This is a genomic window from Lysinibacillus sp. GW821-FHT14F06 (assembly GCF_058803665.1).
Map to the genome: position 1 here is coordinate 1 of NZ_JBXAPF010000014.1, position 57,671 is coordinate 57,671.

At 34.8% G+C, this 57,671-nt stretch carries 56 protein-coding genes (1 of these 56 running past the window's edge); 53 read left to right on the forward strand and 3 right to left on the reverse strand.

Annotated elements, in window-relative coordinates; all coding sequences use genetic code 11:
• Positions 1 to 543: 543 nt before the first annotated feature.
• Complete coding sequence (locus tag AC1RNS_RS13690; protein WP_492993403.1) at positions 544 to 1,611, reverse strand: LCP family protein; 1,068 nt, start codon at positions 1,609 to 1,611, stop codon at positions 544 to 546.
• A gap of 147 nt (positions 1,612 to 1,758) precedes the next feature.
• Positions 1,759 to 2,394, reverse strand: coding sequence for a YigZ family protein (locus AC1RNS_RS13695; protein WP_492993404.1), 636 nt, complete (start codon positions 2,392 to 2,394; stop codon positions 1,759 to 1,761).
• A 165-nt stretch (positions 2,395 to 2,559) separates the two neighbouring features.
• Between AC1RNS_RS13695 and AC1RNS_RS13700 the strand changes: the two genes are divergently transcribed.
• The 50 genes from AC1RNS_RS13700 (at position 2,560) to prfB (ending at position 53,384) form a co-directional block, all read left to right on the forward strand.
• Positions 2,560 to 3,708, forward strand: a complete 1,149-nt coding sequence (locus AC1RNS_RS13700) for a sensor histidine kinase (protein WP_427538868.1) — start codon at positions 2,560 to 2,562, stop codon at positions 3,706 to 3,708.
• A 36-nt stretch (positions 3,709 to 3,744) separates the two neighbouring features.
• Positions 3,745 to 4,419 (forward strand): response regulator transcription factor, encoded by a 675-nt coding sequence (locus AC1RNS_RS13705; protein WP_054770182.1) that lies wholly within the window; start codon positions 3,745 to 3,747, stop codon positions 4,417 to 4,419.
• A 253-nt stretch (positions 4,420 to 4,672) separates the two neighbouring features.
• Positions 4,673 to 5,218, forward strand: coding sequence for a nuclear transport factor 2 family protein (locus AC1RNS_RS13710; protein WP_492993405.1), 546 nt, complete (start codon positions 4,673 to 4,675; stop codon positions 5,216 to 5,218).
• Positions 5,219 to 5,465: 247 nt separating this feature from the next.
• Positions 5,466 to 6,308 (forward strand): DegV family protein, encoded by an 843-nt coding sequence (locus AC1RNS_RS13715; RefSeq protein WP_492993406.1) that lies wholly within the window; start codon positions 5,466 to 5,468, stop codon positions 6,306 to 6,308.
• A 69-nt stretch (positions 6,309 to 6,377) separates the two neighbouring features.
• Positions 6,378 to 7,745 (forward strand): ATP-dependent helicase ComFA, encoded by a 1,368-nt coding sequence (locus AC1RNS_RS13720; RefSeq protein WP_492993407.1) that lies wholly within the window; start codon positions 6,378 to 6,380, stop codon positions 7,743 to 7,745.
• A complete protein-coding gene (locus AC1RNS_RS13725; protein ID WP_492993409.1) occupies positions 7,742 to 8,332 on the forward strand; it encodes a ComF family protein in 591 nt (196 codons plus the stop codon). The genes AC1RNS_RS13720 and AC1RNS_RS13725 overlap by 4 nt, the downstream gene beginning before the upstream one ends.
• 274 nt (positions 8,333 to 8,606) lie before the next feature.
• Complete coding sequence (locus tag AC1RNS_RS13730; protein WP_492993410.1) at positions 8,607 to 9,020, forward strand: TIGR03826 family flagellar region protein; 414 nt, start codon at positions 8,607 to 8,609, stop codon at positions 9,018 to 9,020.
• Between the two features lie 121 nt (positions 9,021 to 9,141).
• Entirely contained in the window at positions 9,142 to 9,402 is a 261-nt protein-coding gene (flgM, locus tag AC1RNS_RS13735) for a flagellar biosynthesis anti-sigma factor FlgM (RefSeq protein ID WP_283870814.1), read from the forward strand.
• 27 nt (positions 9,403 to 9,429) lie between these two features.
• Positions 9,430 to 9,933: a flagellar protein FlgN gene (locus AC1RNS_RS13740; RefSeq protein ID WP_492993411.1), complete on the forward strand. Its 504-nt coding sequence runs from the start codon at positions 9,430 to 9,432 to the stop codon at positions 9,931 to 9,933.
• A 40-nt stretch (positions 9,934 to 9,973) separates the two neighbouring features.
• The gene (gene flgK / locus AC1RNS_RS13745; RefSeq protein ID WP_492993413.1) at positions 9,974 to 11,569 is read left to right on the forward strand and encodes a flagellar hook-associated protein FlgK; all 1,596 of its coding nucleotides are present in this window, start codon (positions 9,974 to 9,976) and stop codon (positions 11,567 to 11,569) included.
• Between the two features lie 57 nt (positions 11,570 to 11,626).
• A complete protein-coding gene (flgL, locus tag AC1RNS_RS13750; RefSeq protein ID WP_492993415.1) occupies positions 11,627 to 12,550 on the forward strand; it encodes a flagellar hook-associated protein FlgL in 924 nt (307 codons plus the stop codon).
• 111 nt (positions 12,551 to 12,661) lie between these two features.
• Entirely contained in the window at positions 12,662 to 13,225 is a 564-nt protein-coding gene (locus AC1RNS_RS13755; RefSeq protein ID WP_492993416.1) for a DUF6470 family protein, read from the forward strand.
• Positions 13,226 to 13,240: 15 nt separating this feature from the next.
• A complete protein-coding gene (gene fliW, locus AC1RNS_RS13760; RefSeq protein ID WP_492993418.1) occupies positions 13,241 to 13,684 on the forward strand; it encodes a flagellar assembly protein FliW in 444 nt (147 codons plus the stop codon).
• A complete protein-coding gene (gene csrA, locus AC1RNS_RS13765; RefSeq protein ID WP_492993420.1) occupies positions 13,684 to 13,905 on the forward strand; it encodes a carbon storage regulator CsrA in 222 nt (73 codons plus the stop codon). Before fliW ends, csrA begins: the two co-directional genes overlap by 1 nt.
• 183 nt (positions 13,906 to 14,088) lie before the next feature.
• Entirely contained in the window at positions 14,089 to 14,901 is an 813-nt protein-coding gene (locus tag AC1RNS_RS13770) for a flagellin N-terminal helical domain-containing protein (protein WP_492993422.1), read from the forward strand.
• 97 nt (positions 14,902 to 14,998) lie between these two features.
• Positions 14,999 to 16,693 (forward strand): motility associated factor glycosyltransferase family protein, encoded by a 1,695-nt coding sequence (locus tag AC1RNS_RS13775; RefSeq protein WP_492993424.1) that lies wholly within the window; start codon positions 14,999 to 15,001, stop codon positions 16,691 to 16,693.
• A 14-nt stretch (positions 16,694 to 16,707) separates the two neighbouring features.
• Positions 16,708 to 17,058, forward strand: a complete 351-nt coding sequence (locus AC1RNS_RS13780; RefSeq protein ID WP_492993425.1) for a DUF8042 domain-containing protein — start codon at positions 16,708 to 16,710, stop codon at positions 17,056 to 17,058.
• Positions 17,055 to 18,302 (forward strand): motility associated factor glycosyltransferase family protein, encoded by a 1,248-nt coding sequence (locus AC1RNS_RS13785; protein ID WP_492993426.1) that lies wholly within the window; start codon positions 17,055 to 17,057, stop codon positions 18,300 to 18,302. Before AC1RNS_RS13780 ends, AC1RNS_RS13785 begins: the two co-directional genes overlap by 4 nt.
• A complete protein-coding gene (locus tag AC1RNS_RS13790; RefSeq protein ID WP_492993428.1) occupies positions 18,303 to 19,307 on the forward strand; it encodes an NAD-dependent 4,6-dehydratase LegB in 1,005 nt (334 codons plus the stop codon).
• Positions 19,304 to 20,458 (forward strand): LegC family aminotransferase, encoded by a 1,155-nt coding sequence (locus tag AC1RNS_RS13795; protein ID WP_492993429.1) that lies wholly within the window; start codon positions 19,304 to 19,306, stop codon positions 20,456 to 20,458. The genes AC1RNS_RS13790 and AC1RNS_RS13795 overlap by 4 nt, the downstream gene beginning before the upstream one ends.
• A 3-nt stretch (positions 20,459 to 20,461) precedes the next feature.
• Positions 20,462 to 21,589: a UDP-N-acetylglucosamine 2-epimerase gene (neuC, locus tag AC1RNS_RS13800; protein WP_492993431.1), complete on the forward strand. Its 1,128-nt coding sequence runs from the start codon at positions 20,462 to 20,464 to the stop codon at positions 21,587 to 21,589.
• Positions 21,586 to 22,662: an N-acetylneuraminate synthase gene (gene neuB, locus AC1RNS_RS13805; protein WP_492993433.1), complete on the forward strand. Its 1,077-nt coding sequence runs from the start codon at positions 21,586 to 21,588 to the stop codon at positions 22,660 to 22,662. The genes neuC and neuB overlap by 4 nt, the downstream gene beginning before the upstream one ends.
• Complete coding sequence (locus AC1RNS_RS13810; protein ID WP_492993434.1) at positions 22,655 to 23,278, forward strand: acetyltransferase; 624 nt, start codon at positions 22,655 to 22,657, stop codon at positions 23,276 to 23,278. Before neuB ends, AC1RNS_RS13810 begins: the two co-directional genes overlap by 8 nt.
• A gap of 5 nt (positions 23,279 to 23,283) precedes the next feature.
• Complete coding sequence (locus AC1RNS_RS13815) at positions 23,284 to 24,345, forward strand: nucleotidyltransferase family protein (protein WP_492993436.1); 1,062 nt, start codon at positions 23,284 to 23,286, stop codon at positions 24,343 to 24,345.
• Positions 24,327 to 25,037 (forward strand): acylneuraminate cytidylyltransferase family protein, encoded by a 711-nt coding sequence (locus tag AC1RNS_RS13820; RefSeq protein ID WP_492993437.1) that lies wholly within the window; start codon positions 24,327 to 24,329, stop codon positions 25,035 to 25,037. The genes AC1RNS_RS13815 and AC1RNS_RS13820 overlap by 19 nt, the downstream gene beginning before the upstream one ends.
• A gap of 91 nt (positions 25,038 to 25,128) precedes the next feature.
• Positions 25,129 to 26,307: a hypothetical protein gene (locus tag AC1RNS_RS13825; protein ID WP_492993439.1), complete on the forward strand. Its 1,179-nt coding sequence runs from the start codon at positions 25,129 to 25,131 to the stop codon at positions 26,305 to 26,307.
• An 11-nt stretch (positions 26,308 to 26,318) separates the two neighbouring features.
• A complete protein-coding gene (locus AC1RNS_RS13830) occupies positions 26,319 to 27,752 on the forward strand; it encodes a protein arginine N-methyltransferase (protein ID WP_492993441.1) in 1,434 nt (477 codons plus the stop codon).
• A 308-nt stretch (positions 27,753 to 28,060) separates the two neighbouring features.
• On the forward strand, positions 28,061 to 28,921 hold the full coding sequence (gene rfbA, locus AC1RNS_RS13835; protein WP_492993443.1) for a glucose-1-phosphate thymidylyltransferase RfbA: 861 nt from the start codon (positions 28,061 to 28,063) through the stop codon (positions 28,919 to 28,921).
• Between the two features lie 56 nt (positions 28,922 to 28,977).
• Positions 28,978 to 29,625, forward strand: coding sequence for an acetyltransferase (locus AC1RNS_RS13840; RefSeq protein WP_492993555.1), 648 nt, complete (start codon positions 28,978 to 28,980; stop codon positions 29,623 to 29,625).
• Between the two features lie 23 nt (positions 29,626 to 29,648).
• A complete protein-coding gene (locus tag AC1RNS_RS13845) occupies positions 29,649 to 29,888 on the forward strand; it encodes an acyl carrier protein (protein WP_492993445.1) in 240 nt (79 codons plus the stop codon).
• A 23-nt stretch (positions 29,889 to 29,911) separates the two neighbouring features.
• Positions 29,912 to 30,667 (forward strand): SDR family NAD(P)-dependent oxidoreductase, encoded by a 756-nt coding sequence (locus AC1RNS_RS13850; protein ID WP_492993447.1) that lies wholly within the window; start codon positions 29,912 to 29,914, stop codon positions 30,665 to 30,667.
• Positions 30,660 to 31,487: a transketolase gene (locus tag AC1RNS_RS13855; RefSeq protein WP_492993449.1), complete on the forward strand. Its 828-nt coding sequence runs from the start codon at positions 30,660 to 30,662 to the stop codon at positions 31,485 to 31,487. The genes AC1RNS_RS13850 and AC1RNS_RS13855 overlap by 8 nt, the downstream gene beginning before the upstream one ends.
• A 1-nt stretch (position 31,488) precedes the next feature.
• Positions 31,489 to 32,466 (forward strand): transketolase family protein, encoded by a 978-nt coding sequence (locus AC1RNS_RS13860; protein WP_492993451.1) that lies wholly within the window; start codon positions 31,489 to 31,491, stop codon positions 32,464 to 32,466.
• Positions 32,467 to 32,529: 63 nt separating this feature from the next.
• Positions 32,530 to 33,888, forward strand: a complete 1,359-nt coding sequence (locus AC1RNS_RS13865; RefSeq protein ID WP_492993453.1) for an AMP-binding protein — start codon at positions 32,530 to 32,532, stop codon at positions 33,886 to 33,888.
• Complete coding sequence (locus tag AC1RNS_RS13870) at positions 33,885 to 34,940, forward strand: LuxE/PaaK family acyltransferase (RefSeq protein ID WP_492993455.1); 1,056 nt, start codon at positions 33,885 to 33,887, stop codon at positions 34,938 to 34,940. Before AC1RNS_RS13865 ends, AC1RNS_RS13870 begins: the two co-directional genes overlap by 4 nt.
• A 1-nt stretch (position 34,941) precedes the next feature.
• A complete protein-coding gene (locus tag AC1RNS_RS13875) occupies positions 34,942 to 36,141 on the forward strand; it encodes an acyl-CoA reductase (protein ID WP_492993457.1) in 1,200 nt (399 codons plus the stop codon).
• A 23-nt stretch (positions 36,142 to 36,164) separates the two neighbouring features.
• Positions 36,165 to 37,025 carry a class I SAM-dependent methyltransferase gene (locus tag AC1RNS_RS13880; protein WP_492993459.1) on the forward strand — a complete coding sequence of 287 codons (861 nt, stop codon included), beginning with the start codon at positions 36,165 to 36,167 and terminating at the stop codon, positions 37,023 to 37,025.
• 72 nt (positions 37,026 to 37,097) lie between these two features.
• Positions 37,098 to 38,171, forward strand: a complete 1,074-nt coding sequence (locus AC1RNS_RS13885; protein ID WP_492993461.1) for a DegT/DnrJ/EryC1/StrS family aminotransferase — start codon at positions 37,098 to 37,100, stop codon at positions 38,169 to 38,171.
• Positions 38,172 to 39,188: a dTDP-glucose 4,6-dehydratase gene (rfbB, locus tag AC1RNS_RS13890; protein ID WP_492993463.1), complete on the forward strand. Its 1,017-nt coding sequence runs from the start codon at positions 38,172 to 38,174 to the stop codon at positions 39,186 to 39,188.
• 404 nt (positions 39,189 to 39,592) lie between these two features.
• Positions 39,593 to 40,834: an ISL3 family transposase gene (locus tag AC1RNS_RS13895; RefSeq protein WP_492993465.1), complete on the forward strand. Its 1,242-nt coding sequence runs from the start codon at positions 39,593 to 39,595 to the stop codon at positions 40,832 to 40,834.
• Between the two features lie 1,356 nt (positions 40,835 to 42,190).
• A complete protein-coding gene (locus tag AC1RNS_RS13900; RefSeq protein ID WP_492993467.1) occupies positions 42,191 to 42,562 on the forward strand; it encodes a flagellar protein FlaG in 372 nt (123 codons plus the stop codon).
• A gap of 22 nt (positions 42,563 to 42,584) precedes the next feature.
• Positions 42,585 to 45,107 (forward strand): flagellar filament capping protein FliD, encoded by a 2,523-nt coding sequence (gene fliD, locus AC1RNS_RS13905; RefSeq protein WP_492993469.1) that lies wholly within the window; start codon positions 42,585 to 42,587, stop codon positions 45,105 to 45,107.
• Between the two features lie 19 nt (positions 45,108 to 45,126).
• Positions 45,127 to 45,486, forward strand: a complete 360-nt coding sequence (gene fliT, locus AC1RNS_RS13910; protein WP_492993471.1) for a flagellar protein FliT — start codon at positions 45,127 to 45,129, stop codon at positions 45,484 to 45,486.
• 76 nt (positions 45,487 to 45,562) lie between these two features.
• The gene (gene fliS / locus AC1RNS_RS13915) at positions 45,563 to 45,973 is read left to right on the forward strand and encodes a flagellar export chaperone FliS (protein WP_492993473.1); all 411 of its coding nucleotides are present in this window, start codon (positions 45,563 to 45,565) and stop codon (positions 45,971 to 45,973) included.
• Positions 45,974 to 46,186: 213 nt separating this feature from the next.
• Positions 46,187 to 46,567: a PilZ domain-containing protein gene (locus AC1RNS_RS13920; protein ID WP_492993475.1), complete on the forward strand. Its 381-nt coding sequence runs from the start codon at positions 46,187 to 46,189 to the stop codon at positions 46,565 to 46,567.
• A gap of 89 nt (positions 46,568 to 46,656) precedes the next feature.
• Positions 46,657 to 47,208, forward strand: coding sequence for a ribosome hibernation-promoting factor, HPF/YfiA family (gene hpf / locus AC1RNS_RS13925; protein WP_283870848.1), 552 nt, complete (start codon positions 46,657 to 46,659; stop codon positions 47,206 to 47,208).
• A 74-nt stretch (positions 47,209 to 47,282) separates the two neighbouring features.
• Entirely contained in the window at positions 47,283 to 48,491 is a 1,209-nt protein-coding gene (gene fliB / locus AC1RNS_RS13930) for a flagellin lysine-N-methylase (RefSeq protein ID WP_492993477.1), read from the forward strand.
• A 119-nt stretch (positions 48,492 to 48,610) separates the two neighbouring features.
• Positions 48,611 to 51,121: a preprotein translocase subunit SecA gene (gene secA, locus AC1RNS_RS13935; protein ID WP_492993479.1), complete on the forward strand. Its 2,511-nt coding sequence runs from the start codon at positions 48,611 to 48,613 to the stop codon at positions 51,119 to 51,121.
• Between the two features lie 462 nt (positions 51,122 to 51,583).
• Entirely contained in the window at positions 51,584 to 52,132 is a 549-nt protein-coding gene (locus AC1RNS_RS13940) for a competence protein ComK (RefSeq protein ID WP_492993481.1), read from the forward strand.
• 147 nt (positions 52,133 to 52,279) lie between these two features.
• A protein-coding gene (gene prfB, locus AC1RNS_RS13945) for a peptide chain release factor 2 (RefSeq protein ID WP_492993483.1) occupies positions 52,280 to 53,384 on the forward strand; the annotation gives its coding sequence in 2 pieces (ribosomal slippage) (positions 52,280 to 52,354 and positions 52,356 to 53,384; 1,104 coding nt in all).
• A 63-nt stretch (positions 53,385 to 53,447) separates the two neighbouring features.
• Here the strand turns inward: prfB and AC1RNS_RS13950 are convergent.
• Positions 53,448 to 53,957: a competence protein ComK gene (locus tag AC1RNS_RS13950; RefSeq protein WP_492993485.1), complete on the reverse strand. Its 510-nt coding sequence runs from the start codon at positions 53,955 to 53,957 to the stop codon at positions 53,448 to 53,450.
• A 226-nt stretch (positions 53,958 to 54,183) separates the two neighbouring features.
• Between AC1RNS_RS13950 and AC1RNS_RS13955 the strand changes: the two genes are divergently transcribed.
• From AC1RNS_RS13955 to uvrA, 3 genes are all read left to right on the forward strand, one after another.
• Positions 54,184 to 54,426 (forward strand): IDEAL domain-containing protein, encoded by a 243-nt coding sequence (locus tag AC1RNS_RS13955; protein ID WP_492993486.1) that lies wholly within the window; start codon positions 54,184 to 54,186, stop codon positions 54,424 to 54,426.
• Between the two features lie 694 nt (positions 54,427 to 55,120).
• A complete protein-coding gene (gene uvrB / locus AC1RNS_RS13960; protein WP_492993488.1) occupies positions 55,121 to 57,100 on the forward strand; it encodes an excinuclease ABC subunit UvrB in 1,980 nt (659 codons plus the stop codon).
• A gap of 7 nt (positions 57,101 to 57,107) precedes the next feature.
• Positions 57,108 to 57,671 carry the 5' portion of an excinuclease ABC subunit UvrA gene (gene uvrA, locus AC1RNS_RS13965; protein ID WP_492993489.1) on the forward strand. 2,301 nt of this gene lie beyond the right edge of the window, so only the first 564 of its 2,865 coding nucleotides appear in the window; its start codon is at positions 57,108 to 57,110; its stop codon lies beyond the right edge, outside the window.

Consider the following 57,671-nt stretch of genomic DNA (forward strand, 5'->3'; position numbering starts at 1 on the left):
TGTGTCTTTAGACATGGGCCAGTACCCCAGCGTTTCACGCGTAGAGCAAACCACCAGTTAGACTGGTGGTTCTGATTGTTTGAAATTATATTTTTAGGGGATATTTTGTGGTGCAGAGAACGATGGGATTCTGGATATGAAATCGGACAGAGAGTAGTCAATGGAGGGTGGAAATTGCTAGGCAACGAAGAGAAGTGCTCAGGTTCAAGTGAAAATCACTCGGGTGACGACACATAAAGCTCGGGTGTGGCAAGAAACTGCTCAGGTATTGATGAAAAACGCTCGGGTGTGGTGGAGTATTGCTCAGTTAGCTAAGAAAACTGCTCAGATCCAATAGAAAATTGCTCGGTAATGAATCAAAAAGCTCGGGTTTTGAAAAACTTGCTCAGATATAGATTCAAACCGCTCAGGTTGCTAAACTCAAATCTCCATAACCCAAGATAGCTAGTTAAAATTGAGACGACACAAAACATTTTAAGTCTTCTCAAAAGTATTACATATAAAAGCCCTTCCACAAATTCATCGTGGAAAGGCACTTATTAGTTATTGGGCGTTTCTATTATCTGTTGTTTCATCCCCAGCTGCGTTCACTTTATCTTGAGCATTATTTGTTAAGCTTGAAGACGTTTTATTGACGTCAAGATGGTTGTTAAGTATTTCAGATATTTCATCAACTGATTGCTGATTTAATTGATAGTAATAAACACCAGTAGACGTATCGTCAGCACCGTCTAATGTTAAAGAATCAATACGTGGTATACTCATGCCTTGCGTTAAATAGGATAGGAATGACTTCATTTCAGTAAATGTCATATTGGTCTTCATGTTATCACCAAGTGCTCTAATAACATCATCGTATTTTGTAATGGAGTTAACAGAAGCAACTTTATTGATTATGGCTGTTAATATTTCTTGCTGACGTTTGCCACGTTCAATATCACTATCCTGCTTACGTGTTCGAGCTAGAGCTAGAGCTTGGCTACCATTTAAATGCTGCAGACCAGGTTGTAGATTAATAGAATTTCGGTCAAATTCATCCTTTTCGTGTAACTTATATGGTACTTCTGCTTCAATGCCACCTAATGCATCCACCACATCGATAAAGGCATTAAAATTCATACGAACGTAATAATCGATTGGAACATTTAATAGCTTTTCTACTGTTTCGATTGTTGCCAGCGTGCCACCATATGCATGAGCATGAGTAATTTTATCCTCATAACCTACTTTTGGGATATAAACGTAAGAATCGCGAGGAATGCTTAACATTTTAATCGTTTTAGTTTTATTGTTTAGTGTTGCTAAAATAAGTGCATCAGAACGAGAGTTATCAGAGCCTTGACCGCGATTTTCGCTATCATCCACGCCGACAAACAAGATGGACACATTATCATGTACAGGCTCTACTTTTTCTTCTCGCAGTGTAGAAACCTCTCGACCTTCTAATTCTTCATGTGCTGAATTTGCTGCGTGCTCCGCTTGCTTCGTAATATAAACACCATAAGCCGATACGCAAATTAGTAAACTAGCCACAAGAAGAAGGGCTACTTTTATAATTAAAGAAGTTTTAGAAGAGCTCTTCTTGTTTTTTTTATTTATTCTATTTTTCATATTTAGTATATTCTCCTCTGAATTTTGGGAATAATAGTGCGATGAAACTAAGTTTTTATCAAATAAACTAAAAGAATGTGTGATCGATAAAATAGCTCAATATTAAAATTATACTATGGATATTGAGCTTTCGACAATTAAAACTATTTATTTCACAACAAATTCGATAAATCGGGCTTCTTCAAAAGAAATATTCGCCTGCCCGTTTGTCATTTCTGTTACCCAGTTTCGAAACTGTTCTTCCTCTTCTTTTAACACAGATACAATGATATCTACGCCTTCCAAATATCGAATTTCCTCTAACGTATACGAAGAACCTCGAATTTCGTTCTCTACTTTACCAAGCCAAGTATAGTCAATAGCAATTTTCATAATATGGTGAAGTTTGCGTTCAACGACTTGTGCCGCAAGTAATCCTTCTGTTGTTGCTTTACCATATGCGCGGATAAGTCCGCCACCGCCAAGTTTTATGCCACCAAAGTAACGTGTGACCACAACGACTGTATCCTTTAAGCCCTGTTTCTTAAGGACCTCTAACATAGGGACGCCAGCTGTACCACTAGGTTCCCCGTCATCATTAGCCTTTTGAATATGATCATGCTCACCAATTAGATAAGCAGAGCAATTATGAGTGGCATTATGGTGCAATTTTTTTATGCGATCAATAAAAGAAATTGCATCCTCTTCGGTTTCTGCACGTTCTATATAAGTAAGAAAGCGAGATTTAGATATTACTATTTCGCTTTCTCCATATCCTTTTACAGTTAAATAATTTTCTCTCATATGTGACATTCTCCTTTAATCTAGGGTTTTATTCTATAATTTTCATGAAGAAAAAGCATTAATTTTTATCATTGTGATGCTATAATAGGTGTAGACTGTAGAATATATGAAAATGGTCTATTAAAAAAGTAAGTAATCATAAGACATTAGACTGGGGAGTACACTATGTTTTCAAATGATACCTTCGATTTAAAGTCGCTTGATGACGTATTTAATCGAATGTTAGAAACAATCATGAGCTCAAAAGATGATATCTTTATTATAAGTGAACAAAGCCGAAGAAGCTTTGAAGATATGCAAAGAGAGCTAGAAATTGTTAGAAAACAAATTTCAATTGTCATTGATGAAGGCGATGCTTTAGAAAAAAGCACACAGCTTGCAAAGCAAAGACTTGTGTTGGTGAGTAAAGCTTTTGATAATTATACCGAAGAACAAGTTAGAGATGCATATGAAACTGCGCATGATTTTCAACTAAAGCTCTCCGTTATTAAAACACAAGAAAAGCAACTACGTGATAAAAGAGATGATCTCGAGAGAAGATTAAGAGGTTTACTCGATACGATAGAACGTGCAGATCATATTGTCAATCAAGTAAATGTCGTTTTGAATTACTTAACGTCAGATTTAAAAAATGTTGGACTAGCACTTGAACAAGCAAAGATGAAACAAGATTTTGGTATACGTATTATCGCTGCACAGGAAGAAGAGCGTAAACGTTTATCAAGGGAAATTCATGATGGACCTGCTCAAATGCTGGCAAATGTATTAATGCGTACGGATTTAATCGAAAGAACATACCGCGAAAAGGGTATTGAATATGCTTTGGCTGAAATTGCCGATTTAAAGAAAACCGTGCGTAATGCATTATCCGAGGTACGACGTATCATCTATGATTTACGACCAATGGCACTTGATGATCTGGGAATTGTTCCGACATTAAAAAAGTATTTATCGACAGTGACGGAATACAATCCTGGTGTTGAAATTCATTTCCAATCGAGAAGCACTGAAAAGCGTATACCTTCTAATTATGAAGTCTCTATTTTCCGATTAGTGCAGGAATGTGTCACTAATGCCATGAAACACGGAAAATGTAAGGATATTTGGGTAAAACTTGAGTGGCTGAGAAATGCCGTGAATATTGTCGTAAAAGATGATGGTATGGGGTTTGACCCACAAGTAGTGAAAGACCATTCATTTGGGATTTTAGGAATGCGAGAGCGTATCGAAATACTGGATGGTACAATCTCAATTGAAAGTGAAATAAACCGCGGCACTACGGTACTATTTAAAATTCCGTTAGAAGTCGAATAAAAGTAATTGTTGTAGAAATCTAGGGGGTAAAGACAAATGACGAAGATTATTATTGTAGACGATCACCAGCTATTCCGTGAAGGAGTAAAACGTATTTTAGATTTTGAAGATACGTTCGATGTAGTAGCAGAAGGTGATGATGGTACGGATGTGGTGTCCTTATATGCTGATAACCAACCAGATGTTGTACTAATGGATATTAATATGCCAGGCAAAAATGGAGTAGAGGCTACAGCGGAATTAATTAATGAGTTCCCTGATGCAAAGGTTATTATGCTTTCTATTCATGATGATGAAACTTATGTAACACACGCACTAAAATCAGGTGCTCTTGGCTATATGCTAAAAGAGATGGATGCGGATGAAATCGTTGAAGCGATTAAGGTAGTAGCAAACGGTGGTTCTTATTTACATCCGAAAGTTACTAAAAATTTAGTAGCAGAATTCCGCCGTCTTTCTGAGCATGAAAATAAAGGAAACTTCCATCAAGCAGAAATTCGTCGTCCATTCCATTTATTAACAAAGCGTGAATGTGAGGTATTGCAGTTATTAACGGATGGTCAATCAAATCGTACAATTGGCGAAACACTGTTTATCTCTGAAAAAACAGTTAAAAACCATGTTTCTAGCATATTACAAAAAATGAATGTTAACGACCGTACACAAGCTGTTGTTACTGCTATTAAAAACGGCTGGGTAGAAGTACGATAATTGCATAGATTTACTATAAAAGCTGTTTTAAAAAATTACTTAATCATTTTAGTAGTTTTTAAAGCAGTTTTTATTTATGACATGGACTCGTTGATGAAAAGCGTAACAATTTGATTGAAGAGAACATTTAAATGGTGCAACATTTTAAAATCATGAGCGTCATAAGAAAGATGTAGCACCTAAATGTAGAAAATGCACAACAAAATTCCTACGACGGCATTTATATGCTACAATATGCGCGGGAGGTTTTTGGATGTTAAAGCAAAGTATTCTGGCAGTTTTTACCTTATTAATACTAACTGCCTGTAGTAATAAAAATGAAGATATGAGTGTGGAAGAAAGACAGAAAATCATTGATGAAGGTACTGCTGGGTTTGAAATGAATGATGGGAAAATCACAAAGGCAGAAAATGTTCCTTCTGATGAAGAAAAAGCAATATTAGCAGCGTTTGATGAATATATTGCAGCTTTCAATGCAGAAGACCTTGATCGTTATATGCAAACGATCTCAAAGAATCCAAAAGGTTTCGATTATGAAGAAGACAAAAAACGCACAAAAGAAGTTTTTGAACAGTCTGACGTTAAAAGAGATGTTAAAGATACAACAATTATAAAATATAGTGAAGAAGAAGCACAGATCCATACAAATATGACAGTGCATTTAGTTGAATTGAAAACAAAAGTAAAGCATGAGAGTGTAGGTCAACAAGTAACAGTATTCGTCAAAGAAGATGGAAGCTGGAAGGTAACGAGTATCTTTTATATCGGAGATGACACGAAATCAACAACTGGTAAATAGCAGGGGGAATATCTTCATTTTATTCAATAAAGAATGAACCAGATGAAGATATCCTCTAAAGTAAGAATCTGACTATACATAGAAAATGAATGTGAAATGGATGCTAGTTCTCTAGCAAAAATCTAGAATAACGGAAAGTAAATTTTGTTTCCTATTCGAAAATTGGACGAATTTACGTATGGCCGTAATTCATTTCACATTCATTTCTTTTTATTGTAAACTATGAAGAATAGGAGAGTGGACATGGATGAGGACGGCAATCGTAACAGATAGTACGGCATATATTACACCTGAAGAACGAGCACGCTTAAACATTCATATGATTCCGTTAAGTGTAAATATCTCAGGACAATTATTTGCTGAAGAAGTAGATATCACGGCATCTGAATTTTATGATAAGGTGCGTGGGGCAAAAGAATTCCCAAAAACAACACAGCCTCCAATTGGAGAATTTGCCACTCTCTTTGAAGAGCTTGCAAAAGATTATGATGCGGTCATATCTATTCATTTATCGAGTGGTATTAGCGGGACGTATCAAGGGGCAGTTCAAGCTGGAGATTTGGTGGAAGGCATTGATGTTCTTACCTTTGATAGTGAAATATCTTGTGCCGTACAGGGCTTTTATGTATTACGAGCAGCTGAAATGGCAGCACAAGGTTTTTCAGCACAAGAAATACTTGCTACATTGGCGGACATGAAGCAATATACTCGTGCTTACTTCATTGTAGATGACTTAGCGCACTTACAGCGTGGGGGACGTCTATCTTCTGCAGCTGCTTTAATTGGGGGCTTATTGCAGGTTAAGCCAGTTCTGCATTTCGTTGACAAGGTTATTGTCCCTTTTGAAAAAATTCGCACACGTAAAAAGGCATTAAAACGTGCTGAGGACCTATTAGCTGAGGATGCGAGGAAATATCAAGCAATGGATGCGGTTGTGATTCATGGCAATTGCCAATCTGAGGCAGAAGAATGGCTAGCACAATTAGCATCAACCTACCCAAACGTGAACTTTACATTAAGCTATTTTGGTCCTGTTATTGGTACGCACTTAGGTGAGGGCTCTATGGGGCTGGGCTGGACAAAAAAATAACTTAGATTAAAACAGTCTCTACATGATATTTGTGGAGACTGTTTTTATTTCGTATCGAAAGGAGAAAAAATGAAATATAGAGGTTGGTTATTAACACCTGCATTGAGGGATTTCCATGAAGGGCGTATTTGGCTTAAGGAGCATTCACCGTTTACAAAAGATGATATCAAAAGAATTATCGAATGCAATTACTTCCATATAATAGAAGGAATTCAAAAAGAGCCACATTTAAAATGCAATCGTTGTCATAATCAAAACCCTCAGCAATTTACAACGTTTGATTGCTCAAAATGCGAGCAATTGTGTATTTATTGTAGACATTGTCTTCATATGGGGAGAGTAAGTAGCTGTACAGAGCTGCTTATCTGGATAGGCCCTCGTGCAATTAGAATAAGAAAGCACACTTTAGAATGGACTGGTCAATTTACAGTGCTTCAACAGCAAGCAGCAAATGAAATACTAGAAAGCATAAAAGCAAAGCGCTCTCATCTGATCCATGCTGTATGTGGTGCAGGAAAAACAGAGCTGCTTTTCCCTTCGATTCATTATGCTTTAGAACAAGGCTTGCGTGTATGCATTGCAACACCACGTACAGATGTAGTACTAGAACTATTTCCTCGCTTTCAAAAGGCTTTCCCTGGCACAATAATCCATGCCTTATATGGTGGGGCACCGAAGCAGGAAGGCTATGCACAGCTTATATTAGCAACTACACATCAGCTTTATCGCTTTGAGCAAGCCTTTGATGTGATGATTGTTGATGAGGCAGATGCTTTTCCATATACATTTGATGAAACCTTACAAAGAGCTGTGAAAAAAGCTAAAAGGAAAGATACCCCAGTAGTATTTGTCACTGCAACACCTTCTCAAAAGCTACTTCATCAGTATCAAAATAACAGTTACTCCTTTATCCCAAAACGTTATCATAATTATCCGTTACCTGTCCCAAGATTTCGTTCTTTATGGAGCTATGAAAAATGCTTTAAACGAGGGAAAATCCCACCAAAACTAAAACAATGGACTGAGGAGCGTCTAGTACAAAAAGAGCCATTTCTAATATTCTTTCCAAAGGTAGAGTTAATGAAAGTAGCTGTACCACTTTTTCAGGCATTAGATGCCAGCATTACCACAGTACATGCTGAAGATCCTGAGCATAAAGAGAAGGTTCTTAAACTGCGTAATGAAGAAGTTAGAGGATTGCTGACAACCACTATTCTAGAACGTGGAATTACGATTAAGAATGTGCAGGTGGCGGTCGTTGGGGCAGAATCCACCATTTTTAATTCTAGTGCACTTATACAAATAGCTGGACGGGTTGGACGAAACGCTGAATTTGCAAGCGGAGATATTGTATTTTTCCATCATGGGATTACGGTTGAAATGGATGATGCACGAACGAAAATTCTGACTTACAATATGAAAGGCTTTCCTCAATGAATAAAATAGACACACATTGTTTATTATGTGCACAGCCTTTGCAGCATACCATCTCATGGACAACTCTATTAACTAAACAATTTCAACCAACTATATGTGAAAAGTGCTCGGCACGCTTTGAAAATTCCCAATCAGCAACGGCTCTTTATCAATATAATAATGCTATGAAGGAATATTTACATCAGTATAAATTCCTTCAGGATGTTGCACTGGCAAAAGTATTTCGACAGGAGCTTTATGCTCGTTTCAAACATGAAAAAGCCATTATTATCCCGATTCCTATGCACCCTCTCAAACAAAAAGAGCGAACCTTCTCGCATATGGAGGAACTATTAAAAGCAGCGAATATTCCATATATTCAACTATTAGAAAAAACTACAACCGAAACGCAAAGTGCCAAAAATAGAGAGGAACGCATACAGGTGGCTCCGTTATTTTGTCTAATGGATGGAGCTTACGTAGAGCATAAAGAATATCTTCTTTTTGACGATATAAAAACTACAGGAACAACTTTACGGCATGCTACTGAGATTTTAGTAAATGCGGGTGCAAAAAGTGTTCAATGCTTCACATTAATTAATGGATGAAAATGCTAATGCATCATGTATAATAGATAACGAGTATAGAAGAAATCGCAGATAACTGTTATTTATCTTCATTCAGTAGAAGACTCCCACCTCTACAGGTGTTTAGATGAATGCGATTTTGGTTTCTTTTCAGTGGGTGTCCCAACACTTACTGAATGAAGATAAAGCCTCCGGCGGATGTCACGGATTTTCAAAGGAATGAATTGTGCAGGCACAATTCAAAATCCAGACGCAATTACGCCAAGGCGAAATTGATACAGAGGAGGAAGAGTAGATGGCAGAGGTTCGGAATTGTCCAAAGTGTAATGAATTTTTTAATTATATAGGTGTCAGAGAAGTATGTCATAAATGTGCTCAATCTGAAGAAGAGCTTTATCAAATCGTTTATCGCTTTTTACGTAAACGTGAAAACCGTGCCGCAACAGTGGAACGTATTGTAGAGGCGACAGGAGCTGAGGAAGAGTTATTATATAAATGGGTGCGCAAAGGTCGTTTACAGCCAGCCATGTTTCCTAACCTAGGCTACCCATGTGATAACTGCGGGCACCTTACAACAAAAGGCAAGCTTTGTTCAAAATGTCAGGATGAGCTGAAGTCAGAGCTTCGAACATTCGAAGCAGCTAAGGAGTTCCGTGATAGCGTAGAACAGCGTGATCGCGTCACATATCACTCTGAACGAAAACGATAAAGGCAGAAAGTGTGGTAATTTTAAACAAAATTAGCACACTTTTTTATGTTTGAAAACTTAACATTATTCAAGACAAACCGAAATAATAGGAAGATAAGCTTTTTAGATTGGAGGGGAAAAAATGAAAATTACATCTTATGGCATCAATGCAGTAAACGCTTATAAAAATCAAGTTCGCAATGTAAAATCAGGCGATAATAAGGCATCTTTTGCGGATAAAATCGAAATTTCAAAGGCTGCACAGAATATGCAAGGGATTTCAACATACAGTACTGAGCGTGCTGAACGCGTACAACAATTAAAGGAAGATATTGCTTCTGGCGAATATAAGGTCAATGCTCGTCAGGTTGCAGAAGATATGCTGAAATACTATCGTTTCTAAGGAATAATAGAAAGGGTGTTTAGCAATATGTCTATAGAAACGATTTGTTCTACATTAACAAAGCTAGAAAGAATGCATAAAAGCTTACTGGAACTAGCTAACAAAAAAACGGAAATTATTACAGTTGGCGATATCGAAGCACTGGATCAAATGCTCAAGGACGAGCAAGCCCATGTAGCGGCAATCGATAAGCTCGAGCAACAGCGTCAGAAACAGGTAACGGACTACCTTGGAGCAAAAGGACTTGCTACCACTGACAAAACAACTGTCGCAGATGTCATCGATGCTGCTGAGCAACAGACTGAAAAAGACACACTAACAGCAGTTCGCAATCGCTTATTGCACATCATCAATGACTTAAAAAAGCAAAATGATCTCAATCAAAAATTAGTATTTCAATCATTACAAATTGTGAATCTTACACTAGATGCTGTACGTCCCCCTCGTCAAGAGCAATTTAACTACTCTGGTAATGAGGTGCGAGGCACAAATACCATGGGCAAAAAATCATATTTTGATTCACAAGCGTAAATTTTCTAGAAAATAGAGGTTATTAAAGGGAGGAAAAGAAATGCGCTCAACATTTATGGGCTTAGAGGCAAGTAAACGTGGTTTATTTACACAGCAAACAGCTTTATATACAACTGGACATAATATTTCCAACGCCAATACATTGGGATACTCTCGTCAACGAGTAAATATGCAGGCCACTCCAGGCTTTCCAACGGCAGGTTTAAATCAGCCAATCTATCCAGGTCATCTTGGAACAGGGGTAGAGGCAGGGTCAATTCAACGTATTCGTGATGAATTTATTGATCGCCAATATCGTCAAGAAACCAATAAATTTGGCTATTGGGAATCAAGAACAAAGGCCATCTCTCAAATGGAAGATATTATTAACGAACCAACTGAATTTGGTTTAGACAAGGCATTTGCCCAGTTTTGGAAAGGTCTTGAGGATGTTGGTAATAAGCCAGCAGACGCAGCAGCACGTAAAGTAGCTATTGGTCGTGCAGAACATCTAGCAGAGTCTTTCAACACCATTGATACACAATTAAAAACGATTCAAGGCAATCTTGGGAAAGAACTAGGTGTCTCTACAACCCAAATTAATACTATACTAAAGCAAATTGCAGCCGTTAATAAACAAATCCAAGAAGTGGAGCCAAATGGGCATGTACCAAATGATTTATACGATGTTCGTGATGTATTAGTAGATAAATTAAATGAGTACATACCTGTCTCAATTGAACGTGTTCCTTCTGCTGGTGTTGCTTCTGAGGTTGCTGAAGGTAGCTTGAAAATAACGTTTAAAGGTACTGATGGTGTTATCAGAAATTTAGTAGATGGAAAAGATTTTGCGCAGTTTACGGCAATGGGAACTAAAGGGAGTAAAGTCACTGGCGATGATATTACCAATGTATTTTCAGAATTACAATTAACAGATATTGAATCGTTAGAGGATCATGAAGCGGGAACTGTCACTAGCTCCCAAGCAGCAATTGGACAACAGGATTTCGAAGCTTCAAAAGGAAAATTACTATCCCTTATTAATTCCTATGGTTACCAAAGTACTAGTGGAATAAAGGGATACTACCCTGAAACATTAGAAAAATTAGACCAGTTAGCGAATGCCTTTATTGAAGAATTTAATAAACTGCATGCAAATGGCTATACATTAGAGCAAAAAGATTCTAATGGGGTTGTAACTACGCCTTCCACTAATGGGGGAATTTTCTTTTTAGGTGCAGGTACAGGTGCAGGGGGTATTAAATTTAATGAAGCCATTAAAAATAATCCAAACCTTTTAGCAGCATCCTCTGGGATTACTCAGGAAGGTGATGGTAAGCATGCTTATGAACTTGCTAATATGCAACATAAATTGTATGCCTCTATTGGAAATGCAACGATGCAATCATTTTATCAAGGGATTGTTGGGAAAATTGGTGTAGATGGTGAAGAAGCTCTACGTCTAGCTGCAACTTTTGAGTCTCAACGTTTAACAGTGTCAAATAATCGTGATTCGGTGAGCTCGGTTTCATTAGATGAAGAAATGACAAATATGATTACCTTCCAGCAAGCGTATAACGCTAATGCCCGTATGATTACTGTTGTTGATGAAACATTAGATAAAATTATTAATGGTATGGGTCGAGTAGGTCTATAAAAATAATCAATTTATGGAGAACAACTCTATGACTAATAAGAAGGGAGTTTTATTAAAATGCGCGTAACACAATCAATGCTTTCAAGTAATATGCTGTTAAATTTAAATAAAAGCTATGGCAAAATGTCAAAGCTTCAGGACCAAATTAACTCAGGCTCTAAAATTACCCGTCCATCAGATGACCCAGTAGTAGCAGTAAATGGAATGGGCTATCGCCGAGATTTAGCAAAGGTTGAGCAATACACACGCAATATGATAACAGCAAGTAATTGGTTAGATTCATCTGACGAATCTTTGAATCAGGTTGGCGAGCAAATGAAGCGTGTTCGTGAGCTTGTTATTCAAGCAGCTACAGATTCGAATACACCAGAGGATCGCGAAAAAATCAAAATGGAGATTGATCAAATTCGCCAGCAGATTCAGGATGTTGGAAACACAAATATTGGTGGTAGCTACCTTTTTAGTGGAACAAATACGAATCAGCCATTGTTTACGCCAGCAGCTGGGGGCGGTAAGGAAATTAACCCTGCTCTAAATGCCCCTAATGAAGCTGTCAATATAGAAATTTATGATGGTATTCAAATTCAAGTTAATACACCAGGTAAAGATTTATTTAAAAGTATAGATGATATGATGGGGAAAATATCTGGTTTATTAGGGGACCCAAGTAAAACTGGTCAAGAGATTGGTGATATGCTTGGTGGAGTCTCATCATCAAGTACTAATGATGACATTACAACGATGCATAATAAAGTTTTGGAAGCGCAGGCTGATGTAGGCGCCCGTCAAAATCGTATTGAGATGATGGAGAATCGCTTAGGTATCCGTGAGGTCAGTGTGACAAAGCAACTTAGAGATACTGAGTCTGTAGATTACTCTAAGGCCATTACAGAAATGGTGACCAATGAATCTATTCATCAGGCTGCATTATCAGTAGGTGCGAAAATTATTCAGCAAACCTTAGTAGATTTTATAAGATAAAATCTACTAAGGTTCTGCCCCGAAGCGAACCGTCAAGGGCTAACTCTATCATGAACAATAAGGCGTTTGGACAATTTTGTTCAGACGCTTTTCTTGAAAGGAGAGATGTAGATGAGACTCCCTCAAATTCAAATTCGTACTACAGATGCAAAGATTGATCTTCATATTGCCAAACCCCAACAATATATTAAACAGCCACAAGCTACACAGCATATTGAACAACCAGCTGCTATCTTAGATATTAATACAACAAGAGGTATTTTGAAAATCGACTCTTCACAGGCTAGAAGAGATATAGGAATGATTGGACCATTGGAATCAAGTGCAAACTATGCAGAAAAAGGTAAACAAGAGGCACTCAAAGGGATAGCAAGAAGGGCAAAAGAGGGACGTCAAATAATGGAGGGATCTGGGAAGGGGCAAGGGCGCTCGATAATACAGAATATCGCAAAACAAAATCATGGCCCCCATCGAGTACAATTTAATATTAAATTTGTTCCATCGGTAGGATCAGTTAAAATCAACTATACACCAGGTACAACTGATGTCAATGTTCAACGTAGAGAGCCTATAATTGACGCTAAGGTGAACAAACCAATACACGAATACACCCCAGGAAAAGTAACTGGTACAATGGTACAAAGACCAGATGTTGACATTGACGTTATCATTTAAAGGAGCGTATAAATAATGAAAATTGAAACGAAGTTTTTAGGAGAAATTGAAATTTCAGAAAAGGATATCATAAAGTTTGAACATGGTTTACTTGGATTAGAGGATGAAAAAAAATTTGTGTTGTTACCTCTTGATGCAGATCTTCCTTTAGCGATGCTTCAATCGATTAATAATACAGATATTGGTTTCGTAGTGGCCTTCCCATTTGCTTTTAAAAAGGATTATAGCTTTGATATTAGCGAAGAGGATCGTGAGCAGCTGCAAATTGAAAAACAAGAGGATGTCCTAACATATGCAATTGTTACAATGAAGGAAACATTACAGGATTCTACCATTAATTTATTAGCTCCTGTCATCATCAATATCGGAGCAAAGTGTGGGAAGCAAATTGTCCTGCAAGATAATAAAACCTACCCTCTACGCTATCCACTGCAAGCATTGGAAGGAAGTGCGAAATAATGCTAGTCCTTTCCCGTAAAAAAGATGAGTCCATCATGATTGGCGACCAAATTGAAATAAAAATATTAGCTATTGAGGGTGAACAAATTAAAATTGGAATTGTCGCACCTAAAACAGTTAAAGTACACCGTTCGGAGGTTTTTGAGGCTATCCAAGCCCAGAACAAGGAAGCACTTTCCATGTCTTCAGACTTCTTTGAGCAATTAAAGAAAAAACAATAAATGCAATTTGAGTTGTTTAAATATTTTACATAAAAAAATAAAAAATCTTTCTAAAAAACTATTAAACATTTCCAATTTAATACGATATATAGATTGTAAGGTGCAGGGAGTACATAACTGCCTAATCCTAATTCCACACGGATGTGGAATAACAAAAAACAATTATTCAAGGAGGAATTCCAAATGAGAATTCAACACAACATTTCAGCTTTAAACACACACCGTAACCTTACTTTCAACAACACGTCAGCTTCTAAAAATCTTGAAAAGTTATCTTCAGGTTACAAAATCAACCGTGCGGGCGATGACGCTGCTGGTTTAGCAATCTCTGAAAAAATGCGTGGACAAATCCGTGGTCTTGATATGGCAACTAAAAACGCGCAAGATTCAATTTCTTTAATCCAAACTGCTGAAGGTGCACTTAACGAAACACACGCAATCCTACAACGTATGCGTGAATTAGCAGTACAATCTGCTAACGATACAAACGTATCAGCAGATCGTAATGATATTCAAAAAGAAATTAATGCTTTATCTGAAGAAATTACACGTATTTCTACAGATACAGAATTCAACACGCAGAAATTACTAAATGGTTCATTCAAAGGTAAAGTATTCCATATTGGAGCGAATGAGAAACAAAATATTAAACTTTCTGTTGCTAATATGGGCGCATCTGCTCTTGGCGTAAAAAATATCGATATTTCAAAGCAATCTGCTGCTGATAATGCAATTACAAAAATCAATGATGCATTGAAGAAAGTTTCTGCTACTCGTTCTGATTTAGGTGCTGTTCAAAACCGTTTAGAGCATACAATTAACAACTTAGGTGCAACTTCTGAGAACTTAACTGCTGCTGAATCACGTATCCGCGATACAGATATGGCGAAAGAAATGATGGGCTTCACTAAGAACAATATCTTAATGCAAGCAGCACAATCTATGTTAGCGCAAGCTAACCAGCAGCCTCAAGGCGTTCTACAATTATTACAATAACAAATAATATTTAAGTGAAAAGGAATCTGTTCAATTTTTGAACAGATTCCTTTATTTTTTAAAATTGTTGACGATAAAAAGGAAGAGGTGAAAAGAATTGACTAATTATAAGATTGAATATTTTTTAGCTAAAAATAATTTAGAGACAGCCACAATTAATGGTTTTCTAATACATAGTAAATATGATCCAATGCAAGAGGCGTTAAGAATTGTTGAAAAAAATTTTGATCCAAATATTGTATATGTATTATTTGGCTATGGTCTAGGCTACATAGCAGAGGCTTTACAAAATAAAATTAATGAGACATCTAAATTAATTATAATTGATCCTATTTCTCCGTTACTAAAAGAAAAAAAAGAGGATTTTAAAGTTATATCTGAGTTTACAGCATCAGAAATAGAAGCAACAATTGAAATGACCCTTGAAAATTTAAGTAAAAGAATTAAAGTGATTTGCTCTCCAAATTACGATAAAATACTTCCAAATGAGTATGCTAATATTTTGAAAATTGTGAAGAATGTACAAATGATAAATTTAGTCAATGAAAATACAGTGCGTGCCTTTGCGGATGCGTGGCAGGAAAATTATATTCACAATTTATTAAATATATATAGAAGTAATTCTTTAGAAAAATTGAAAAAAAATTATTCTTGTCCGGTAGTAATAGCCTCTGGTGGCCCATCTTTGACTAAACAATTACCATTGCTCAAGGAAATCCAAAGGCATGTTATAATTATTGCATCAGGATCTACGATTAATTCATTGTTAGCACAAAACATTGAACCAGATTATATAGTAACAGTAGATGGGGCGATAGAAAACTATCATCATTTTAAAGATATTAAGAAAATTAAATCAAAATTAATTTATGCAGTAACAAGCCATTATAAAATTCAAAATCAATTTCCAAATGAACAATATGCTTTTGTAGATTTTCAAAGTGTGGAATATCGAAATCATATCAATCATATTTTATCAATTTCTTTACCGCTTATAAAAGGAGGAGGATCGGTTGCGAACTTCGCTTTTTCAATTGCTACCTTTATAACGACTGGACCAATAGCATTAATTGGACAAGATTTAGCATACACTGACAATAAATCACATGCTGAAAATAATAAATATTTTAATGAAGTTGATGAAGATTTCATTAAAGCAAGAGGAACCTTTGAAATTTCAGGATATTTTGAAGACAAAGTACTTACTGACTATGTATTTTTATCCATGAAAAAAAGCCTTGAGATATTAAATGAAAATAGTAATCATGACTCAATGATTTATAATTGTACTGAAGGTGGGGCAAAAATTGAAGGGATGAATCAGTTATCCTTTACTCAATTCTGTAATAAATATGTAAATAAACAGATTTTAATGAATAAAAATGATGATATTACTAACAAACTTGAAGTCGATATAAAGTTTTTTACAAAAATAATGAGTAATCAAATTAACATCTATAATGAATTGATAAGAGAATTGAAGTGTGCTCTTAAGCTACTAGAACAAAATAAATCAAATGTTTCTTTCAAACGCAATATTTTAAATAAATTAGATAAAATCGATAAATTCTTGAATGAGAAGTTCGGAGAAGTATCAATGAATTACATTACAGATCCTATTACTTTAGATGTTTTAAGAAATTATGAACCAACACTTAATGAGAGTTCAAAAGATACTTATCAAAGAGTATACAATCAAAACAAAGAATTATATTCAAGGCTTTTAGAAGCTATTGAGAAAACAAAGAAATTTACATTAGATACCATTGAAGATTCAAAAAAATACAAATGAGTGAGGTAAATTTAATGGACAAATTAATAATTGAAACAATGGAAACCTACAATGAATATTTAAATAGAGTACCTAGTGGCTGTAAGTTAATTGCTCAATACTTGAGAGAAAATAGAATTCAAGAAGCATTAAAGTTAGTTTTAGATTTTAGTGAAGGTATGGGGTGGCTTATAGAAGTAAATAACCTATTAGATAAAAATGGTTATATTAACACTCTTAGACCTCAAAAAATACATGAATTTCTAAATGAAATTAATCAAGGACTTGAAAAGCAAGACTATGTTTTAGTCGCAGATATGTTCGAATATGAAATAAGTCCATTTTTTGAAGAGTGTTCTGTCTATGAATTGAGTAAATTTCAATGAAATATAAAGTTTTATTGGCTAAAAATGGAGAATATACTTTACAGGTAAATGGTATAAATATTTACAGTAAGTATAGTCCAAAAAAAGATGCTGAGATTTTTATTAATAATGAATTTAATAAAGATGTCAGAGGTTACTTATTAGTTGGTTTAGGTTTAGGATATCATTTAGAATCTTTACTTAATTTGGCTGGAAGCAAAAATATAGATATTTTATTATTAAGCCAGCAAGAATTATTCTATTTTGAGCAGTATTCACAAAATAAAGAAATATTAAAAATGGAGAATGTTAATTTAATCAATCTAAATTCAACTAATTCGAAAGATTTATTAAACTATCAAATTATTATACCTCTTTCTTGGATGAAAGCGATTGGTTTTGATCATCCATTACATGATATTTTAGAAAGTATTAAAATACAACAAATGAGTCAAATTACATTTGAGAGTATAATGAAGAGAAATTTCGATAGAAATGTTCTGCAACGAAATTTACCCTATATGCAGTTTAAAAATAAATTTAAGGGAAAACATGCATGTTTAGTAGCAGCGGGGCCATCACTAGACTTAACTATAGAAATACTTGAGAAAATAAAAAGAAAAGTTTTTATTCTTTGTGTTGGAGCTGCATTAAACACATTATTATCAAAAGGTATTCATCCAGATGCTGTTATAATAACAGACCCCTCATCCCTTGTGGAAGCGCAGTTTATAAATACGGAATATACAGGAATGTTATTTTATCTTTCAACAGCAAATTCCAGCGTAATTGATAAGCATAAAGGAAATAAAAGCATTTTATTTCAGAGGGATTATACGCTGTCAGAAGAGTATGCAAAGAAAAATAGATTAGACTTGTTAAAAACAGGTGGCTCTGTTGCTACAGCTGGATTTTCTCTATTACTATTTCTAGGGTTTGATTGTATATTGTTGTTCGGTCAGGATTTAGGCTTCAAAGAAGATAACACACATTCTAAATTTTCGACATCGAATTCTATATTTTATGGCCATGATCGCACTAGAAAAATAATCGCGAATAGCGGAGAATTAATCAATACAAAGGCTGATTTGATTTATTTTAGAAAATGGTTTGAGCAAATGACTGCTAAATCCAATGTAAAGATTTATACTACTGCATGGCATGGAGCTAAAATTGAAGGTGTCCCGTTTATAAGTGAACCTGCATTACTAAAAATATATACTTCGTTACCGAACGTTGAATTTAAAATAAATGAGGTGAAATAATTGTTTGGAAGAAAAATTTTGGTAACTGGAGCTGATGGTTTTATCGGCTCTCATTTAACAGAAGCTTTAGTTCGACAAGGCTATAATGTACGTGCATTAGTATATTATAATTCATTTAATTCATGGGGATGGCTCGACCAATCTACATCAGAAATAAAAGCATCTTTAGATGTATTTCCAGGAGATATTCGTGATCCATATGGTGTAAAAGAAGCCATGAAAGGCTGCACTCATGTGTTAAATCTAGCGGCTCTTATTGCTATTCCATATTCCTACCATTCTCCAGCAATGTATGTCGATACAAATGTGAAAGGAACATTAAATATAGTACAAGCTGCAAAAGAATTAGGGATAGAAAAGATTGTACATACCTCAACAAGTGAAGTATATGGAACAGCTTTATATGTACCAATCGATGAGGAACATCCATTACAAGGACAATCCCCTTATTCAGCCTCTAAAATTGGAGCTGATCAAATGGCTTTATCATTTTATCGTTCATTTGATACACCAGTGTCAATTATTCGTCCTTTTAATACATATGGACCACGTCAATCGGCTCGTGCGGTTATACCAACTATTATTAGTCAGCTAGCAAATGGTAAAAATACAATTAAGTTAGGCTCTATTAGTCCTACACGTGATTTTAACTATGTAAAAGATACAGTAAATGGTTTTATATCTGTTTTAGAATCTTCTAATTCTATTGGAGAAGTTATTAATATTGGATCAAATTATGAAGTTTCAATTGGGGAAACAGCAGAAATGATTGCAGATATAATGGAGGTTAATTTAACAATTGACACGGATGAGGAACGCCTGCGACCTGAAAAAAGTGAAGTAGAACGCCTATGGGCAGAAAATAAAAAAGCGAAAGAATTATTAAATTGGTCACCAAAATATGGTGGTAAAGAAGGCTTCCGACGAGGTCTTGAAGAAACGATTGAATGGTTTACAAATCCAAAGAATTTATCTCAATATAAGGCAGATGTATATAACATATGAATAATCAATGGATGGCATTTATAGAGCATGTAAAATCCTATTATGGGAAAGAATATGTACCTTTACATGAACCAACGTTCAATAACAAAGAAATAGAATATGTAACGGATTGTGTTAAGTCTGGCTGGGTATCTTCTGTTGGGGAATATGTTAATCGCTTTGAGGAGGATCTAGCTCGCTTTGTCGGTGTAAAGCGTGCAGTTGCTGTTGTTAACGGAACAGCTGCACTTCATATTGCTTTAAAGGTTGTAGGTGTAGAAGCAGGGGATGAAGTTTTAGTACCTTCACTTACTTTCATTGCTACGGCAAACGCTGTATCGTATATGGGTGCTGTACCTCATTTTGTAGATGTTTCCTTTCAGACATTAGGTGTTGATGTGGAAAGATTAAAGATACATCTTGAGACTATTGGTCAATTACGTAATGGTAATCTTTATAATAAAGAAACGGGCCGACGGATTTCAGCTCTTATACCGATGCATACATTTGGACATGCTGGTGATATAGATGGATTACTAGAAATATGTGAAATGTATCATCTTGTTCTAATTGAAGATGCTGCAGAATCTTTAGGAACATATTATAAAGGAAAACATACAGGGAGCTTTGGGAAAGTAAGTGCTATTAGTTTCAATGGAAATAAAATTATAACAACCGGCGGTGGCGGTGCACTTGTAACAGATGATGATGCATTAGCTGACTATGCTAAGCATTTAACGACAACTGCCAAAGCTCCTCATCGTTGGGCATATGAACATGATGAAATTGGTTATAACTATCGAATGCCAAACTTGAATGCAGCTTTAGGTTGTGCACAACTAGAAAAAATGCCAATGTTTATTCCGCAAAAGCGTGAGTTAACAAAGCGGTATGAGCAATGGTCAGTGAATATAGAAGGTGTATCTTTATTTATAGAGCCTGCAAATACCAGAAGTAATTATTGGCTGCAAGCATTTATACTTGATAAACAATATAATCGAGATGAAGTATTGGATTTTTTAAATGAACAAGGTGTAATGAGTCGCCCAATTTGGACGCCAATGCACAAACTTGCAATGTATCAAAATTGTCCAAAAGCAGATTTGAATGTGACAGAGCAGTTAAATGAAAGTGTTGTTAACATTCCTAGTACGCCATTAAGTGAGGGATAACAAGTGAAACGTAAAATTTGTGTTGTGACTGGGACTAGAGCAGAATATGGTTTACTGACAAACCTTGCAAAAAAAATTCAACAAGATAATGGACTTGAATTACAAATGGTTGTAACGGGAATGCACCTATCTCCAGAGTTTGGAAATACCTACAGACAAATTGAAAGTGACGGTTTATCTATTGATGAGAAAGTAGAAATACTATTATCTACAGATACAGCTACAGGTGTTGTAAAATCAATTGGGCTTGCTACTATTAGTTTTGCAGATGTACTTGCCCGTTTAAAACCTGATTTAATTATTATTTTAGGTGACCGTTTTGAAATGTTAGCAGTTGCACAGTCAGCACTTATTATGCAATTTCCTATTGCTCATATACATGGTGGTGAATGTACTTTTGGTGCGTATGATGATGCCATTCGTCATTCTATTACCAAAATGGCTACATGGCATTTTACAAGTACAGAGTCTCATCGTAAACGAGTCATTCAATTAGGAGAGTCACCTAAGTGCGTTTTTAATGTAGGTGCACTAGGAATTGAAAATATTGTGGAATTAAATCTACTAACGAAAAATGAATTATATCAAAATCTTCAACTTGATAATCTTCGTCCAATGTTTTTAATTACATATCACCCTGAAACGAATGGTCAGATAGATGGGATTTATAAATTGTTGGAAGCATTGGAAAATTTTAAGGACATTAATTTGTTATTTACTAAATCGAATGCAGATAATGGTGGACGAATGATTAATGAGGCTATTCAACAATTTGTATTCACACATAATAATGCTAAATTATATGATTCTTTAGGTCAATTAAAGTATTTAAGTGCAGTGAAGTATGCTGAAGTGGTTATTGGAAATTCATCAAGCGGATTAATTGAAGTTCCTTATTTAGAGACGCCTACTGTGAATTGTGGGAGCCGTCAAGAAGGTAGAGAGCAGCCGAATTCAGTGTTTAATACAGTGCTTGATGCTGAACAAATCTATTTAACTATTGAGAGGGCAAGGCATTTTAATGGTGTTTATGATCAGATTTTTGGCGAAGGTAATGTATCAGAAAAAATATTGAACGTATTGCATAGTTTATCTTCATTTTCTATACAAAAGGAGTTTTATGACCTATGAATAAGACATATATCATCGCAGAGGCCGGTGTCAATCATAATGGTTCATTAGATATGGCAAAAAAGCTAGTAAAGGTTGCAAAAGAAGCTGGGGCAGATGCAGTTAAATTTCAAACCTTTAAAGCTGAAAATTTAGTAACAAAGAAAGCGAAACAAGCAGATTATCAAGTTGAAAACTTGGGAGAATGTACATCTCAATTGGCTATGTTAAAAAAGCTGGAGTTAACTTACGAGGAGTTTAGGGAGTTGCAATCTTATTGTCACACAGAACAAATTGAATTTATATCGACACCTTTTGATTTTGAAAGTGTCGATTTTTTGCTAGATGAATTAGGTATGACAACTGCTAAAATTCCATCAGGAGAGTTAACGAACGCACCTTTTCTCCATTATATTGCAATGAAAGGAAAGCCGATTATTTTATCGACAGGTATGGCAACAATTGATGAAATTCATGAGGCTTTGGCTTTTATTTCTTATGGATTAGCAAGACCACTAGAGCCGATTGTGTGTGAGCAAGTACATGCTTTTTATAGAACAGATGAAGCGGAGAATGTATTGAAAAAATATGTAACTCTTCTACATTGTACAACACAATATCCAGCCCCAATGGATTCTATTAATTTAAAGGCAATATATGAAATGAAGAAAAACTTTCAATTACCTATTGGTTTATCTGACCATTCAGAGGGTATTCACATACCAATAGTTGCAGTTGGAATGGGGGCGAGGGTTATAGAAAAGCATTTCACTTTGGACAAAGCATTGGAGGGGCCAGATCATACTGCTTCCTTAAATCCCGAAGAGTTAAAAGCAATGGTTAAAGGAATAAGAGAAGTAGAGTTAGCACTAGGTAATGGTATTAAGAAGCCTACTGAGATTGAGTTGCAAAATCGAATTCCCTCACGTAAAAGTTTAGTCGCTAAAATTTCGATAAAAGCTGGAGAAATATTTACTACAGAAAATCTCGCTGTAAAAAGACCTGGACTTGGTATTGAGCCCTCGAAGTATTGGTCTTACATAGGACAAACAGCCTCTAAATCTTATGTAGAGGATGATTTAATAGATGAGTAAGTCTATTATTATCATTGGTAATGGTGGTCATGCCTCAGTGTTAACGGAAATATTACGTAATCAAAAGGAATCGATTATTGGATTTACTGCGCCGACATGTGAAAAAAATGCTTTTAATATACCTTATTTAGGAACTGATGAAGTTATAACGAGTTATGATGAGAGTGACATTTCACTAGTACTTGGGATAGGAACAGTTAAACTATCTTCATTACGTGAAACAATATTTAATACTTTGCGCTCTGCGAACTATCATTTTAAATCTGTAATACATCCTTCAGCTATTATTTCACCATCTGTTAAATTAGGGAAGGGTGTTCAAATAATGGCGGGTGCTATTATTCAAACGAATGCGACAATTGCCGATAATAGTATTATAAATACAGGTGCATTAATTGATCATGATTGTTTAATTGGTTCCCATACACATATTGCACCTGGTACAAAAATATCAGGTGGCGTCAATATACAGAGGGGAACACATATTGGTACTGGGGCAACTATTATTCAAGGTATTCATATTGGGTCTTACTGCTTAATTGGTGCAGGAGCAGTTGTAGTGAAAAATATAGCAAATGGCAAAAAAGCAGTTGGCGTACCTGCAAAGGAAGTGTAACACTTATGAAACAATGGCAAAAAACGATAGTTAAAAAAACTCAAACATTACTTGAAACAATGAAAATTATTGATTCTTCTTCTCTGCAATTTGCAGTAGTGGTTGATGAAGGATACCAACTACTAGGGACAGTCACGGATGGAGATATTCGCCGCGGTATTTTACGTGGGGAAGGGCTTGAAGTACCTATTACTACTATCATGAACCATAATCCAATTAGTGCACAAAGTGGACAAAAGTCGTATAAATATAAGCAGTTAATGAAATCAAAAATGTTAAAGCAACTACCTATAGTAGATGAAGCTAATAGAATAGTTGATGTTTTGTTTATGGATAAATTGCATGTTACCACAAATAAAAATACTGTAGTTTTAATGCTTGGAGGATTGGGAACTAGACTTCGTCCCCTTACTAATGATACGCCGAAGCCGATGTTAAGAGTTGGAAATAAGCCTATTTTAGAATCAATTATAGAGGGATTTAAACAATACGGTTATTCTCATTTTATCTTTTCTGTAAATTACAAAAAAGAGGTTATTCAGGATTATTTTCAACATGGAGAAGCATTCGATGTGACGATTGAATATGTTGAAGAAAGTAAGAGGATGGGGACTGCAGGGGCGCTTTCGATAATAGAAGATAAACCTACGCAGCCCTTCTTTGTGATGAACGGAGACTTATTAACACAAATAAACTTTGAACAACTTATGCAATTTCATCTTGAGCATCAATCAATTGCTACGATGTGTGTACGTGAGTATGAATATCAAATTCCATATGGTGTTATTGAAACTTCAGGAACTGATTTATTGTCTATTAAAGAAAAACCTATCCATCGTAGTTTTGTAAATGCTGGTATTTATGTTCTTAATCCTGAAATATTTGACCATATCCCAAAAGATAATTTTTATGATATGCCTACTCTATTTGAACAACTAATTGGGAAAAAAATGAAAACATCTGTTTTTCCAATTCGTGAATATTGGGTAGATATTGGTCGAATGGCTGATTTTGAAAAAGCTAATTTAGAATACGAGGAGCGGTATTTATGCAACCTAAATTTTTAGCAATTATTCCTGCACGTGGAGGCTCAAAAGGGGTTCTACGTAAAAATATTCGTAAATTAGGAGAAAAACCATTAATTGCATGGACGATTGATGAGGCAAAAAAATCTAAATATCTTGATCGTATAATTTTAACATCAGAGGATGAAGAGATTATAGAAGTTGCAAAGAAATATGGTTGCGATGTCCCGTTTAAGCGTCCTTTAGAGCTAGCACAAGATGATACTCCAGGGATTGAGCCAGTGCTGCACGCTATTAAGCAATGCCCAGGGTTTGATTATATAGTACTCTTGCAACCAACGTCTCCATTACGAACTGTTAAGGATATCGATGGGTGTATAGAAAAGATATTAAATGAAAATGCAGACTTTTGTGTAAGTTTGACAGAACAAGAGAAATCTCCTTATTGGATGTATACCTTAGTAAATGGGAATATCTCGCCTCTACTAAAGCAAAATAATTTAATATTAAAGCGTCAAGACTTACCAAAAGTGTACTCGCTTAATGGTGCAATATACGTTGCAAAAGTGAATTCCATTCTCCATACTAAATCATTTTTCACAAATGACACCAAAGGATTTGTTATGAAACAAAGAAATTCAATTGATATAGACACTGAGTTGGATTTTATATATTGCGAAAGTATTATACAAGAGGGCAAAATGGAGAAAAAAAGAGGAAATCATAAAAATTAATATATTATGTATTTGGATTAATAAATTAATAAAGTGTGATTAATTGGACACTTTATAAAAAGAACGAGAAATACGATAGGGGTTGTACTTAATGAAAGCAATAGTTTTCCAAGGACAAAGTCAGTATGAAGTATTAAATACTGGCACACAATTTTTAGGGCAAGAGATGAATGATTTTGGTATTGAAACAATTGTTTGTAATATGAACATAGTGGATTCATTAGAATATCAAGAATTAGTTAAAAGTTTTAAACCAGATTTTACTTTAGGAGCAAATCCAGTGTGTTATTTTTTTGGTGAAAAAACTCATCATGAGTATACTGAAATTCCTCATATTGTATTGTTAGGAGATCATCCTTATCGTCACATAGGAAATCGTGCTTTGTTACGTCCAAATGCGTCTACTGTATTCACACTTGGGCCACAGACCTATTATGATAGAGCATTCAAAAAATTAGATGTAACAAGATATCAAATTAATAATCATACCCCTAGTAAAGAACGATTTTATACACCATTTGAAAATAAAGTATTTCCAACTGTATTTTTTGGATCAATTAGTAATCCATATACTTTAGTTGATGCATTACAAGAAAATAGTCAAGAATTATTTCAAATAACAAACGATTTTGTTATGGAAATTACAGATGAAGTGAGCACTTCGGGAAAAATGCTTAGTGATTCAATTGAGGTCTATTTTGAAAAGTTTTTACGGGAAAAAGAAAACATAGTAGAAGAACAAATATTAAGTATTTCAAAAGCAATCTTTCCATATATTGATTTATTTTACCGGAATTTCATTAGGATTATTACTTTACAGGAATTTGCAGAAAGTGGTATTGAGCTATGGATATTTACAAATAGTAATGTAGATGAGTATTTTGGTAAGTATCCAAATGTAAAGATTAAACCATCTGTTTCTTACATAGACTGTATTAACATTATTGCTCAAAGTAAAGTATCGTTAAATATTACGCCTATGTTTAATTTGTCTCATGAACGTATTTCAAACACTTTGTTTAATTCCACTCTCCTATGCACAAATGAAATGCGTGATTTAACTCGACTCAATCCAAAATTGAATAATACAACTTTATTCTACGATTTGAATACAATAATGAAAACAGTAGAGCGAATGAATGAAGTAATTCAAAATAAAGTCTTATACCAACAGATGGTTGAAGAAGGGAAGCATCTAGCGGAAAAAAATTTTAGTTATGAAAAAGACATACTTAATATTATTAATGTTGTGAAAAATGAGTTTTACTAAAGGAGATTATTATGGAAGAATTACTAACATTTGAAGAGTTAAATTCAAGATTTACTGATAAAGAAACGGATATTCTAAGTGATATCAAAGTAGGGAAAGTTAGAGTTGTAAGTGATTCAAATACATATAATTTTTTAGGAATGAAATATTATATGCTTGGTGAAGTAGAACAAGCAGAGACATATTTTGAATTGGCTGTAATACTACAATTGATGAATGTTGATGCTATATACAACCTTGGTACTGTATATTTTAATAAATTATACTTAGAGGAAGCTAGGGAGTGCTTTGAAGCAATTACGTTGTATTCTGACAGTCCAGAGTTAGTAACTCAAGCATATGATTATATTTTGGAAATATCTAATATACTAAGAAATGGTACTTTACCTAAAATCAAGAGCAATGGCACATTTTTAAGTGAGTTTACAATTTTTTTGCTAAAAAGTATAAAAAATAATCATACTGATAATGTTGATTTTGATAGATATTCGCGTCAAGAAGGAATACATCATTTAATGATGACACCTAATACAAAAATTGGTGAACAAATTGTGGGGATTTTACCTAAATTAGAGAAACTGAATCAAGCATTAGATTTTCTAGATAGACAATGCTTAGTTCAAGTTTTAGCATATCGAATGTTAGGTCCAAAAAGAGTTTGGTTAACATTAAACACACAGTCTTATTGGAACGAACGGCAAATACTAAATGAGTATATTTGTTCTGATCAAATCATACCAATCGATTTTAAAGATTGGTATTTAAATCATTTTAACCTTAACAAAATGGGTATACCACTTGAATTATTTTATACTGCTTCTGGCATACAATCTACATTTGTGAGAAAGCAGTATGAGTATGAGGATATAAAGGCTGAAAAAGGAGATTTTGTAATAGATGCGGGTGGATGTTACGGTGATACAGCTTTATACTTTAGCAATGAGGTTGGGCTAAATGGTCAAGTATATACATTTGAATTTATAGAAAGTAACTTGTCTATTTTAAAAAAAAATCTGGCGTTAAATATGAATAGTGAGGGTATTAATAATGTAAAAATAATCGAGCGCCCATTATGGAATACTAGTGATTTAAATTTATATTATATAGACAATGGTCCAGGAAGTATTGTTAGACCTGAAAAAATAAGCAATAATCTAATTAAAACAATAGCTATTGATGATTTTGTGAAAATAGAAAAAGTTCCACGTATAGATTTTATTAAGATGGATATCGAAGGAGCAGAGTTAAATACACTTATAGGTGCGGAACAAACAATTAGAATGTTTAAGCCAAAACTTGCTATTTCTATATATCACAGTATTGAAGAGTATGCGACTATCTTTACATTTATCGACTCGTTGGAGTTAGGTTATAAATTCTATATTAATCATTTTACTATTTTTGGTGAAGAAACTGTTTTGTTTGCCAAAGTTGAAAATCAGTAATTATTTAATAGTAAAATATTATAGCAGGCGTGTTGATTAGGAAAAAATAAGTTTATTATTGAGCGATAAAAGGATTTTTCCGTTACCACTTTGCCAATATATTTCCATTTTAACTAATTGTAGCGTAGGGCTACTCGACTCCCGCGGGAAAGCGAGACAAACGAGACCTTGCACGGAGCGAAGCGGAGGAAGCGGCTCGACGCTCGCCCGCAGGAAAGCGAGTAGCCCGTAGCGGAAATCAGCCTCTTTGGATGTATAAAAATGGTTAATCAACACACCTGATATTATAGCTAATTTGGGAGGCTATCATGAAAGGAATCATTCTTGCAGGTGGGAGTGGCACAAGGCTTTATCCATTAACAGAATCTATTTCAAAACAGATTTTGCCCATTTATGATAAACCGATGATTTACTACCCTTTATCTGTTCTTATGCTAGCTGGTATTAGGGAAATATTGATTATTTCAACACCGAGGGATTTACCAATGTATCAAAGTTTTTTAGAAGATGGATCTCAATGGGGGATTAAATTAGTATACAAAATACAAGAGGAACCTAAGGGGCTTGCTGATGCTTTTATATTAGGTGAGGAATTTATAGCGGATGATTCTGTATGCCTAATACTTGGTGATAACATTTTTTATGGACAAGGGTTTACGCCAGTTTTAAAACGTGCGGCTGCTTTAGAAAAAGGTGCTGTTGTTTTTGGCTATCAGGTAAAGGATCCAGAACGCTTTGGCGTAGTAGAGTTTGATGAGCATTTAAATGCAATTTCAATAGAAGAAAAGCCACAGAAAGCAAAATCGAATTATGCTGTCACAGGACTTTATTTTTATGATAATGACGTTGTATCGATAGCTAAAAATGTATGGCCATCTGCACGAGGTGAAATTGAGATTACTGATATTAATAATGAGTATTTAAATAGAAAACAATTAAAAGTAGAATTATTAGGTAGAGGCTTTGCTTGGTTAGATACAGGAACATTTGAAAGTTTGCTTGAAGCGGGTCAATTTGTAGAGACTATACAGAAAAGACAAGGATACTATATTGCATGCCTTGAGGAAATTGCTTTTAATCAAGAATGGATTAGTTCAGGTAAATTGATAGAGCTAGCTTCAAAATATAATAATAGTTATGGGAAGTATCTTGAGAGACTTATCAAATAGTAAACTGATCTATTGAGTTGTTTATTTTCCAACTAATACAGGGGGATTGATTGAAAGTGAAAAATTTAGTCATAGTTGGTGCGGGTGGATTTGGTAGAGAAGTTTATAGTTATTTAAAACAAGACTCTAAAAATAATATTGAGTGGTCCATTAAAGGTTTTATAGATGATGTAAAATTTAGCAAGAATAATGATAAGAAATCTAGTTATAGAATACTAAATACAATAATTGATTATGAAATCGAAATAAATGACATTTTTGTTATTGCTATAGCAAATCCTGATGGAAAAGAACAAGTTGTGAAAAAAATGGAAGAAAAACAGGCTGAGTTTTATACTTATGTGAGTGACAGAGCATTTATTGGAGAGAACGTTATTATAGGAAAGGGCTCAGTCATAAGTCCAAATGTCATTTTAACTTGTGATATCAAGATTGGAGACTTTGTTACATTTAACTGTAATTCTACGGTGGGACATGATGCTATAATAGGGGACTTTACAACAATCAATTCTTTTTGTAGCATAACTGGTAATTCTAAGGTTGATAAATATGTTTTTTTTGGTAGCCATTCATATACATTACCTTCATCTTCGGTTGGAGAGAGAGCTGTTGTTGGAGCTGGGTCGTTAGTTTTAAGAAGAGTTATGGCAAACACAGCAGTTATGGGAACACCTGCAAAGAAAGTTGTAATACCAAAAAAATAATATAATAAGGATAAGTGATAATAGTGGATGCATTAAATAAATATAATTTAATTTTCATAGAATATTTTGAAGTTACGTATGAGCAATTGAATAGTGAATTAAAATATAACTCTATTGAAATGTGGGATTCAGTTGGACATATGGCTATGATTGCTGAAATTGAGGATGTTTTTGATATTATGTTAGAAACTGATGATGTTATTGATTTCAGTTCATATGAGATTGGAAAAGACATTTTACGTAAATACGAAATAGAAATTTAAAAATGTTTGAGGGTGATGAATAGGTGCTACTACATGGGAAAACAGCCATTGTGACTGGAAGTAATAAAGGAATTGGAAAAGCAATAGTAGAAAAATTCGCTAATGAAGGAGCAAATGTGTTTGCATGTGCTCGAATTGAAACGATTGATTTTATTAATGATCTAACTTCAATCCAGGAAAAAACAGGTGTTATAATAACGCCTGTTTATTTTGATATGAAGGATCCTAATGCTATGAAAAGTGCAGTGAAAAAAATTCATTCTTCAAATATACCTATTGATATTTTAGTTAATAATGCTGGAGTTGCTGGTGATACTCTATTCCAAATGACATCACAAACTCATGTAAAAGAAATAATGGATATTAACTTTTTTGCTACTATGCAATTTACTCAGTATATAGTTAAGTTGATGAGTAAAAATGGTAAAGGATCTATTATTAATATTACTTCAATTGCTGCTGAAGATAGTTATAAAGGAATGTTTTCTTATTCAGCGAGTAAAGCTGCACTGGAATCGATGATAAAAACAATAGCTAAAGAATTAGGTAGATTAAATATTCGTGTCAATGGAATTGCACCAGGCTTTACTGAAACTGATATGCTTAAAAAATCTATTTCAAATGAAGAGTTTTTAAGAGCTATCATTAAAAATTCTTGTATGCAGCGGTTAGGGAAACCAGAGGAAATAGCCAATGGAGTATTATTTTTAGCATCAGAATTATCTAGTTACATTACTGGACAAATAATACGAATAGATGGAGGCATTTACAATGGATAATCAATTGAAATTTATTGAATTAAAAGCAATATCAGATAGAATGCGTAAAAATTCATTAAAAATGGCATTTAAGTCAGGGAAAAATGCAGCTCATCTAGGTCCAGGTCTTTCGATTATAGAATTACTTGCAGTATTATACGGAGAGATTATGGATATTTCACTAGAAAATTTAGGTAAAGATGAAAGAGATCGTTTTATTTTGAGTAAGGAACATGGGGTACTTGCTTATTATAGTGCATTGTACGAATGTGGTATCCTTACAGATGAAGACTTAGATTCTTTTATGAAAACAGGCAGTGCGTTTTTAGGACATCCTGTTATGAATCGAAATAAAGGCATTGAATTTACAAGTGGTAGTTTAGGAATGGGATTATCTTTGGGAGTAGGGGTTGCATTAGGTTTAAAAAGAAAACAACTTGAAAATCAAGTTTATGTTTTACTAGGTGATGGAGAATGTAATGAAGGTTCTGTTTGGGAAGCAATAATGTCTGCAACTCATTTTAAATTAGATAATTTAACAATTATTATTGATAGAAATGGGATTCAACTCGGTGGTAAGACAAACGATATACTAGATATGTCAAATTTAGAACAACGATTTGAGAGTTTTGGTTTCGATGTCTCCGTTGTAGATGGTCATGAAATAGATAGATTATATGAAGTGTTTACAAAAAAACGAATAGATAATAAACCACGTGCAATTATTGCAAATACTATTAAAGGTAAAGGCGTATCTTTTATGGAAAATAGTATCGATTGGCATCATGCGGTCTTGACTGAAAAATTATTTAATGAAGCAATGGAAGAGCAGGTGAGATAAAATGAATATTTTAAGTATGAATGTTAAACGATTAGCTCGTATGGGACAAAGGGGTACGTTTGGAATGGCTATGTTAGAAAAAGCTCAAAAAAATTCTAATCTAATAGTTATAACAGCAGATGTATCCATACCAGCTGGATTAGATCGTTACAGAAAGCAATATAAGAATCAATTTATTGATATCGGAATTGCTGAACAAAACATGATTGGTGTGGCTGCTGGCCTTTCAAGTGAAGGCTTTGAAGTGTACACAACGACATATGCTCCCTTTCATACGTTAAGATGTTTAGAACAAATTAGAATGAATATAGGAGAAATGAAACAGAATGTACGCATGGTTGGGTTATCTAGCGGAGTAGTATTAGGTATGATAGGTAATATGCACTGTAGTTTTGAAGATATTGCAGTTATACGTTCAATTCCTAATATTGCTATTATTTCTCCAGCAGATAGTTTAGAGTTATTGAAAGTACTAGAAGCATTAGATAATTTTACAGAACCAGTTTATCTTCGTCTAACAGGTGGTGCCCCTTCCCCGATTATATATGATGGAGATTACAAGTTTGAGATTGGAAAAGCAATCACTTTAAAACAAGGATATGATATTGCAATTATTGCAACGGGAACAATTATAGAGGAAGCCATTAAAGCAGCTAATATTCTTGAAGATAAAGGAATTTCGGTTGAAGTAATAAATATGCATACAATTAGACCTCTAGACCATATGAAAATTAAACAATTATGTGAGAATAAAAAACTAATAGTTACTGTCGAAGAACACTGTAAAGTAGGAGGATTAGGCAGTGCTATAGCAGAAACTTGTGTAGAAATGCAAAGTAGACCTCCACACTTAATATTGGGGTTACCTAGTGACTATAGTAAGGCAGGTATTTATGAAGAAATGCTAGAATATTACGGATTGTCTTCGAATGAAATTGTGAATTCGATTGAGAAAATGCTAGAAAAATTAAATTTATAATAATTAAGGTATTCTAATAGAAAAAGTATGGTACATATATCATACTTTTTTCAGTAGTTAGGAGTGATTTTTTTGTATTTTTTCGACTTTTTTGACTCGGAAAAATTAGCGATAATTTCACAGTGTCAAACTGTAACATATAAACAATTAAGGGAATTATCTATGCAATTTTCATTTGAAAGTAAGCGAAAGGAACTTATTTTAATTGTTTGTCAAAATACCGTTGAAATATTAGCTGCATATACTGCTGCGTTACAAGACAGACATACTGTGATGCTAGTAAGTGCTAATACGAATGAAGAGTTATTACAAAATATAACTTTAATTTATCAACCTAAATGGATTGTCGGCCTTGCGAAAATGAAAGGGTACTTAAATCTAAAAGATGTGCTTGTTCGAGAAGAAGAAATAAATATGGTAATTCATCCGAATCTAGCTGTTCTTTTAAGTACTTCTGGAACAACAGGTAGTCAAAAGTTTGTTCGATTATCATACGACAATATTCAGTCTAACGCTGAATCAATAGTTAAATATTTAGAAATCGATGAAAATGAGTTAGCTGTGATGAATCTTCCAATGTCATACTCTTATGGTTTATCAATTGTAAACAGTCACCTACAAGCTGGTGCAACGTTGTTACTAACAGATGAAAGCGTAATGGAAAAGTCATTTTGGGATTTTTTGCAGAAAGAGAAGGCGACTTCACTTGCTGGCGTTCCATTTACATATCAAATGTTACAACGGATCGGCTTTATGAAAATGAATTTGCCACATTTAAAAACACTAACGCAAGCAGGTGGTCGTTTAAATAAAAAGCTCGTAAAGGCATTTGGAGAGTATGCAAAAGAATACAATAAACGTTTTTTTGTTATGTATGGTCAGACTGAGGCGTCTCCGCGTATATCGTATATTCCACATGAGCATATCCTAAAAAAGACAGATTCCATCGGTATTGCGATTCCAGATGGTCAGTTGTTAGTGGACGAAATAACAGGGGAACTTATATACAAGGGTCCAAATGTTATGATGGGTTATGCAAAATGTTTTGAGGATCTGGCTAAGGGTGATGAAATGAATGGTGTTTTACATACTGGTGATATTGCGATGGTGGATAAAGACGGCTATTACAAGATTATTGGTAGAGTAAAACGTTTTATCAAATTATTTGGACTCCGTATTAACTTAGATGAGGTAGAGCAGAAGCTTGAAACGGAAGTTAATGTAACAATTGCTTGTACAGGGAATGACGATATATTAATCATTGCAATAGAATTAGAAGAGTATATATTGAAAGTAAAAGAGAGTGTTGAGAAACTTTACAAATTGCATCGTACCTTATACAAAGTAGAGGTACTTGAGAAGCTCCCACGTTTAGCAAGTGGAAAAATAGATTATGTGAAATTGAAGGAGATCTGTTTATGACAATCCCTTATCATTTAAAGAAGGATGAAAAAGGAGTAAGATTATTAGCAAAATTGAATGAATTAACGAAGTGGCATATGATAAAAAATGATGCTTATCGCGCAATTTTGATGAAAAATGATATGCAAGTGGAGGCAGAAATTTTAGAAAATGTGCCATTTTTACCTGTGCAATTATTTAAATTGATGGATTTAGTATCAGTTTCAAAAGAGGATATTGTAAAAGTATTGACTTCAAGTGGTACAACCGGACAACAAGTTTCAAAAATTTATTTAGATAAGGAAACATCAATTGCGCAAACGAAAACTCTTGTAGAAGTGATGAAGCCGTTGCTTGGGGAAAACCGTCATCCGATGATTATTTTTGATACAAAGTCTGTCTTGAAGAATCGCAAATCGTTTAGTGCACGTGGTGCTGGAATTTTGGGATTTGCGAATTTTGGGCGTAAGCATTTTTATGCGTTAAATGATGATATGAGCTTGGATATTAAGGGATTACAAGCATATCTGAAGGAATTTAAAGGGCAGCGAATTCTATTGTTTGGTTTTACTTTTATGATTTGGCAATACGTTTATAAGGAAGTAGTGTCACGCAGAATACATCTTGATTTTGGAGATAGCATTTTAATCCATGGTGGTGGTTGGAAGAAGCTCAATGATGAAGCAGTAGATACATTGACATTTAATCGTTTGCTTAAGAAGCAACTTGGAATTCAAAAAGTGCATAATTATTACGGTATGGTAGAGCAAATCGGTTCAATATTTGTGGAGTGTAATGTAGGACATTTACATACGCCTAGTTATGCGGATATTATTATTCGTGATCCGATAACATTTGAACCTATAAAAACTGGAGAACAAGGATTGATTCAAGTATTGAGTGAACTTCCTAAAAGCTATCCAGGGCATTCACTTTTAACAGAGGATTTAGGGACAATTTTGGGTGAAGATGATTGTCCCTGTGGTTGGAAAGGTAAATATTTTAGGGTAGTGGGGCGAATACCCAAAGCTGAATTACGTGGATGCAGTGATACATTTCAAGGGGGACGTTAGGATGCGGTTATTTTGGCCACAAGAAGTTGAATTTAATGAAGCATTAATACGAATGAATAAGCTAGCGCCATATAAGCCTTTTGATAAAGAACTTTTAGATTTTATAAAAGTTCTGTCAAAACGTTTTGTGCACATGCGTGAAATGCCAGAGATTGTTGCGTTAGGTTACTGGTTACGGAAAGCAAATATAGAAAAAATGCGTCAAGAGTGGATGCGTAGAAATGAAAATAATGTTATTTTAGCACGTGGTACTGCATTTCATATCGCTCCTTCAAATGTGGATACAATTTTTGTTTATTCATGGTTGCTGTCACTTTTAGCAGGGAATCGAAATATTATCCGTATTTCTAGTAAGGAGCAAAATGGTTTGAATATATTGCTAGAGACCATCGTTGAAACATTGGCAATTGAATCATTTGAAAATATTGCGAAACGGACGATAATATGTACATATGGTCATGATGAGGAAATAACAGAAAATCTAAGCCAGGCTTGTGATACACGTATCATTTGGGGTGGAGACGATACGATAAAAGCTATTCGCCATATTCCTTTAGCGCCCTTGGCAAATGAAATTGCCTTTCCTGATCGTTTTTCATTGACTGCAATATGTAGTGAGGCTCTCATGTTATTAGATGATACTCAATTAGACGGATTACTTGATCGTTTTTATAACGATATATTTTGGTTTGATCAAATGGCTTGCTCCTCTCCGCGCCTTGTTGTATGGAGTGGAGAGCAAATAGAGCCGGCAAAAATTAGGTTTTGGTCAAGATTTGAAAGAAAAATACAAGAAAAGCAGTATAAGCAGATGGCTGCGACGCAAGTGCTCAAATATACGACAAGTTTATGGCTAGCAGCAGATACGCAAGTATGTAAAATAAGTACGCAAAATTATTTCACTCGCATACAGCTACATGATGTGTCTGCTGTGGCTAGGGAGCGTCATTGTGGTGGTGGTCTGTTTTTTGAGTACGATGTAGTGAAGTTAAGTGATTTTTCTCCAATAGTAATTGATAAAGATCAAACGATTTCGTATTTCGGCTTTGAGCGTGACGAACTAATTGAATTAGTAGAAAACATTTCAACTCGTGGTATTGACCGTATTGTGCCAATTGGACAAGCTCTTGATTTTAACGACGTATGGGATGGACAAAGCCTTTTAAATACATTTACGAGGGAAGTATTTATAAAAATCTAATTGTATAGAAAGTTGAGATAAAAATGTTAGAAACATGTCAAGTTTGTGGAGAAGAAGTAGAGTTTTTTTTTACAAAAGATTTCAAAATGAAAATCTTAGGAGAAGTGGAGTATATTAAATGTAAATCTTGTGGATTTGTTTGTTCTAAAACTGTTTGTGAAATGAATGAAGAGTTGTGGAATGAATTGAATATAGAGGCACATAATACCTATCAACATTCGAATTCTAATAGTGTGGATCCGAGATGGATTCAACGTTTAAATAACCAAAGTGATATTTTAGGTATATTAGAGAAAAAGGGTGTACTAAATTATTCGAAAGGTAAGTGGGTTGATTATGGATGTGGTGATGGAAAATTATGTGACTATATTTATGAACAAAATGAAATGAAAGTAGAAAAATATGATAAATATATGGGTGATAGTGCTTATTTAGATGATAAAGAATTAAAAAAGGGGTTTTTCGATGTTGTGATTACAACTTCAGTCTTTGAACACTTTTGTGTGATTGATAAGTTAGATGAAGTTATAAATCTTTTAAGCGAAGATGGGGTTTTGGTTTTACATACTCTTATTGCTGAAGAAATTCCAAAGGATCCTAGTTGGTTCTATTTGGAACCGGTACATGTAGCGCTGTATACTAATAAATCCATGGAGATTTTATTTAAAAAATGGGGATTTGAGTGTAGTTTATACCATCCAAATTCACAATTTTGGTTCTTCTTTAAGTCTAAAATAACTTTTGAAAAGAGTTTATTAGATTCATATTCTTTGTTTTATAAAGACGGTTTTATGGATTATTGGAAAAATAACCCTTATCGTAACGGTATATCTTCAGTAATGAGCAGAAGGGGAGATGAAGAAATAGGTGACTCACAGGTTTAGGTAAAAGAGATTTTAATAATAAAGTTTACTAATTTAGAGATATTAGAATTTTACGAGAAAGAGTGGGGTGTTATGATTTTGGTAAATAAACCATTTATGCCTAAAAAGGAAGATTATCAAAAAAAGATTTCTTCTATTTGGGAGAATAAATGGTTAACTAATAATGGTCCTCTAGTAAAAGAATTAGAAGATAAACTTCAAGAATATTTAGGTGTTTCATCATTACATTTTGTAACGAACGGTACAATTGCTCTTCAATTAGCAATTAAAGCCCTTGATTTAAAAGGAGAGGTAATTACTACCCCTTTTTCCTTTGTTGCAACCACAACTTCTATAATTTGGGAAAATTGTACACCTATTTATGTTGATATACGGCCAGACACACTATGTATTGATGCTGAGAAGATAGAGTTAGCAATAACTGATAAAACATCTGCTATTCTAGCGACTCATGTTTATGGGGTTCCTTGTGATATAGAAAAAATCGAGCGAATAGCGAAAAAATACAATCTTAAAGTGATTTATGATGCTGCACATGCTTTTGGTGTTAATTATAAAGGCAAATCTATCCTAGAGTATGGGGATATTTCCACTCTGAGTTTCCATGCAACTAAACTCTTCCATTCTGTTGAAGGTGGAGGAATTATAAATAATGTTGGACCAATAATTGATAAGAAAATTAGATTGCTTCTAAATTTTGGTATTGAAGGAGATAATTATTTTATTCCTGGTATCAATGCAAAAAATTCAGAGTTCCATGCTGCAATGGGGTTATGTAATTTACCCTATGTTGATAAAATTATTGAAAACAGAAAAAATATAACCAAATGCTATGATAAGTATTTATTAGGCTTAATTGAAAGACCGACTTTACTAAAATATACAAAATACAATTATGCATATTATCCAATTTTATTAAAAGATGAAAAGGAATTATTGAGAGTACAAATCGCATTAATTGAGAAGAAAATTCAAACTAGACGTTATTTTTATCCAAGTTTGAACAACTTATCATATTTATCAGAATCATCAAAGTGTGTAATTTCTGAAAATATTTCTTCTAAAATTTTATGTTTACCTTTGTATTATGGCTTAGAAATTGAAGAAGTTGAAAAAATTGCTTTGATTATAAAGGAGGCTTTGTAAGTGAAATTGTTGGTAACTGGAGGAGCAGGTTTTATTGGCTCTAATTTTATTATTTATATGATGGAAAAATATCCATCTATTGAAATTGTTAACTTAGATTTACTTACATATGCAGGGAATTTAAAAAACTTAACCAAAATAGAAAGTCATCCAAATTATCGATTTGAACATGGGGATATTTGTGACAAAAATCTAATTATAGAGCTTTTTAACAAATATCAATTTGATAGTGTTATTCATTTTGCAGCTGAATCACATGTAGATAATTCTATTAAAAATCCCGGTACATTTATAAATACAAATGTGAATGGGAGTTTTATAGTACTGGAGGTAGCCCGGAATTTGTGGATGAAGGCACCTAATTGCTATAAAAAACAATTTGAACATGCACGTTTTCATCATGTATCGACGGATGAGGTTTACGGAACACTTGGAGCAGAAGGCTATTTCACTGAAGATATGCCTTATGCTCCAAATAGCCCCTATTCAGCAAGTAAAGCAGCATCTGATATGTTAGTGCGTAGTTATTATCATACATATGGCATGAATGTTGTTACTACTAATTGTTCGAATAATTTTGGACCAAGGCAACATGAAGAAAAACTAATTCCTACTATTATTAGAAAAGCAATATTAGGTCAAAATATTCCTATTTACGGAACAGGGGTAAATATACGAGATTGGTTATTTGTAGAAGATCATTGCGCTGCAATTGACTTGGTTTTTCATAAAGGACAAGCAGGTGAAACCTACCTAGTTGGTGGTTATAATGAGAAGACAAATCTTGAAATTGTACTTGCTATTTGTGAAATCTTAGATAAAGAAATGAATCATAAATTATCAGAATATGGTCTTGTTTCTTTCAAAGATTTAATTGAATTTGTAGAGGATCGGGTTGGTCATGATTTTAGATATGCAATTGATGCGAGTAAAATCGAATGTGAGCTTAATTGGAAGGCTTCAAATAATTTTAATGCAAATTTACGCAAGACAGTAAACTACTATTTAAACGTTTAATTATTAAACTTTCTTCACATGATGACTATCGTTTTAGTGAACTAAAACGATTAGATATAAAAGAAAGCCTTGTCCAGATTTAAATTAATTAAAGGAAGCGTATCTGTTTGTAAAGGATTTGTGCAAATCTCAACAGTCCAGAACTAACTTATTTTTTGGATATACATCAAATATACTGTTATTATAAAACAATAATGATTGGGAAAATATCTTTTATATATTTTTTAGCATTTTTCCTTTGTTAGGTAAATTGTTAATTGTGACAAAGGGAAATGTTTCAAAAATTAATTCTTCTATAATTAAGGCTCAACACCAAAATCTGTTCTTGCTAAAAAAGAATACAAAAAAACATCTGTATCCGCTAGAGTTGAGAGTACGACCAAACAACACAGCGAGGTATACAGATGCACTCTTATTCTATCAAGGATTTATGGGATTTACCAGAACTAAAAATTATCGCAACCACTAAAATAAATCACCAAATTTTCATGGATGTCATGCCAATTAAATCTAAACAGGCTTGTCCAATTTGTGCATTTGAAAATACGACTCGTCGCGGAATCGGCTATGTTCGAAAAGTGCGGCATCTCGAAGCGTTTGGTTGCCCTGTTTACTTGAACTTACCTGCCATTCGTATGTCATGTACAGCTTGTTTTGCACATTTTGTGTGGGCATATGAGTGTGTGGCACCGAAAAAACGATACACAAAGGCATTTGAAGCCACGCTGCCGAAGCAGGCAATCGGCGCTACAATCACGCATACATCACGTGTGGCAAACACACCTGCTACAACCGTTGCGCGTATCGTCCGTTCATGGAAAATGGAGGAAGCCACATGTGTCCAAAAAACTTGTCAGAAAAAAGCATTGGCGTGTCACAATCTCGTGCTAGGCATTGATGATTTTGCCATTCGTAAAGGGCATACGTATAACACGGGTCTCCATGATTTACGTGGTGGCACATTTTTAGATATTATTCCTGGACGAAGAATCGAGGAATTACACGCCTATTTCAATACACAATCTACTCTTTGTGCACTGAAGCCTGTCGCGATTGTCATGGATTTGGCAAAGGCCTATCATACGTTTGCGAAAAAGATGTATCCTGCAGCGATTCGTATTGCCGATCGTTATCATGTCAATCGTTACGTAACTGAAGCGCTTCAAGCCGTACGAAAATCCGTTCAAAAGCAGCTAGCACCATATGCTAAAAAGGACCTTAAGCAACACTTCCGAATTCTTGGTAAACGACGTGATCAATTGAAGAATGATGAAAAAAATAGCCTACACCGACTGCTTCAATACGCCAAAATCCTGCATCAAGTCTACAGTTGGAAAGAAGCCTTTATTGAATGGTACGACTGTAGTTCCACGTATGAACTGGCGAAAAAAGGCTTCGGACGTTGGTTGGCGCAAGGTACGACAATCAAGCATCCAGCCGTGGAATCCTGTCTGTTAACGATGCGCAATTGGCAAGAAGAAATCTGTAATTATCATCAATTACGCTTTACTAATGCGGCAGTAGAAGGGAAAAATAATCTCATTAAAGCGCTGCAAAGACGCCATTTTTTCACGCGCAATCCGCAGCACTATAAAGAGACAATTTTACTAGAATGCAATGCCGAATGGATTCAGTATGGCTCTTAGTCAAGCACATGTTTTGGTGAAGAGCCATAATTAAAGAAAAAACTTTATTACATAAACAACTTAAAATATGTTTAAACTTAATTCATAACTCCTAATATTTATTGATGTAGGATAGTTAATGGACACACCTTGTGTAAGTAAGTACTATTATAACCAAGTGATAAGGTGTCTTTTTATGAGTTAAAAAACGATATAATAAAGAATACAAACTGATGTAGTGCTCTACCGCTCTGGTACACCGGTCTTTCAACTGTCTAGCGAATATGGTGTTTCTGTAGTAACTAATTATACAAGGATTAAGTTACACTCTCCATTTGAAGGTACAAAAGGATTAACTACTGCCGAAGTTTCTATAATCGAAAAAGGAATTCTTCGACTATAACAGGAGATTGAATTCTTAAAAAGGTTATGACTATATTCTCGAATAAAGTAACAGAAAAAGAGCTCATTGACCATATTGAAAATGAAAGGGGATACTAGGCTATTCAACTAATATGTCGCGTATTTAGGAACCCCAAAGTACGCATTACCAATCTTCTCATAAGAAACTTAATGTTTATGAAATTGAAAATTAAAAAATTACTGAGCGTATTTACGCCATTCATAAAGAGAGTGATGGATGATATGTGCGCTGAAAATCCATGCACAGTTACTCAAGGACTTGGTGACAGTTCTTGGTTTACATTCAAAAAATAGTAGGGTATAAATTTGGTGGGGAAATGGTCATATTTCTGTCGTTAAAGCATTGGATACACTGTACAAGCACAAATTCCAACCCCAGGATTATTCACTCATACAGATTTAGGTATGAATATGCGACATATATCGAATATTCTAAAATTATGAAACAGCTAGAGTTGCACTATTTAAATACATTGTAGGTTTGGTACAATCACAAACTAATTCTTTGTGCCATAGTCTTTGTAACGCCTGATGAATGCGAAAGTATGAGTTGATGCTTAAAACTTAGTGTTTTAAGGAATCTTCCTCCTTCATATTTTTAGAGCAACCACCATGAATTTTTCGCTCTTCATTCCATGTAGTCTGTCAAAGGCTCTTTTTGCTTTGTCTGGCTACACGAGAGAGGGAACACTCCATAAATAGTGGTTGCCATAAACCAAAAACTTAACTTTTGTGTGTCCAGAATCTTGACTTAGATCCATGTATAGATATCTGTTTTAACGGGTAATTATAAAAGCTAATAATTAGAGTAGGTCAGTAAATTAAGGAATTATTATTCTTAAATTAGTGAGCTTATTTATATTCTTGAAAATACTTCAATCTAAAAAAGTGAAACATTCCAAAAAGCTACCGATAATATCTATAAGAATATGAAAAGTTTAGGAGGTTGAGTTCATGCGTATTACAGCTCAGGGACAATCAACTGATATTGTCAATACGTCATCCAATACGTCTAATTTAGGGAATGTAAAAGAAAATTCCAAATTATCGATGACACAACCAATTAGTGAGAGCGTAAATACAAGCGAGGAAAAAGAAATTCCAAAAGAAAAAATGCAACAAGCAATAGATGCAATAAATGAGTTTTTACACATAAATCATAATACGTCTAAATTTGTTTTACATGACGGTTTAGACCGTTATTTTGTGCAAGTTGTAGATACGCAAACAGAAGAGGTTGTAAAAGAGATACCCCCAAAAAAACTTTTAGATGCATTTTATGAGATGCAAAAGTTACTGGGTATGATAGTAGACGAAAAGATATAAGAAAATATAGGAGGAATATAAAATGGTTAATAGAATCGGTGGATTAGCTTCAGGGATGGATATCGACGAGTTAGTAAAAAAAATAATGACTGCAGAAAGAGCACCATTAAATAAATTGTTTCAACAAAAGCAAAAGTATGAATGGCAACGTGATGCATATCGTGGTGTAAACACAAAACTTAAAACATTTGATACTTATATTTCAGATAATTTTGCTCTTAAAAGCTTTATTACAAAAACTGCTACTAGTTCAAATTCCAACTTAGTATCAGCTATAGCAACAGGTCAAGCGGCTGGGGCTCTATCAATAGAAGGAGTTTCACAACTTGCAACAGCTGCACGTTCCCTTGGAAATCAAGTAAATGCTATTGGTTCTACAAAGATGGCTGATTTAGGGGCAACTGGAGTTATTGAGGTTAAGGCGATTCAAAGCAATGGCAAATTAGCTGAGAAAGCAACAAAAATTGAAGTTACTTCTGATATGACAGTGGATCAGTTCATTAATAAAGTAAATACTAGTAGTGCAGGAATTAGTGCTGTCTTTGAAAATGGACGTTTTTCCTTTACAGCTAAAAACACTGGAGATATTAAAGACGGAGAAGAAATTCAAATTGTTAGCGGTCAGGATATCTTCAAAAATTTGGGTTTCTTTAAGGATGCAAATGGTAATGAAACTAGTAAATTTCAAACAACAGATGGTAAAAATGCTATTTTTACTGTGAATGGTATAACTACAGAGCGTTCAACAAATACATTTACGATTTCAGGTTACAATGTTACTTTGAAGCAGGCGTTTAATAGCGTCCAAACAACTGCGGATAAATATAAATCGGCTGTTATAGAGTTAGAAAACGCAAAAATATATTTAACAAATAAACAATCTAACTATAATACAAAGAAAATAAATTATTTTGGCTCTAATAATATCACAAATTATACAGATAATCATAATAATGCCTATGTATCAGCATTTGGTAATACATTAACTTTGTCACAGCAAGAGGATTACCGTAAATTGGATAGTGATTTTTGGAGAGAATTATCTGATGAAGAGATTACTTTTATAAATAATATAACTCCTAGTCAATCAGCATCAGATATTAAGTCAGCAATAGATGGAAGTAATTTAAGCGAAGAAAGTAAAGCTAAATTGAAAACTCTATCAGATGAAAATTTACAAAGTTTATCTTCGTTAAATACACAGCAATTGACCGATTTTAAAGTTCAAGCAAACTACGAAAAGTATGGTACAAAATTAAAAGATTTTGATGCAACTGCAATTAATGCATTGAAGAATTTTTCATATAATAGTGATGATTCAATACAAAAAATTCATCAAGATATTGACAATAATGCTGATTTTTCAAATGAGGTAAAGGAAGCATTAAAATCTCTAAGTAAAGATGATTTAACAAACTTATTAGCTACTGATTCAGCAACTATAGCAATTTACCAACAAAAGGCACAAGCCGATGACTTGAAGCAAAAATACTATCAATTTGGTGATAAATTATTAAATGAATTAAATAGTGGAGAGAAAAATGTTAGTGATTTAACTGAAAAACAAACAGAAATTTGGAATGAACTAACACCAGAACAAAAAGATAATTTTTTCGCACTAGCAGAGCAAAATATACTTCGTTCAGAATATTTGAATGCTGATACTGAGTTAAAATCTGCTCAAAATAGGCTTATAGAAGCTGAAACTACTAAAAATACAGCTGAAAAAGATGCAAACTCTGCAGGTATTTTAAATACAGACGGAACTTTAAAAGACGATGTTATAACCTCCGCTCCTAAAGAACAACCTGTTACTATGTCATCAACAACAAATGTTGATGACATAATGAATAAAATAAAAGAATTTGTTACAACATATAATGGTTTAATTAAAGATTTAAATGATCAATTAAAACAAACAAAATATAAAGGTTTTTCACCATTAACTAGTGAACAGAAAGAAAATATGTCTGAGAACGAAATTAAGCTTTGGGAAGAAAAAGCAAAGAGTGGTTTACTTCGAAATGATACTATTATTCGAAATGGCTTATCAGACATGAGATCTTTAATCTATCAAGCTAATCCAGCTATTGATGATTCTAAATACAATACGCTTTTTAGTATCGGTATTACTACAACAAAAAATTATAACGATGGTGGAACATTAGAAATTGATGAAAAAAAATTAAAAAAAGCATTAGAAGAAAATCCTGAAGCAGTAGAGAAACTCTTTAAAAATAGCGAAGGCAAAGAGAAAGATATAGTAAATGGTAAGACTGTGGATACACGTGGCTATTTTGATAAATTAAGATTTGGTGCTATGAAATCATTAGAGATTAATGTAGAGAAAAAAGCTGGTCGTTCTACTATGACTGACAATCAATATACAATCGGTAAGAATTTAATTGATACTGAAAGTCGAATTGATACTTGGAAAAGAAAACTAGAAAATGTAGAGGCTCGTTACTGGAAACAATTCACAGCCATGGAGCAAGCCATTAATAGAGCAAATCAGCAATCTAGTATGTTTATGCAACAACAATAGACTAGAGTAGGAGAATTATATGCTACTGACAGATCAACTTTTACAAGTATCAGCTAATTTATTTAAGCATCTAGGTGACATTCCTAAAGGTGAAGAGCGGGACGAGTACATTGATACAATTAACAGCCTTTTGGAAAAACGTGGTAATATTATTCAAGATTTAATTCATGAATGTTTTCGTTTTGATGAACAAAATCGTGTTCATCGGACATTGCTTGAATTAGATAATGGGATTAAAGAGCGTTTGGTTGCTGTGATGAACGCTGTAAAACAAGATATGGCAAACCTACAAAAAACGAAAAAAAGTGAACAGCAATACTTCAATCCATATTCGAATGTTCGTGTGATGGATGGGATGTATTATGACAAAAAGAATTAACATTTATCCATTAGCTTTTCTTCGTAAAATGGTTTAAACTAGTAATTAAGTAACCTTTAAAAGGAGTTGTCCTTTATTGGCAGCAAATTTAACAGCGCAAAATGCATACAAACAAAATAGTGTAACCACTGCTTCCCCTGGTGAGCTAACGTTAATGCTTTATAATGGATGTCTGAAGTTTCTAGGTAAGGCAAAACTTGCGATTGAAGAAAAGAATATTGAAGACAAAAACACAAATCTTCAAAAGACGCAGGCAATTATTGCAGAGCTGATGTCTACATTAAATATGGACATTGACATTTCAAAGCAAATGCTCCCTCTTTACGAGTATATGAATCATCGTTTAGTCGAAGCAAATATTCAAAATGATGTGACGATTATTGAAGAGGTTGAAGGTTTAATGACGGAATTCCGTGATACTTGGAAGGAAGTTATCCGCATTAATCGACAGCAGCAATTTGGTCAGGGAAACAACGGACAAATTTAGACAAACTTAGAGGCCATCGTATGATGATGGTCTCTTTTCTTTGTGAGAAGACGGCACACGAGGGTTTCATATTTTACTTGGGAATACTGATTGATTAGTCATAAATTAGGGCTTAAAGCGGTAAAATATGTTACTTATTCCCTCTAGATGTAAAACATGCATCGTGTCATAATCAAGCTAACTATATGTTTTGAATAATATTGGGGTGGGAATATGATATTTAAGCGTCAAGAAGGTTTTCGCTTTAAATTCGAAGAACCGATTACAATGACTTTTGCTATATATGAGGATGGCAGGATCAATCAAGAGCAAACAGCCATGGCTGAGTTGCTTGATATTAGTCCACGTGGTTTAAAGATGTTTACTGAGGTGGATTTGGGTGTTAATCCTCCTCCTTTGGATCTCCGTTTTGTGCTTGATACTAGAGAAGTACGTGCTTATGGAGAAATCATTTGGAGTCGCCCTTTTGGAAACGGCAAGCAATATGGTGTGTTTTTCAATAATCAAGGGGCTGTTGAGGATTTGATTGTCGAAGAATTAAAATTGCGTCGAAAAAAAGAAGCGGCTGAGGCAAAAATTAAAAATAATTCGTAAATTTTTTGTGAAAAAAAGAATTAATTTAGAGGAATTCCACACACTTGTGTAGAATTAGATAGTATAGCAGTTATAAAGGAGGAGTTTACATGTTAAACTTTAACATTCGTGGTGAAAATATTGAGGTAACTCCAGCTATTCGAGAGTATGTAGAGAATAAAATCGACAAAGTTGAACGTTATTTTAACGAAGATGTTAACGCCAACGCTAACGTAAATTTAAAGGTTTATAATGACAAACAGACTAAAGTGGAAGTTACTATTCCAATGAAAAATTTAACTCTTCGTGCAGAAGAGCGTCATAATGATATGTATGCTGCGGTTGATTTAATCGTTGATAAATTAGAGCGTCAGATTCGTAAGCATAAAACAAAGGTAAACCGTAAATTCCGTGAGCGCGAGGGTGCAGGCCTTTATTTTGCTACTTCACAAGCAGCTGTAGATGCAGTACCAGAGGAAGAAGAATACTCAATTGTTCGTACAAAGCAATTTGATTTAAAACCAATGGATCAAGAAGAAGCTGTACTACAAATGAATATGCTAGGTCATGATTTCTACGTCTTTACAGATGCAGAATCCAATGGCACGAATATTGTCTATAAACGCAAAGACGGTAAATATGGCTTGATTGAAACAACTTGAAATATTGAAGAACTCTCGTTTTTTCGAGGGTTCTTTTATGATGAGACTATACATTAATATGGGATGTGATTTAAATGAAACGAGAAGTCTTATTCCCGGAATATTATAAAATATTTTCGTGTATAGGTGCATCTTGTGAAGATACTTGTTGTGCAGGTTGGAAAGTGTCTGTAGATAAAGAAACGTTTCAAAAATACCGTAATATTAGTAAGTCTGAACTAAAGGAAGAATTGAAAAGAAATGTAACTCGCGAGCGCTCAAAGCCATCAGATTTCAATTATGGAAAAATTAAAATGAATGAAAAAAATGTATGTACAATGCAGACAGAGGATGGATGGTGCAAAATACACATAGAACTAGGTGAAGAGTATTTATGTAACACATGCTCAGTATATCCCAGATCCTATAGTGATGTTGAATCCCGGATAGAGAAAAGTTTGAATCTTTCTTGTCCAGAGGCTGCACGTTTAACTTTACTCAATGAAAAAGGTATTGGCTTTTTAATCGATGAAGAGGAGCTGAATACAAATAAATTTAATGTAAAAAATGTACAATCCAATGAGCGTCAATATTTTTGGGATATACGACTGTTTGTAATCGACATTTTGCAAAATCGAATGCAAATTTTCGAAGATCGGTTAATTATTTTGGGGATGTTTATTCATAAGTTATGTGAAATACCAAGGAAAGAATGGTCAACTCAATTACGGCCAATGATGCTTCGTTATAAGAATATTTTAAATGATAATAACCAAATAGAATTAGTGAAGAATTTACCACACAATCTTGCATTTCAAATGAATATGGCAAAAGAACTTATAAAATATAGATTAACAGGTGGAATTTCAAGCCAACGATATTTAGAATGTTTAACGGATATGTTAGAAGCCTTAAAATTGAACGATGAAACGAGTATTGAGGAATCAAAAGAATTGTATAAACAACATTACGATAATTACTATTCACCGTTTATGAAAAATCATGAATACATACTTGAGAATTATGCCGTAAATCATGTTTTTAAAAACCTATTTCCTTTTGACCAGTCTAATTTATTTGAAAGTTATGTAATGCTAATATTAAATATTTCAATGATTAAGTTACATTTAATAGGGATGGCAGGACAACATAAAGGGCTAACATTTGAATTGGTAATAAAATTAATACAATCTTTTGCCAAAATGATTGAGCACAATTCCGGTTATCTTCAAAATGTTCGTGAGATGCTTCAAGAGAGCGGATACTCAACAATGGCTCATATGATAGTATTATTAAAAAATTAATAAATGTCAAAATGATCTTCTCAATTTTGAGAAGGTCTTTTTTTAGCATGACAATTTGCACCATGTCTATACACAATGGTAAAATGAAATTTGAGACTATATAGGAAGTGAAAAAATTCATGGCAAACCTATTAAATAAATTATTTGATTTCAATAAACGTGAGTTAAAAAAATTAGAAAAAATCGCTGACCAAGTAGAGAGCTTTGCTTCTCAAATGGAGCAGCTTTCAGATGATCAATTACAAGCAAAAACAGAAGAATTTAAAAAACGCTTTGCCGACGGAGAGAATTTAGATTCGATTCGAGCGGAAGCTTTTGCCGTTTGTCGCGAAGCATCGAAGCGTGTATTAGAGATGTACCCATTCCGCGTTCAAATTATGGGTGCTTCTGCGCTAGATGAAGGGAATATTGCGGAAATGAAAACAGGTGAGGGGAAAACATTAACGGCTACAATGGCTGTTTATTTGAATGCCCTTACTGGAAAAGGAGTACATGTTGTCACAGTCAATGAATATTTAGCAAGTCGTGATGCTGCAGAAATGGGGGAGCTTTATAACTTCTTAGGCTTAACGGTTGGTTTAAACTTGAACAGCCTATCAAAAGAAGAGAAACGTGCGGCCTATGAAGCGGACATTACGTATAGTACTAACAATGAGCTGGGTTTTGACTATTTACGTGATAATATGGTGCTTTATAAAGAGGAACGTGTACAGCGTCCACTTCATTATGCGGTTATCGATGAGGTAGACTCGATTTTAATCGACGAAGCGCGTACACCATTGATTATTTCGGGGCAGGCTGGGAAATCAGCCCAGCTTTATAAACAGTCCAATGCGTTTGTTCGCATGTTAAATGCGGAAACGGATTACACATATGAGGAATCGACAAAAGGCGTTACGTTAACGGATGCTGGTGTAGAAAAAGCAGAGAAAGCATTTGGTATTGACAATTTATTTGATTTAACGCATGTTCGTTTAAACCATGCTATTAATCAATCGTTAAAGGCACATGTAAGTATGCATAATGATGTGGACTATGTTGTACAGGAAGGCGAAATTGTCATTGTTGATGGCTTTACAGGTCGTTTAATGAAAGGTCGTCGCTATTCAGATGGACTACACCAAGCCATTGAGGCTAAAGAAGGCGTAGAGATTCAAAATGAATCAATGACAATGGCGACAATCACCTTCCAAAACTACTTCCGTATGTACCAAAAGCTTGCAGGGATGACAGGTACGGCGAAAACAGAGGAAGAGGAATTCCGTAATATTTACAATATGAGTGTTATAGCTATTCCTACGAATAAGCCGATTGCTCGTGATGACCGTCCAGACTTAATTTTTGCTTCAATGGAAGGGAAATATAAAGCGGTAGCAGCAGATATTGCAGAGCGTCATAGAGCTGGACAACCTGTTCTAGTTGGTACAGTTGCGATTGAAACATCTGAAATTATTTCAAATTTATTAGATAAACATAAAATTCCTCATAATGTCTTGAATGCAAAAAACCATGAACGTGAAGCAGAAATTATTGCGAATGCTGGTACAAAGGGTGCAGTGACAATCGCAACGAACATGGCTGGTCGTGGTACTGATATTAAACCAGGCGAAGGCGTAATGGAGCTTGGCGGTTTAGCCGTTATAGGTACAGAGCGTCATGAATCTCGTCGTATCGATAATCAGCTACGTGGTCGTTCTGGGCGTCAGGGGAACCCAGGGGTTACACAATTTTATCTGTCGCTAGAAGATGAACTGATGCGACGTTTCGGTTCTGATAATATGAAATCCATGATGATGCGACTTGGGATGGATGATTCACAGCCGTTGCAATCCAAGGTTGTGTCGAAGGCAGTCGAATCAGCTCAAAAACGTGTAGAAGGCAATAACTTTGATGCTCGTAAACGTTTATTACAATATGATGATGTATTACGCCAACAGCGTGAGATTATTTATAAAGAGCGTTATGATGTACTCGAAACAGAAAATATGCGTGTGCTTGTTGAGTCTATGATTCAAGAGACAATTGACAATGTGGTTGGCATGTTTACGCAAGGCGAGCAAAAGGATTGGAATTTAAAAGCTATTGAAGATTTTGTTGCTGCGAATCTGCTTGATGAAGGTGGACTAAAGGCGGATGATTTCCAAGGTAAAGCTGCAGAGGATATTAATAAGATGATTTCAGATGCAGTACATGTGCGTTATGATGAAAAAGAGACAAATCTTACACCAGAGCGTATGCGTGAATTTGAAAAGGTTATCTTACTACGTTCAATTGATACAAAGTGGATTGATCATATTGATGCAATGGATCAGTTGCGCCAAGGTATTCATCTTCGCGCATATGGTCAAAACGACCCGCTTCGTGAGTATCAACAAGAGGGCTTTGCTATGTTTGAGGATATGGTCGCTTCTATTCGTGAAGATGTAGCAAAATATGCGATGAAGGCAGAAATCCACAATAATTTAGAGCGTGAAGAAGTTGCCAAAGGTCAAGCTGTTAATCCGAAAGAGGATGGCGGTTCAGCTCCTAAAAAGCAACCAGTTCGTAAAGCTGAAAATATTGGACGTAATGATTTATGTCCATGCGGAAGCGGTAAGAAATTTAAAAACTGCCACGGTGCAGGTCAATAATTACTTAAAAAAGATCATTTTAGCCACGGTTAAAATGATCTTTTTCTATATTTAAAAATAGCTAATGAAGGAAAATAAGTAGAAAAAAGTCAGAATTTATAGACAATTGAAATATATGGGTATACAATAGCTGTAAATCAATAGGGATTTAGTTCAACAAAAAAATACATTTTATCTTCTAATTCTATAATTTATAAGTAAAAGTAACTGTTTGGATAATAAAATAGATGTATTAAGTGCTAGCAGGAATATTAACAGAGGAAACTTATTCCCTCGTCATTGATTAGTTTGAACAAGCTTTCTTTGAAGAAAAGGGGGTGGTGTATGTGTGGATAAAAAAATCCTCGAGTAAACAGTCTGGGGGACCGTCTCGAGGATATACATTGGGGTATACCAATATATATTTAGTATATTCCCTTTTACTGCTGAATATAAACATAAATTTCATAAGGGGGAATATCGATGCATAAAGAGAACATTATGAGAAGTGAAACGATGCTGTATATGCCTGTGTATGATGCCTTTGGAAACTTGTGTACACGTGTAATAGAAAGGGATAATCAATTTATATCGAAATTACCGCCAACAAAATTGATGGACTTTAATTTACGTTATTTTGGCTCTAGTTTAAGGGGAGCTTTTGATGGCTCCAAAATGATTCTTGGCAAGCTCAATAAGAATCCTATAATTGTTCATGAGCAAAGTAATAATGTTTGGTTTCCAAGTAGATCATATCGACGACCAGAATGTATGTGGTTTGCTGTGCATCATATAGAGGATTATCAAGCTATAGATAAAAATAACACAAAAGTATTTTTTATGGATGGTAATGTTTTTGATGTAGACATTAGTGTGAATGTATTTGAATATCGAATTCAAAGAGCCTTTTTATTAAAATATAAACTGGAGAATCGTACTAAGCACCTACATGTTCAATATGATCGAGTAAAAGTCTTTCAACGTATGCCAACATTCAATACCTTGTATGAGAATGAAGTTCAATTTGAATAAACTGTTATACATCATGCTGATATTCTAAAAAAGTATGTTTTCTGACGTAAAAACGTTATAATAATAAAATACGGGGCTAAAGCTATTGGTATTTCTAAATACATTTTTCAAGGATAGCCTCATTAATTATGTTCGGAGGATTTAACAATGATTGAATTAGCAGATGTACGTAATGCATTAGACATTTCAGCCAAAAAACTGGCGGATTTCAGGGGGTCTCTTTGACTTAGAAAACAAAGAGGCACGTATTCAGGAATTAGATGAAATGATGCTGGAGCCAGGCTTCTGGGATGACCAACAAGCTGCGCAAGTTGTCATTAATGAAGGAAATGGCTTAAAAGCAATTGTCAATGAATATAAAGATTTAGTAGAAACACATGAGAATTTAGATATGACGCTAGAGCTTTTACGTGAAGAGCCAGACGAAGAATTGCAAGAGGAACTAGGGAAAGAACTAGTAGAATTTCAGCAAAAAACAGGTGATTTTGAGCTACAGCTGTTGTTGAGTGGCCCATATGACCAAAATAATGCGATTTTGGAGCTTCATCCAGGGGCAGGTGGTACAGAGTCTCAAGACTGGGGATCCATGCTACTTCGTATGTATACACGTTGGGCTGAAAAACGAGGCTTTAAAGTTGAAACAGTGGATTATTTACCAGGTGATGAGGCAGGTATTAAATCAGTAACATTGTCCATTAAAGGGCATAATGCTTACGGATATTTACAGGCTGAAAAAGGAGTTCATCGTCTCGTGCGTATTTCTCCATTTGATTCTTCAGGTCGTCGTCATACATCTTTTGTGTCTTGCGATGTCATGCCTGAATTCGATGACAATATCGAAATTGATATTCGTACAGAGGATTTAAAGATTGATACGTATCGTGCAACAGGTGCTGGTGGTCAGCATATTAATACAACAGACTCAGCTGTCCGTATTACGCACATCCCAACTGGTACAATTGTACAATGTCAGGCTGAGCGTTCACAAATTAAGAACCGTGAAAAAGCGATGACAATGTTAAAAGGTAAATTATATCAATTAGAGCTTGATAAACAACAGGCTCAGTTAAATGAAATTCGCGGTGAGCAAAAAGAAATCGGCTGGGGCTCACAAATTCGCTCATATGTATTCCATCCATACTCAATGGTAAAGGATCATCGTACAAATGAAGAAACTGGTAATGTAGGTGCAGTGATGGATGGCGATTTAGATCTATTCATTAATGCATACTTACGTTCAAAAATTGGCTAATCAATTCCCTTCAAGGGCACAGAAACTTTGTGCACCTGAAGGGAATTTTTTTATTCACCTTTTTTAGAAAGGTGGATGATAGGGGGCATCATGACTAATACTCTTTCGCTCATTCATGTAATGCTTATAGAGCATTGATGCATTGACAAATTGTTTACTGATAGATGCATATTGAATAGGTAATTCTATTTGTTTATCGTTTTTTAGCGTGATAATACAGCCTAATTTACTCGGTATAATATTCGAAATGGCGTGAAGACCAATCCAAATATTATGGATGGAGTTCGGTGAGTAAGTTGGTAAAAAGATACATGGGAAACCATAATCAAAAGCCACTACGATTGGTAGTTTATGCTGATTGCCAAAAAAGCGTTTAGCGGAATATTTCGCAGCTTCATAGGTTGTTCCAAGTGAGATACAAGATTTGCGTAGTACGTGCATCGGTTTACGAGTAACAATTAGCTCATTATGTTTGTCGATAACCCGTGTGAAGATTTTTGATCCATGCTCGATAGGTTCAAGTAAATAGGTGTTGAAAGACATTAAATATCCATTGACATAGTTTGTTTGCATAAATGAAGTTCCTCCTTTTTCTATTGATAGCTGTAGTGTAGAGGATAAAATAAATTTTTGATAATATAGATAAAACGTGAAACCTATTGATAAATGAAGAAAAAGTGTAGAGAATTTGCTTTAAATGAACAGAGTTTAGTGGCTAATCCAAGTTATTTTCAGTTCTTAAGCATTGCATTTTAATTTCAATTTTCATATAATTTAGAAAAGGATCGAGGTGAGATCGTTGGATAAATATTATTCGTATACAGATTTTCTAAAAGCCGTTGGTCAGTCAAAGCAAGTTGATGAGGCAGAGAAATTATTGAACGAGATTTATTTGGATTTATTTTTAAATCATATCCAGCGTATGCATCGTGAAGAGCAGCTCATGGTTCTGATAGATAGAGCACTCGATGAAAAAGATGAAAAGGCATTTCATCTATACGCACATGAACTAACAGCATTACGCCAAGCAGCAAGTGAATAATATGACTAACCCGCTCTCCAAAGATTAGAGGGCGGGATTTTTTGTGTACAAATTAGTAAAAGAGTTAACTGGTCATTTGTTAATCTAAAAGTATAGGTACTTGCTCAATAAATAGAGAGAGTGGCTCAGAAAGAGAAGAGTTGAAGAGAAATACAGTCAATTAGTAGAGAAATCGCTTGTAAAGTGGAAGAATTTGCTCAATTGGTGAGGGTAGTTGCTTGCTCAAAAAACGTGAGTACATGCTAGGTATTAAAGGTTCATCACCAAAAGATGTGGTTGACATTTTTAATTGTAATAGTAATTGACTGGAGCGGAGCCAGTGTGACTCCTAGGGGATTAAGCGTCCTGGATGAGACCCTGGAGCGAGCAGCGCGAGTGAAGCGGCTCATCGGACGCCCCCTGGAAAGCACACTGGCGGAGCGGAAGTCAACCACAAGTTATGGTGAATAGCCGTATTAAAGGTAAAGTAGGGATTAAAAGGAATATATTCAGCTAAGGAGCTTGAAAACTGGATGAAGCGGCTATTATAAGGGTAGGAAGATATTCAGTAATTTACTTGAATGATTAGTAAATATACCGTCATTTTAGCGAATTAGAAAACAATTTACAAACATTCGTTCGTTAAATGTTCGAAATTTCAGTGCTGCTATGCTAAAATAAATGTACAAATTGGTAGGAAAGGACGGGGGTGTGAGTGCAAGCATTTGATTTACAAGCGCCATATCAACCTAATGGAGATCAACCACAGGCAATCGCGGAATTAGTGGAGGGTGTACATGCAGGTAAACGTCATCAAACATTACTTGGTGCAACAGGAACAGGAAAAACGTTTACCATCTCTAACGTTATCCAACAGATCAAAAAACCGACACTGATTATGGCACACAATAAAACACTAGCTGGTCAATTGTATAGTGAGTTTAAAGAGTTCTTCCCGAATAATGCGGTGGAATACTTTGTCAGCTACTATGATTATTTTCAGCCAGAGGCCTATGTACCGCAGACGGATACTTATATCGAGAAAGATTCAAGCATTAATGATGAAATTGATAAATTGCGTCACTCTGCGACATCTGCATTATTCGAGCGCGATGATGTCATTATTATTGCATCTGTGTCCTGTATTTATGGTCTAGGTTCTCCAGAAGAATATCGTGAACTGGTCGTATCAGTGCGTACGGGAATGGAAATTGAACGTAATCAGTTGCTTCGAAAATTGGTCGATGTACAGTATGAGCGTAATGATGTGAGTTTTACACGTGGGACGTTTCGGGTACGTGGTGATGTAGTGGAAATTTTCCCAGCATCACGTGATGAACATTGTATCCGCGTGGAATTTTTCGGGGATGAGATTGATCGAATTCGCGAAGTGGATGCGTTAACTGGAGAAATACTAGCAGAGCGTGATCATGTTGCTATTTTCCCAGCGTCCCACTTCGTTACACGAGAAGAAAAAATGCTAAAAGCTATTGATAATATTGAAAAAGAGTTGGAGGAGCGTTTAGCTCTTTTACGCGCAGAGGATAAATTGTTAGAGGCGCAGCGCTTAGAGCAACGAACTCGTTACGATTTAGAAATGATGCGTGAAATGGGTTTTTGCTCGGGTATTGAAAACTACTCGCGTCATTTAACATTGCGTGAAGCGGGGGCAACGCCATATACACTACTTGACTATTTCCCTGATGATTTTTTACTGGTTGTCGATGAAAGTCACGTTACTTTGCCACAAGTTCGAGGAATGTACAATGGTGACCAGGCGCGTAAAGGTGTGTTAGTTGAGCATGGCTTCCGTTTGCCATCAGCACTAGATAACCGCCCTTTACGTTTTGAAGAATATGAGAAACATATACATCAAGCTATTTATGTATCCGCAACACCTGGCCCGTATGAGCTTGAGCATACGCCAGAAATGGTGCAACAAATTATTCGTCCAACTGGGCTGCTTGATCCACAAATTGACGTACGTCCTATTGAAGGGCAAATTGATGATTTAATCGATGAGATTCAAGGTCGTATCGCTCGTGATGAACGAGTGCTTGTTACAACTTTGACGAAAAAAATGTCAGAGGATTTATCAGCTTATTTGAAAGAGATGGGCTTAAAGGTGGAGTATTTGCATTCAGAGATTAAGACGCTAGAGCGAATTGAAATTATTCGCGAGCTGCGGAAAGGTACTTATGATGTACTAATCGGCATTAACTTATTGCGAGAAGGTCTAGATATTCCTGAAGTTTCTCTTGTGGCGATTTTAGATGCTGATAAGGAAGGATTTTTACGTTCAGAGCGTTCATTAATTCAAACGATTGGACGTGCAGCACGTAATGCTAATGGTCATGTCATTATGTATGCAGATAATATGACGGATTCGATGAAAAAGGCAATTGAGGAAACGAAACGTCGTCGAGCATTGCAAATGGCGTATAACGAGGAGCATGGTATTACACCGAAAACGATTGTGAAGAAAATTCCTGATGTTATTCGTGCGACACAGGTGGCAGAGGAAGAAGAGACTTATGTAGCGAAGGCCACAAAAGGTAAGAAGCTGACGAAGGCGGAAAAAGAGCAGTTACTTGCTACACTAGAATTAGAAATGAAGGAAGCAGCAAAAGCACTCGATTTCGAGCGTGCTGCAGAGCTTCGCGATACAATATTTGAATTGAAGGCAGAAGGGTGAATGACTTGTGAAAAATACTGAAATCGTCGTGCAAGGCGCACGAGCACATAATTTAAAAAATATTAATGTGACAATTCCACGAGATCAATTAGTTGTATTAACAGGTTTATCAGGCTCAGGGAAATCGTCATTAGCATTTGATACGATTTATGCTGAAGGGCAACGTCGTTATGTAGAGTCTCTTTCTGCCTATGCTCGTCAATTTCTTGGCCAAATGGACAAGCCTGATGTTGATGCGATAGAGGGATTATCCCCTGCTATTTCGATTGATCAAAAAACAACGAGCCGTAACCCGCGTTCAACAGTTGGTACAGTAACTGAAATTTATGATTATTTACGTTTACTGTATGCACGTATTGGCAAGCCTATTTGTCCAAATCATGGTATTGAAATTACTTCCCAAACGATTGAGCAAATGGTTGATCGCTTATTGACATATCCAGAACGAACAAAGATGCAGCTCCTTGCGCCAATGGTATCTGGACGTAAAGGGACACATGTAAAGCTATTGGAAGATTTAAAAAAGCAAGGCTTTGTGCGTGTCCGTATTGATGGCGAATTACGAGATTTA

Bases quoted from the DNA above. Each gene is read 5' to 3' on its own strand.
- AC1RNS_RS13875 (WP_492993457.1), top strand. From the start codon at position 34,942: ATGCGGTTATTTTGGCCACAAGAAGTTGAATTTAATGAAGCATTAATA.
- AC1RNS_RS13820 (WP_492993437.1), top strand. From the start codon at position 24,327: ATGCAACCTAAATTTTTAGCAATTATTCCTGCACGTGGAGGCTCAAAA.
- AC1RNS_RS13810 (WP_492993434.1), top strand. From the start codon at position 22,655: ATGAGTAAGTCTATTATTATCATTGGTAATGGTGGTCATGCCTCAGTG.
- AC1RNS_RS13720 (WP_492993407.1), top strand. From the start codon at position 6,378: ATGAAATATAGAGGTTGGTTATTAACACCTGCATTGAGGGATTTCCAT.
- fliW (WP_492993418.1), top strand. From the start codon at position 13,241: ATGAAAATTGAAACGAAGTTTTTAGGAGAAATTGAAATTTCAGAAAAG.
- AC1RNS_RS13855 (WP_492993449.1), top strand. From the start codon at position 30,660: ATGGATAATCAATTGAAATTTATTGAATTAAAAGCAATATCAGATAGA.
- AC1RNS_RS13940 (WP_492993481.1), top strand. From the start codon at position 51,584: ATGCATAAAGAGAACATTATGAGAAGTGAAACGATGCTGTATATGCCT.
- AC1RNS_RS13705 (WP_054770182.1), top strand. From the start codon at position 3,745: ATGACGAAGATTATTATTGTAGACGATCACCAGCTATTCCGTGAAGGA.
- AC1RNS_RS13830 (WP_492993441.1), top strand. From the start codon at position 26,319: ATGGAAGAATTACTAACATTTGAAGAGTTAAATTCAAGATTTACTGAT.
- AC1RNS_RS13690 (WP_492993403.1), bottom strand. From the start codon at position 1,611: ATGAAAAATAGAATAAATAAAAAAAACAAGAAGAGCTCTTCTAAAACT.
- AC1RNS_RS13900 (WP_492993467.1), top strand. From the start codon at position 42,191: ATGCGTATTACAGCTCAGGGACAATCAACTGATATTGTCAATACGTCA.
- AC1RNS_RS13740 (WP_492993411.1), top strand. From the start codon at position 9,430: ATGTCTATAGAAACGATTTGTTCTACATTAACAAAGCTAGAAAGAATG.
- AC1RNS_RS13725 (WP_492993409.1), top strand. From the start codon at position 7,742: ATGAATAAAATAGACACACATTGTTTATTATGTGCACAGCCTTTGCAG.
- AC1RNS_RS13785 (WP_492993426.1), top strand. From the start codon at position 17,055: ATGAAATATAAAGTTTTATTGGCTAAAAATGGAGAATATACTTTACAG.
- fliD (WP_492993469.1), top strand. From the start codon at position 42,585: ATGGTTAATAGAATCGGTGGATTAGCTTCAGGGATGGATATCGACGAG.
- AC1RNS_RS13950 (WP_492993485.1), bottom strand. From the start codon at position 53,957: ATGCAAACAAACTATGTCAATGGATATTTAATGTCTTTCAACACCTAT.
- flgM (WP_283870814.1), top strand. From the start codon at position 9,142: ATGAAAATTACATCTTATGGCATCAATGCAGTAAACGCTTATAAAAAT.
- AC1RNS_RS13920 (WP_492993475.1), top strand. From the start codon at position 46,187: ATGATATTTAAGCGTCAAGAAGGTTTTCGCTTTAAATTCGAAGAACCG.
- AC1RNS_RS13755 (WP_492993416.1), top strand. From the start codon at position 12,662: ATGAGACTCCCTCAAATTCAAATTCGTACTACAGATGCAAAGATTGAT.
- AC1RNS_RS13770 (WP_492993422.1), top strand. From the start codon at position 14,089: ATGAGAATTCAACACAACATTTCAGCTTTAAACACACACCGTAACCTT.
- flgL (WP_492993415.1), top strand. From the start codon at position 11,627: ATGCGCGTAACACAATCAATGCTTTCAAGTAATATGCTGTTAAATTTA.
- AC1RNS_RS13885 (WP_492993461.1), top strand. From the start codon at position 37,098: ATGATTTTGGTAAATAAACCATTTATGCCTAAAAAGGAAGATTATCAA.
- hpf (WP_283870848.1), top strand. From the start codon at position 46,657: ATGTTAAACTTTAACATTCGTGGTGAAAATATTGAGGTAACTCCAGCT.
- csrA (WP_492993420.1), top strand. From the start codon at position 13,684: ATGCTAGTCCTTTCCCGTAAAAAAGATGAGTCCATCATGATTGGCGAC.
- fliT (WP_492993471.1), top strand. From the start codon at position 45,127: ATGCTACTGACAGATCAACTTTTACAAGTATCAGCTAATTTATTTAAG.
- AC1RNS_RS13795 (WP_492993429.1), top strand. From the start codon at position 19,304: ATGAATAATCAATGGATGGCATTTATAGAGCATGTAAAATCCTATTAT.
- AC1RNS_RS13880 (WP_492993459.1), top strand. From the start codon at position 36,165: ATGTTAGAAACATGTCAAGTTTGTGGAGAAGAAGTAGAGTTTTTTTTT.
- AC1RNS_RS13825 (WP_492993439.1), top strand. From the start codon at position 25,129: ATGAAAGCAATAGTTTTCCAAGGACAAAGTCAGTATGAAGTATTAAAT.
- AC1RNS_RS13710 (WP_492993405.1), top strand. From the start codon at position 4,673: ATGTTAAAGCAAAGTATTCTGGCAGTTTTTACCTTATTAATACTAACT.
- rfbA (WP_492993443.1), top strand. From the start codon at position 28,061: ATGAAAGGAATCATTCTTGCAGGTGGGAGTGGCACAAGGCTTTATCCA.
- AC1RNS_RS13860 (WP_492993451.1), top strand. From the start codon at position 31,489: ATGAATATTTTAAGTATGAATGTTAAACGATTAGCTCGTATGGGACAA.
- flgK (WP_492993413.1), top strand. From the start codon at position 9,974: ATGCGCTCAACATTTATGGGCTTAGAGGCAAGTAAACGTGGTTTATTT.
- AC1RNS_RS13700 (WP_427538868.1), top strand. From the start codon at position 2,560: ATGTTTTCAAATGATACCTTCGATTTAAAGTCGCTTGATGACGTATTT.
- secA (WP_492993479.1), top strand. From the start codon at position 48,611: ATGGCAAACCTATTAAATAAATTATTTGATTTCAATAAACGTGAGTTA.
- AC1RNS_RS13895 (WP_492993465.1), top strand. From the start codon at position 39,593: ATGCACTCTTATTCTATCAAGGATTTATGGGATTTACCAGAACTAAAA.
- AC1RNS_RS13715 (WP_492993406.1), top strand. From the start codon at position 5,466: ATGAGGACGGCAATCGTAACAGATAGTACGGCATATATTACACCTGAA.
- AC1RNS_RS13780 (WP_492993425.1), top strand. From the start codon at position 16,708: ATGGACAAATTAATAATTGAAACAATGGAAACCTACAATGAATATTTA.
- AC1RNS_RS13730 (WP_492993410.1), top strand. From the start codon at position 8,607: ATGGCAGAGGTTCGGAATTGTCCAAAGTGTAATGAATTTTTTAATTAT.
- AC1RNS_RS13695 (WP_492993404.1), bottom strand. From the start codon at position 2,394: ATGAGAGAAAATTATTTAACTGTAAAAGGATATGGAGAAAGCGAAATA.
- neuB (WP_492993433.1), top strand. From the start codon at position 21,586: ATGAATAAGACATATATCATCGCAGAGGCCGGTGTCAATCATAATGGT.
- AC1RNS_RS13815 (WP_492993436.1), top strand. From the start codon at position 23,284: ATGAAACAATGGCAAAAAACGATAGTTAAAAAAACTCAAACATTACTT.
- fliB (WP_492993477.1), top strand. From the start codon at position 47,283: ATGAAACGAGAAGTCTTATTCCCGGAATATTATAAAATATTTTCGTGT.
- AC1RNS_RS13870 (WP_492993455.1), top strand. From the start codon at position 33,885: ATGACAATCCCTTATCATTTAAAGAAGGATGAAAAAGGAGTAAGATTA.